The sequence below is a fragment of the Loigolactobacillus backii genome (genome assembly GCF_001663675.1).
Classification (GTDB): Bacteria; Bacillota; Bacilli; order Lactobacillales; family Lactobacillaceae; genus Loigolactobacillus; species Loigolactobacillus backii.
The window spans coordinates 2,364,532-2,422,202 of the sequence record NZ_CP014873.1; the positions used below are offsets into that span (position 1 = coordinate 2,364,532).

Consider the following 57,671-nt stretch of genomic DNA (forward strand, 5'->3'; position numbering starts at 1 on the left):
GCCGATCTTCCCACCACGAAGGTAAGGTTCAAGTAAATCAATAACTTTAATTCCAGTTTCCAAAATCTCAGAAGAGGTACTTAAATCCTCAAACTTAGGTGCTTCCTTGTGAATACTACTACGTTCGTGATCGGCAGGAAATTCATCCCCGAAGTCGATTGGTTCACCTAAAACGTTAAACACACGCCCTAAAGTATCTTCGCCAACTGGAACTGTAATGGCTCCTTCAGTATCTGTAACGTTCATTCCACGCTGCAAACCATCCGTTGAATCCATAGCGATAGTACGCATAACACCATCGCCTAATTCCAGGGCAACTTCTAACGTCACTGTTTCATCTTTGCTCTTTTGAACAACCAGTGCGTTATTAATTTCAGGGAGTGAACCGTCTAAAGGAAACGCAACATCGACAACTGGACCCGTTACTTGGGTAATTTTACCAGCACTCATATTATTTTGTTCCTCCCATCATTTTTACTAGGTACAGCAGCTTATTCAAGCGCACTAGCACCTGCAATGATTTCAGTAATTTCTTGGGTAATGGCCCCTTGTCGTGCCCGATTATAAGTCAAGGTCAAATGATCGATTAAATCTTTAGCATTATCGGTTGCACTACGCATTGCGTTCATACCGGCCGAATGTTCGGCAGCTTTAGCATCCATTAATGCACCAAAAATTAGACTTGCGGCATATTGGGGCAAGATTGCATCAAGTACTTCTTCCTGTGAAGGATCGGCAATATATGAAACGTGCTTATCCTTTACTTCAGAAATATCTAAATCAGTAATTGGTAACATTTTTTCAGCACGAAATTCTGAACGTAATGTATTAACGTGATGATTATAACAAACGTAAAGTTCATCAAAAACACCAGAATCAAACATTGAAACTGCTGTTGTAACGATCTCCCGAACTTCGTTAAAAGTTGGAACATCACTTACACCACGATATTCATAGGCAATGTTCATGCCACGATTTTTAAAAAAGTCAGCGCCAGTTCCGCCTACCGCCATAAAGACATACTCATCAGAATTTTTATGATCTTTTGTAATCATATCAGTAACAGCCTTAATAACGTTACTATTATAACTACCAACAAGTCCCCGATCTGAAGTAATCACAAGGTAGCCAGTCTTTTTAACTGGTCGTTCCTGCAACATACTACTAACGCGAATTTTATCTTTTCCGTCCTTGTTAGAACTTTTATCATTAAAATTACTAATGGCCAATAATTGCGCGGCGGCCATATGCGTCACAATTTCGCGAATTTTACTTGAATATAACAAATAATTGGACGACTTTTTTTCAATTTGATTCAACTTCGAGGCTGAGACCATCTGCATGGCTTGGGTAATTTTCTCGGTACTCTTTGTCGAATCAATTCGACGTTTAATCTCAGTTAAAGATTCAGCCATGTGCTCATCTCCTCTTAGTTAGTAGCCGTTTCAACAGGTGTCACTCCAGGTTTAAAGATTTTAGAAAAAGCTTTAAGCCCATCAGCTAACTCGCTGCCTTCAGGCAATTTTCCTGTATCAGCAATTTGTTTCAAAACATCTGCTTTATTACTATCAAAATAATCAAACAGCTCATCCTGGAAACGTAAAATGTCATCAACAGGAACACTATCTAGATAGCCTTCACGCAAAGCATATAAAATCAAAACCTGTTTTTCAACCGGAAGTGGTTGGTGAACTGGCTGTTTAAGTACTTCAACCGTTCGCCGACCACGATTTAATTTAGCTTGTGTGGCGGCATCAAGATCAGAACCAAATTGTGAGAAGCTTTCCAATTCACGGTATGAAGCCAGATCCACACGTAAAGTACCGGCAACCTTCTTCATAGCCTTGATTTGGGCATCCCCACCAACACGAGAAACCGATGCACCAGCGTCGATTGATGGTCGAGTACCTGAATAGAATAAATCACTATCCAAGAAAATTTGACCATCAGTGATAGAAATAACGTTAGTTGGAATATAAGCTGAAATATCACCAGCCTGTGTTTCAATAACTGGCAAAGCAGTCATTGAACCGCCACCTAATTTATCACTTAACTTAGCGGCACGCTCCAGTAAACGAGAATGTGTGTAGAAAATATCACCAGGATAGGCTTCACGACCTGGTGGACGACGTAATAGTAAGGAAATTTCACGGTATGCAGCGGCTTGCTTCGTTAAATCATCATAAATGATTAAAACGTGTTTGCCATTGTACATGAAATCTTCACCCATTGCCGCACCAGCATATGGTGCCAAATATAACATTGGTGCTGGCTCAGAAGGACCAGCCGTCAAAACAATTGTATAATCCATTGCGCCGAATCGACGTAATGATTCAACTTGACTGCGGACGGTTGATTCCTTTTGGCCAATAGCAACGTAGACACAAATCATATTTTGATTCTTTTGATTAATAATTGTGTCAATAGCAACAGAAGTCTTACCTGTCTTACGGTCACCAATGATTAATTCCCGCTGGCCGCGGCCGATTGGAACAAGAGAATCGATTGCCTTTAGTCCAGTTTGTAACGGTTCACTGACTGATTGTCGATCCATAACACCGGGCGCCTTAAACTCGATGGGACGTGTATGGTCCGATTTAATATCGCCCTGGCCATCAACTGGTTGTCCTAAAGCATTGACAACCCGGCCAATCATACCTTCACCAACTGGTACTTCCATAATTCGCCCAGTTCGTTTTACAGTATCGCCTTCACGAATATCGTCAAATGAACCCATAATCATAATACCAACATCATTTGTTTCTAAGTTTTGTACCATACCATATGAACCATTTTGAAATTCCAACAATTCATTGGCCATTGCGTTATCGAGGCCGGTTGCTCTTGCGATACCATCACCAACATAAGTAACGGTACCAACTTCTTCAACAGATAGATCATTAGAATAGTTATCTAATTGCTGTTTAATCAAAGAGCTGATTTCCTCAGCTTTGATGCTCATAGGGTTCACCTCTTTTAAAATAAAATCCGTTTATTATTTTTAGCCTAACAATAACTGTCGAACGTGCATTAAACGTGTTCGAATACTACCATCAATAATCAAATCATTTGATTTAACAATGACACCACCAATAATGCTATCATCAACAACATTATCCAGTTCAACATTGTTAGCACCAATCCGCGTTGCAAATTGTTGTGCCAACGCGTCTTTTTGATCAGCAGATAATGGTACTGCCGAAGTTACTTTGGCGTGAACCAATCCACGTTTTTGATCATATAATTGAATATAATCAGCTAAAATATTGGGCATTTCAGCCATTCGACCATAATCAAAAACCATTTGTAATAGATTCGCAACTGTTTTTGATGCATCCTTTTTTAAGGCAGCTAAAAGTGGCTTTTTTTGGTCTGACGTTAAAATTGCACCAGAAAGTACCTCACCTAATGTGTCATTTGTGGTAAAAACTTGTTGCAGTGCAACAACTTCTTCATAAATGCTATCCAGTGTCTTTTCTTCCGTTGCAAGATCAAATAGCGCCGTAGCGTAACGTGTACCAACTGTTTCTCTATCTAGCGCCATTTTGCTTCCCCAACCCTTCGATATAAGAATCAATGAGTGCTTTTTGGTCATCAGCCTTTAATTCTTTTTGAATGATTTTAGAAGCAATCTCAATAGATAAAGCAGCCACATCATTTTGCGCACTCTTTAACGCATCTTCGCGTTCCTGCGCAATATCCTTCTGGGCATTTGATTTTAATGTACCTACTTCATCTTGTGCTGTAGAAAGAATAGTTTGCCGTTGCTTTTCGCCATTTTGACGAGCATCATTCACAATGTCAGTCGCTTCTTGCTGTGAATTATCTAATTCTTTTTGTCTTTGAGCTTGTAAACTTGAAGCTTTCGTGCGTGAATCCTCAGCATAATCTAAATCGCTGGAGATTTTTGTTGCACGGTTTTCCATCATTTTCGTGACCGGTCCCCATGCAAAATGCTTAATTAATAGTAACAACAGGATAAAGGATATTAGGTAGAAAAGTAAATCACCTATATATAAACCACTTGCTGCACCAACGACGAAATGTGAAAGCATCTATTGACACCTCCTTTTATATTTAATTGACAATCAAAAAAGGCAGTAATCTGCCTCGTGTAGCCTAACGCGATAACAGAATGAATGAAACAACGATCGCGATAATTGGAACGGCTTCGATCAAACCTACACCGATAAACATAGTTGATTGTAATTTACCAGATAATTCAGGCTGACGTGACATGCCTTCAATTGTTTTTGAGATGACTTGACCATTACCGATACCAGCGGCAATGGCTGCCCCTGCGGCTGCAATAGATGCTGCGATAAAATTCATAATATACTTTCCTCCCTAGAATTGTTTGATCTATTCTTTCTCAACTTTTTGAGAAATATAAACCATTGATAAGGTAACAAAAACGTAAGCTTGGATACTGCCGATAAAGACAGAGAACCCTTGCCAGACCATCTCGAGCGGTAACGCAACTACCGTAGTAATCAGCCCGTGAGACTTTGCGACACTTCCAACAAGTGTAAGTAAGACTTCGCCTGCAAAAATATTACCATACAGACGGAATGATAGCGTTAGGAAATTCGTAAATTCTTCCAATAGTTCAATTGGCAGCATGAAACTTACGGGGCGTAAATAGGAATTTACTAAATAACCTTTCACGCCAAATCGTTGTACCCCGAAAAAGTGTGCTAATAACAAGACCATCAATGCCAGTGACATAGTCACCATTGGGTCAGAGGTCGGACTCTTAAGGTAAGTCGTTCCTCCAACAATTATTTGAACCGCCAATCCCATTTGGTTAGAAACAAAGATAAACAGGAACAAAACAAAAGCGAATAAATTGAATCTTTTTCCTTCTTCGCCGGGAATGTTACTTGAAACAATCCCATTGGTAAAATCAATAATCCACTCAAGCACGTTCTGTTTACCAGTTGGTTTCATAGCTAAATTACGCGATAGAAAATAAACTAGACAAAAGACGATTGCAAAAGCAGCTAATCCTGAGATCACATTTGTAATGTTAAAGGGAATCCCTAAAAACTTTACAACGTAAGTCTCTTCATTCACAGAATCTCACCTCTTCTCCACAACCAGATTTTTGACAGTGTTGCGCAATTCGTTATGTACATAGTCACTGTAATCCAAAGTGTAACACAGAACGAATTAGCACGAAAGCGACACCGACAGAAAAGAATCTGAACGATTGTTAAATAATGTAACGTTCAAAATACAATCGTTATAATACCACCAATAAACAAAAAATACAAAAAAACCAACATCGATTAAAAACCGTTTCCAAGGCCTATAAATGGGTTTTTATTCCTAATTATAGGATTATTTTCAGAAAAAGTTTTAGAACTATTTGTTCGATCACCAAGAGAATGCGCTTTCGAAATTGAACTAAAAATAGACCAAGGTCACTTCATACAATGAGTATCGAATAGCCAATGATAAATTAATAAATCATTTTATCTAATGCTCATTACACGAATTAACTTGGTCATCATTTACCTGAATTATTCACCATAAGTTCTCCAAGTACAGTGTCACCCCGGTATCATGGGCGGTACTGTGTTTTTTATTTTTCACCTTTTTAGTGCAGAAAAAGAACCTCCGATTTGGTATAGTTGATTCACCACAAGTCAGCTATCCACCCAAAGAAAGAGGTCCTTCTCATGGCAACTTTACCGGGAAAACGAGTTAATTTCAATCCTAAATTACATATTTCGCACACTGGTGGTGAACTTTCCACTGATGCTGGGCTAGTGTTGGTCAAAGAATTAATGGCGCAACTCAATTTCACGACCTTAGCGTATCAATTAGTCCATTTTGATGACCAGCGCCATTACGCTCGTTACAGCAACGTTAGTCTACTAGAACAGGTCGTGCTGCAGTTGATCGCCGGTTACCCGGCCGATCTAGCTGCCACCAGTTTGCGCAATGACCCCACATTTAAATTACTATTGGCACAACCGCAATTGGCCTCACAACCGTCATTATCCCGTTTTTGGCAACGCTGTGACGAGCAGACCATCACCTCATTACAAACGTTGAATCAAGCATTGCTTGACCAAGCGTGGACTGGCGCCAAGCAACAACAGCTGATCCTCGATATTGACTCGACTCACGCCGATACTCATGGTCATCAGGAAAAAACGGCCTTTAATGCGCATTACGGTACCACGGGTTACCATCCGCTGGTCGCTTTTGACGGGCAAACGGGCCACTGTTTAAAGGCTCAATTGCGCCCAGGTAATGTTTATACCAGTACGGATATTGCCCCCTTTATCACACCACTACTACAGCACTATCATCAAGTCAAACCGAACGCTGATATCTTGGTCCGCGGGGATAGTGGCTTTGCGACTCCAGAATTATACGAAACTTGTGAAGCCAACGACACTTTTTACTTGATCCGCCTGAAAGCCAATCGGCGGCTGAACCAACTGGCTGAACGTTTTGTTCAGATCAGTGATGAGCAGAATTGGACTGAGACCGAGGTCCATTATTATCGCGCGTCTTATCAAGCCCGATCATGGTCTAAGCCGCGCCAGATCTATATTAAATCAACTCGACCAGCTGGTGAATTGTTATTTCAACATGAATACCTCGTGTCCAATTTAACGAGTTTTGTCGCCGAAGATGCATTTCACGCCTATCACCAACGGGGTCAAATGGAAAACTATATCAAGGAAGCCAAGGCTGGCTTTTACCTGGATAAAATGACTAGCTCGCAATTTATACCAAATTATGCCCGCATGATGCTCAGTGTCCTCGCTTATAATTTAGTCAGCTTGATGCGCCAATTGTTGCCTGTACAACATCAGCGATTACAGGTTACAACCTTGCGCTTATGGCTGTTTAAAGTAGCGGGTAAGCTGGTGACCAGCGGCCGGCAACTTTATCTAAAATTAAGCCGCCACCACGTCTATCAGGATTTGTTTTATCAACTGTTAGCTCGAATCCAAGCGCTACAGTGGGGCTAAACTGGTGCAAAAAATCAAAAAAAGTCGGTTCGGCCAAGGGGCAAGTATGCTCAAAATTGAGGATCAAAAATTTATCCAGCCCCATAATTTGGTAGCCTTTAGCAAAAACAGTACATCTTGGTTTGACTACGCCATAGCAGCACGAGAATTGGTCCAAAATTGTGCGGTATGCCGATATTAAACCTCGTATGAATAATTCGGGATTTAAAGTGTTTTATTTAGTTCCAAATAAGCGGTCACCAGCATCCCCTAAACCGGGAATAATGTAACCATCTTCGTTTAAGCGATCATCCAGACCAGCAATATAAATGTCAACATCAGGATGTGCTTCTTGAAGTGCCTTAACACCTTCTGGGGCCGCAACTAAACCAACAAACTTAATTTGCTTAGCACCACGCTTTTTTAGCGCATCAATCGCCATAATTGCTGAACCACCGGTTGCTAGCATTGGGTCAACGACAAATAATTCACGTTGGTCAATGTCAGAAGGCATCTTAACAAAATATTCAATTGGCTTTAATGTTTTATGATCACGATACATGCCAATGTGGCCAACTTTTGCAGCGGGAATCAATTCCAAAAAACCGTCAACCATTCCGAGACCTGCACGTAAAATTGGCACAATTGCCACTTTTTTACCCGCAAGTGTCTTCTTTGTTGTTTTTGCGATTGGTGTTTCAACAACCGTGTCCTCAGTTGGCATATCGCGGGTTACTTCATAGGCCATTAATGTTGCAATTTCATTGACAACTTGCCGGAATTGTTGGGTTCCAACGTCCTTATTCCGGATAATTGTTAACTTATGCTGCACTAGTGGATGGTCAATGACATGTAATTCTCCCATTTATAAGCTCCTCTTTCACAATTTAAAATAAGTACTTCTGTATAAACGACACACAAAAAACATCATGGCTTGCGTATTTAATTTTACACATGATTACCTATAGTTTAGCGAACTTAACTAGGAAAAACTAGTCAAAATCAAATTTTTTTGCATTGATTGGAAATTGTTCGGTCAAATCAAAAACCTGTTGCCGAATACGACTTAATGCTGTTTGGTCACTTCGTTGTTCTAACGTTGCTAAAATAAGTTGGGCAACCTGCCTAGACTCGGCCTCTTTAAAACCCCGGGTGGTGATTGCTGGCGTTCCTAAACGAACACCACTCGTTCTAAACGAGCCATTCTTTTCACCAGGAATTGTATTTTTGTTTACGGTAATACTAACCATATCTAATAGATCTTGGACATCTCGTCCCGTTAAATCAAACGGAGTGACATCGAGTAATAATAAATGATTATCTGTTCCACCAGAAATAACCTTAATCCGTGGATCGGCGTTGAAGACTTCCGCCATGGCCTGCGCATTTTTTAGAATTTGTGCCGCGTACAATTTGAACTCTGGCTGTAAGGCCTCGTTTAATGCAACTGCCTTACCCGCAATAACGTGTTCTAATGGTCCACCTTGAATCCCAGGGAAAACGGCGGAGTTAATTGCCTTAGCGTATTGCTCCTTTGCTAAGATTAGTCCCCCTCGTGGTCCCCGCAACGTTTTATGCGTTGTCGTCGTGACAACATCCGCGTAAGGTACTGGGCTGGGGTGTAGGCCAGCAGCAACCAAACCAGCAATGTGCGCCATATCTACCATTAAATAGGCACCAACCTCATCGGCAATATCTCGAAAGGCTTTAAAGTCAATTATCCGGCTATAAGCAGAAGCTCCCGCCACAATCATTTTTGGTTTGAACTCATGGGCAAGTTTTTGTAACGCTGGATAATCAATTCGGCCAGTCGTTTCATCAATACCGTAACTCTTAAACGTGTAGGTCTGACCACTAAAACTAACTGGCGCGCCATGAGTTAAGTGACCACCTTCAGTTAAACTCATTCCTAAAACTCGGTCACCCGGTTCTAAGAAAGCACGGTAAGCAGCCATATTAGCTCCTGATCCAGAATGTGGTTGGACATTGGCATATTCTGCGCCAAACAACTTTTTAGCGCGGTCAATGGCCAGTTGCTCGACGACATCGATGTACTCGCAACCACCATAAAAACGGTGGCCCGGATAACCTTCAGCGTATTTATTGGTCAAAACGCTTCCTTGGGCCGCACGAACTGCATCAGAAACGATATTTTCTGATGCGATTAGCTCAATGTTGTGTTCCTGGCGTTGTTCTTCCTGGTGAATCGCGTTCCAAAGTTCTGGGTCATTAAGATGATAATTCAATGGCTTCCCCTCCAAAATAATTAACGTAAGTTTTTTGCTGACCAATCAGGTCAATTGTCAAAATTATAAAACGATTAAATCTAAATGGCAATAAATTAATTATAGCATAATCTTAGTTGGTTTCAGTAAAATATTGTTGGCCGGCCGATTTTTCTAGCCGATTCATATAGGCCACACCTAAGCCTTCTTTAGAAAAGCCCTGGGCCAGAATTAATTTCACTTCTGGCAACAAATCAAAATAACGTAAACCATCAAATAAATGCTGACTGGCAGTAGTTAACGAATCCCCCAGCGAGAACTGGTATTTAAAACGCACGTCACTACTCTGACCTAAAATATCGTCAGTTGCGAGAACCCCAAAGGGAAGCTCCTGTTTTGCCGCCCAAGCAATAGCCGCACGAAATTCACTAGGTTCTTTAACCACCAGAACCTGAGCATTAGGGGCATAATGCTTATACTTCATTCCTGGTGCCTTAGGGATTTCTTCTGCGGTTACGTGGTGGTGATTATTTTCAATCGAACCAATTACTTGTTCAATTGCCTCTTTTGTCACCGCACCTGGCCGTAAGATCGTCGGTGTTGTTCCAGATAAATCTAACACTGTCGATTCTAGACCCACACCTGTTGGCCCATCATCAATAATTCCAGCAATTTTTCCATTTAAATCATGGTTAACGTGTTGGGCCGTTGTTGGACTTGGTTTGCCCGAAGTATTAGCTGATGGCCCAACAATTGGTCGTCCTAAGGCCCTAATCAAATCCAGCGTCACTTGGTTTTTAGGGTTACGAAAAGCGGCCGTTGTTAAACCGCCAGTAACTGTTTTAGAAAAAGCATTCGGTTTTAAATTCAAGATTAAGGTTAACGAACCTGGCCAAAATGCAGCCGTTAATTTTTGGGCCTTTTCCGGAAAAGCGGCCACATATTTTTTTACGGTCGCAACGTCAGCAACGTGAACAATTAATGGATTATCGCTGGGACGTCCTTTTGCGGCGTATACTTTCTTAACTGCTAACTCATTGGTTGCATCGGCACCTAGACCGTAAACCGTTTCAGTTGGAAAAGCGACTAACTCACCTGCCGCTAAATCAATTGCGGCCGCTTTTATTTGTTCAGGTGAAAAAATTTTTGTTTCCATATAATAATCAATCCCTTCAAACTTCTTTGTACTGAATACGCATCATTCGATCATGCCCAGTAATATCTTTTTTAAACCGAGCCACTAATGCTAGTTGCTGCTGCACAAGTTGACTAAGTGCCGTTTTTTGTTTAAAACCAAATTCACCAAAAAAGTAGCCGCTGGTATTTAAATGCAACGGTAACTGACTAAGCAACCGCCGGTAAAAATTTAAACCGTCTGTTCCAGAAAATAATGCCGTTTTAGGCTCAAATTTTAAAACGCTCGCGTCCATCACGACAGTTTCAGAATTAGCAATGTACGGCGGATTACTCACAATCAGATCAAAGGTTTGCTGGGTCAAAGATTTAAACATATCACTTTGTTGAAACGTCACCGTTGCCCCTAATTCTTGCGCATTTTGCTTGGCAACCGTTAAAGCGGCCGCCGAAATATCCGATGCTGTAACTTGCCAATTTGGCCGGGCCAATTTTAAACTGATGCCAATCGCGCCACTGCCCGTACCAAGATCGAGAACATTTAATGGCCGCTCCCCTAACTCTAATGCCCACTCCACCAATTCTTCAGTTTCTGGCCGTGGAATTAACGTTGCATCCGTTACGCGAAATCTATGCCCGTAAAAATGGGTGTGACCAACAATATATTGGGCTGGCACATCTGCGGCAAATTGACGAATATCCGCTTGAAATTGGTGCCAATCAGCGGCAGCCATAGCGTGGCGATAATTCAGTAAAAGATGGGTTTGGTCCAAATTAAAGCGTTCTTGCATCAAAAATGAACTGGCGTCCTCTTTTTTATTTTTAGTTAAAAAAGAAGAGGCCCATTTAATGGCCTCAAAATACGTTGGATTAACCATTTTGTAGCTGCTCCAGTTTTTTAGTCTGATCGTGTAAAATCAGAGCATCAATAATTTCTTCCAGATCACCATTCATAATTCTGTCTAACTTATTCAAGGTTAGACCAATTCGGTGGTCAGTAACCCGATTTTGTGGGTAATTATAAGTTCGAATTCGTTCGGAACGATCACCGGTTCCAACAGCACTCTTTCGGTTTTCATCATATTCACTCTGATTTTGGCCCTCATAATAATCATAAACACGTGCTCGTAAAATTTTCATTGCCTTTTCACGATTTTGTTGCTGCGAACGTTCATCCTGCATGGCAACAACAATCCCAGTTGGTAAATGGGTCATTCGGACAGCCGAAGAGGTCTTATTAATATGCTGGCCACCAGCACCAGACGAACGGTAAACGTCAGTTCGAATATCCTTCGCATCAATATCAATGTCCACTGAATCGTACTCTGGCATTACCGCAACAGTTGCAGTTGATGTGTGAACACGTCCCTGTGATTCCGTCTGTGGGACCCGCTGAACACGGTGTGCCCCATTTTCGAATTTAAGCTTAGAATAAACGTTATCGCCGCTAATCATAATGACAACCTCTTTAAAGCCACCTACTTCAGTCGGCGTTTGATCAACAATTTCGGTTTGCCAACCTTGCTTTTCAGAATAACGCATATACATATCAAGAAGATCACCAGCAAAAAGACTGGCCTCATCACCACCGGCAGCACCCCGAATTTCCATAATAATGTTTTTATCATCATTAGGATCCTTTGGTAACATTAAAACGGTCATTTCTTCTTCAAGCTTAGCCTTTTCTGTCTCTAATGTATTTAAGTCCTGTTTAACCATCGTATCCATTTCTGGATCTAATTTTTCGCGAAGCATCGCTTGATTTTCCGCAATCTGATTATTAATGTCCTTATAGTGGTTATATTTATCCGTTGTTTCGCGGATTTCGCCTTCTTCTTTCGACAACTTCATAAATCGTTGTGTATCGTTAATGACGTCGGGATCAGATAGCAATCCTTCCAGTTCTTCATAACGGTCAGCAACTGATTGGAGCTGATCAAACATTTCGTCCATAATTTATTTACCTCACAATTTTGAATTAAGTCTAGCTAGAGAGTGTTTAAAAAAGCAGCTTTCTATTTCTTGCCAAACACTATATTTAAATTAAATTATATCGCTACTAAAAATAATGCTTATGCCGCGTAGTCAGATTGGGTTAGGTTCCATTCCGGCGCTGGCGTATGGAACGCGTGGCGCGTTGACAAGCTAATTTTCTTTCCGATTTAAACCATCGGAAAAGAAAATGGATCTTGTCAATCACGCAAGGTACTAAATGACCAAAATTCGGTCATCAAGTACCTTCGACACGGCTGATACGCCAGCGCCTCCATTTCACCTTGGCAGTGGTTGAGCTTTAATTGTTGACTAATCAATTGTTTAGTCTAATACAATTCAGCTTTAATGCTGCACAACTTATCGGCGGCCTTAATTGGCCGTCAACATTGACAACGGCAGTTTTCTACTGGCAACATAAACTGTTGCCAGTAACTGCCAGAGACACAGACAACACTTAAATGTTCCACTGCGGCCAGATTTCATTCCGGGGCGCGAGGGCCAGCTGTGTCGATGATTATTAATGGCGGTTTGGGCCATTTAGAATCATGCGGGCTTGGCGAGATCCACTTTTACCCCTGCTTTGCCTTTATCTGGTAAAAGTTAGCTCGCCAACCCGCCACGCGTTCCGTCCTCGCGCCCCGGAATGGAATCTAATCCATTCCGTCTTGTTCCAGTTAGATTTTGGCGTTCTGAAAACTAACTAATAGTTTTAAATATGGTCGCTACGATGTACTCGTTAATTATCCGCCGCGATTTTCGCTAAGTCGGGATGAAAATAGTGGTGCCGACAAACGGGATAATAGGCCTCGTTACCACCGATCTCAATCTGTTGACCTTGATAGACTGGCTTACCATTAGTAACGCGCATGTTCATCAACGCCTTTTTATTACAAAACCAACAAATTGTCTTAATCTCAACAATTTTATCGGCATAAAGTAATAAATATTTTGAGCCTTCAAACAACTCATTTTGAAAGTCATTTTTTAAACCATACGTCATCACTGGAATATTCCAATCATCAACAATCGTTGCCAGTTCTAAAACGTGGTGCTTTTTTAAAAACTGGGCCTCATCAATTAAGATGCAAGCTGCCTTCGGGTCCTCTTGCGCAACAACTTTTTCAAGGTTAGTCTCAGCAAAGATTGGAATTGCATTTCGGCGTAAACCAATCCGACTAGAAATAACGCCTACATCATCGCGGTCATCAATACCAGAAGTCATGATAATCACTGATTTATTTTGCTCTTCGTAATTATGCGCAACCTTTAAAATATCGATTGTCTTCCCGCTATTCATTGCACCATAATGAAAAAACAATTGGGCCATCCTTTTTCAAACCCCTTTTCATAAACATTCTTATTCAGTATAATCGATTTTAGAAAAAAATTCACCTTCTAAATCATCATTTTGCTGTAGTCACTATTAATTATGGTATGCTACATTCATGTGTGAAATTATTAATCTTGAGGAGTATCTAAAATGTCATTAAAAAGTTCCTTAGCAATTGCCGCTGGTAAATCATCTTACTGGTTTCTCCACACTTTTTTGAAAGGTGGTAGTTCCTTACCCGGCATTATTACAAACAAAATTGATCCAACAATTTTAACTACCTTAGCGCGGGATTACGAAGTTGTCATCATTACGGGAACCAATGGTAAAACTTTAACCACTGCACTGACCGTCAAGGTACTTCACGAGCAGTATCCTGATATCTTAACCAACCCAACTGGCTCCAATATGGTGCAGGGAATCACTACTGCTTTTCTAACGCACCAACGAACTAAGTCGGGAAAAAAGTTGGCCGTCCTTGAAGTAGATGAAGCAAATGTTGTTTTAATTACAAAATATATTAAACCAACAGCTTTTGTTCTAACCAATATTTTCCGTGATCAAATGGATCGCTACGGTGAGCTTTACACCACTTACCAAAAAATTCTCGATGGTATCGCTAATGCGCCTGAAGCAACCATTATTGCTAACGGTGACGCTCCAATCTTTCATTCCCGGGAATTGCCAAATCCATTTATCTTTTACGGCTTTGATCACGAACCAGATGGCGAATTAATGGCCCCTTACAACACTGATGGGGTTTTATGCCCCGTTTGTCACCATATTCTGCATTATAAAGCCCTGGTTTACAGTAACCTTGGTAAATATTACTGTCCTAATTGCGGCTTTAAGCGGCCTGAACTAACTTACCGTTTAACTCAATTAACCCAGCAGACCCCGACTTCCTCTAGTTTTGAAATTGACGGTCACCCCTTTAAAATCCAAATTGGTGGTACCTACAACATCTATAACGCACTGGCCGCCTATGCAGTTGGTCGTTACTTTGGTATTACGCAACCGCAAATTCAGCACGCTATCGATGCCGACCAGAAAGTATTCGGTCGTCAGGAAATCATTCAGGTGGAAGACAAGGCCGTAACTTTAATTTTAGTCAAAAATCCAGTAGGTCTTAACCAAGTTTTAGATATGATTGCTTTGGACCAGGAGCCCTTCTCCTTAGTGACACTTTTAAACGCTAATTATGCCGATGGTATTGATACCAGTTGGATTTGGGACGCTGACTTTGAAAGTTTAACCCACCTTCCTATTCCTCGTTTTATTGCCGGTGGTGAACGTGAAAAGGACATTGCCTTTCGTTTAAAAATTGCTGGTGTTCCAGAGGCCAAATTAGTAAAAAAGCCTGAATTAGATGACGTTATTACTGAAATTAAGGTCTTACCTACAAAGCACGTTTATGTACTGGCAACTTATACCGCCGTTTTACAATTAAGAAAAAAATTAGACGAAAAAGGCTACCAAACAGCCCCAATGGCAAAATAAAAAAACTGATGTTGCTCTCCGCCAATTATGTTGGAGAACAACATCAGTTTTTTATTTAGGCCTTAACGCCTGGTTCAGAAGCGATGATTTGTAAATCACCACTAAGTTGCCACTGTTTAACCGCAAACGGTAAAATAAAGTGCTGGCCCTTGCTTAAGGGGTAGGTTTGCCCGTCTACCGTCAACTGTCCTTGTCCGTCAATCACAGAAGCCAACGTGTAAGGTGCAGTTTGCCGCTTTAGAGCCAACTCACCTTGAACCCGCCATTGATAGACACTAAAATAAGGTGCCTTAACGTAAGTGGTCAGTGTGGAGGTTCCAACTTGTTTTGTCTGAACGTCTAACTTAGGGGCAACAAAGGGAACATTGGTGACATCAATTGATGGCTGAATGTGGAGTTCACGCTTTTTACCAGTTTTGGCATCGACGCGATCATAATCGTACAACCGGTAAGTCGTGTCACTACTTTGTTGCGTTTCTAATGCCATAATACCTTTACCCAATGCATGAATGGTCCCACTTGGAACATAATAGAATTCACCAGGTTTAACTGGAACGTGAACAAATAAGTCCTGCCAATCTTCTTGATGAATCATATCGGCCAACTGTTCACGCGTTTTGGCTGTGTGACCGTAAACTAACTCGGCGCCGGGATCGGCCGCAATAATGTACCAACACTCCGTCTTACCTAATTCATGCTCATGCTCGGCCGCATAAGGATCATCTGGGTGAACCTGAACGGATAAATCAGCTTCCGCATCTAAAATTTTAGTTAGCAATGGGAAAACAGCACCCTTTGCGTTGCCAAAAACATCCCGGTGCTTTGCCCATACTTCGTCTAACGTTTCGCCAGCATAAGGTCCATTGGCCACTGTGCTGGGGCCGTGTGGGTGCGCCGAAATTGCCCAGCATTCACCGGTTTTATCACTAGATAATTCATAACCAAAAACATCGTGTAACTTGGTACCTCCCCAAATTTTTTCCTGAAAATAGGGTTTTAAAAAAAATGGTTCTGCCAAAGAAAATCACCTCAATATAAATTAACTACTTCTTTGTTAAGTTTACCATATCGCTTAAATTCTTATTAACTAAATTCCATCATTCTTGCGCTTTTTCAGTTAAATAAGTATCAATTAAGTGATCACGTTTGGCCAAATAGGCCTCATTTGGTGCTATCGGGTGAATACGATTTGATAAGAAGATAAAGGCCGCATCCTTTTTCCCATCAAGCAGAATAAAACTGCCAACGTAGCCGGTGTGAAATAAAAGCTTATGCTGATCGGCCTCTACTGAAGTTTTCAAATTCCAACCTAAACTACGCCCACCGGAAAAGCCCGTATAGTCATGGTAAAGACTGTTGATGGTTGTTTGACTAATTGGCGGCCGCGGCACAAGTGCGTCGCCTAACATAAATCGAGCAAACAAGATTAGATCACTCATTGGTGCAAATAATCCGGCGGAACCACAGTGTTTGCCTAAAATATGGGCCTTAGGATCATGGACTACCCCTTGAATTAACCCGCGCCCACCTGGCTCATAGCTTGCCGGCACACATAATTTCTTTTCTGGCGTAAATGTGCTGTTTAACATTCCTAGTGGCCGCAACACGTACTGCGTTAGTGCATCCTGGACTGGCAAATGGAGTAAGCGTTCGATCACCCAGCCACAGTAAATCAAACCAGTATCGCTGTACTTAACTTCACGTCCAAAACCCGCACCAGTGGTCAGACCTAACAAGGAGTAGGTTAGTTTAGCCGCACTCAGAGAATTTCGGTGGGGAATATAGCCGCTAATTCCAGAAGTATGGGTCAAAAAATGGCGCAAGGTTACGCGACTATCTTGAAAACTAGGTATGTACCACTGCAGCGGATCATTAACCGATAAACGCCCGGCTTCTTGCAATTCCAATATTAACGTTGTCGTTGCAATCACTTTAGTCAAAGAAGCCAAATCATAGAGTTGATTGGCCTTTAATAATTTTTTATCTGGTTTTAGCTCACTATAACCAAAATAATGTTCCTCAGTTGTTCGCCCGTTAATAAAAGCATAATGAACACCTGGGACAACACCATCCGTAACTAACGCCGCCAATTCTGCCTGTGTTTTATCGTACATTTATCCCGACTCTTTTCCTTAGTTGATGGTTAAAGCATAGCATAGTTTCCTTTGCCACAGACAACTCAACCTATCCAAAAAGAGGCTGGAACCAAAAGTCCCAGCCTCTCATTGTTTCCGTACATTGCTCTAGAACGTGCACCAATTACATTGCAACGTTACCAGAAAATTGACTATTGTAAAGATCGGCGTAAAAACCATTCTTAGACATTAATTGATCATGCGTCCCCGTTTCAACAACCGAGCCCTCATTCATTACAATAATATTATCGGCGTCACGAATTGTTGATAGACGATGTGCGACAACAAAACTCGTTCGATTAACTAATAACCGCGCCATAGCGTGCTGAATATGAACTTCGGTTCGCGTATCCACTGAACTGGTTGCTTCATCTAAAATTAAGATTTCTGGATCCGCAACAAACGCCCGGGCGATCGTTATTAATTGACGCTGGCCTTGCGAAATATTTGACGCCTCTTCATTTAAGATCGTCTCGTAGCCATCAGGAAGTTTACGTACAAAATCATCAACGTGGGCCGCTTTAGCAGCCTTAACGATATCATCGCGTGTTGCTTTCTCATTACCATATTTAAGATTATCATAAATTGTTCCGGTAAAGAGCCAAGTATCCTGAAGAACCATCGCAAAGTGTGAACGTAATGCTTCCCGTTTGATATCACGCGTATCAGTCCCCATTAGCCGAATTGAACCGCCTTTAATATCATAAAAACGTTCCAATAAATTAATGATTGTTGTTTTACCGGCCCCAGTAGGCCCAACAATTGCAACCGTCTGGCCTTTTTGAACTTCTAAATTAAAGTCTTGCATCAATAATTTATCATTGTAACCAAACTGAACGTGATCCAAGGTAATAAAATTGGGATCATCTTTGATTTCTGGTAATCCAGAAGCAGTATCAGTCATTTCAGGCTCATCAATCACTTGGAAAATCCGTTCGGCAGATGCAATTGTCGATTGAATCGTGTTCATTAAATTGGCCAACTGTGAAATTGGTTGTGAAAATTGGTTCGTGTACTGTAAGAATGCCTGAACATTACCTAAAGTAACCGTTCCGTGGGAAACTTGAATTCCCCCAACAATTGCAACAAATACATAACCAATGTTATTCAGAAAAATCATCAACGGCATAATAATACCGGAAATAAACTGGGCCTTCCACGCAGCCTGATAGTACCTATCATTCTGTGTCTCAAAATTATCGATGGCATCTTGTTCCTTATTGAAGCTTTTAATAACCACATGTCCAGAATAATTTTCTTCGACCTGGTTATTTAACAAGCCTAAACTATCCTGCTGAGCAGCAAAGAAGCGCTGTGAACGTGGTGCAACAACGCCTACAATCAGCAGGCTTAACGGAATCGTTATCAGCGCAATCAAAGTTAACTTCCAACTAATCGTTAACATCATCCACAAAGTCCCTAAAAAGGTCACTGCACTTGTTACTGCCTGCGTCAAACTCTGCTGCAAAGTACTGGCAATATTATCCATATCGTTAATCGCCCGACTCATAATATCACCGTTAGTATGCGTATCATAATAATTAATCGGAACACGCTCCATTTTCGCCTTTAATTCGCGGCGAAGCTTATAAACGGTTTGTTGTGAAACTCGTGTCATAATAAACTGTTGTAAAAAGCTAAAAACAGCCGCCGCTAAGTACATTAAAATAACAACAATAATAATCTGTTCAATCTTTCCAAAGTTAATTGGAAAACGCGAAATCGGGATACCCGCCTTTTGCTCAGCAGTTCCCTTCATAACACCCTTAAAGATTTCAGTTGTTGCTTCACCCAAAATTTTTGGTGTGCGAATCTGAAAAATAACCGAGGCAATGGCCAAAATAAGCACAAACGAAACCGCAACTAACCGATCAGACATGTAACGCATTAGCCGGGCCGTTGTCTGCCAAAAGTTTTTTGGCTTTTCAACTAAACCACCGCCATGTCCGCCACCATGACCAGGACCGTGACTTACAGATTGCTTTGTCGTTACTTGCTCTTTCTCGCTCATACTTGGTCCCCCTTTCGCAACTGTGAATCCATTATTTCTTGATAAACTTCATTGTTGGCCTTTAATTCTTCGTGTGTTCCTTTTCCGACTAACTTACCATTATCTAAAACTAAAATGAGGTCGGCATCCGCCACAGTCGAAATTCGTTGAGCAACAATAACAACAATACTCTTTTGAATTCGCGGATCCTGGCGTAATTCACCCCGCAGCTCAGAATCCGTTTTAAAATCAAGCGCAGAGAAGGAATCGTCAAAGACATAAACCGAGGCGTCTTTAACTAAAGCTCTAGCAATTGCCAATCGTTGACGTTGACCACCGGAGAAGTTTCCTCCACCTTGTTCAACGTGCGCGTCAAGGCCACCTGACATTGCTTTAACAAAATCGGCCGAACGCGCAATTGCTAGTGCACGCCAGATTTGTTCATCCGAGGCATCTTTATTACCATACTTCATATTATCGCGAATTGTTCCCGTAAATAAGACGGCCTGTTGCGGCACAAATGAAATTGCCGCGTGTAAATCGTGTAAAGTTAAATCACGAATATCAATTCCATCTAATTTAATGGCGCCCTTTTCAACGTCATAAAAGCGGGGAAATAAATTAACTAACGTTGTCTTACCGGAGCCAGTTCCACCGATAATTGCGACTGTTTGACCACTTTTGGCCTTAAAATCAATACCACTCAAGGCCAATTTTTCAGCACCATGATAACGATAATCAACTTGGTCAAAGGCCAGACTGTTACGGCCTGGTTCAGTAGTTAGCTGAAGTGGTTTTTTCGGATCGGTAATTGTTGTATCCAAATCCAAAACCTGTTGAATTCGTTTTGCTGAAGCCTGCGCCCGGGGAATAAGAACGAAAACCATTGATAACATCATAAAGCTCATCAAGATTTGCATTGCGTAAGTCATAAACGCAATCATATTTCCCACTGGCATCGACTGATTGGCAATAAGGTCCGCACCAAACCATGTAATCCCAACGTTTGTTGCACTCATCATTAAGGTCATAATCGGCGCCATCAACGCCATGAGACTATAGACTTTGACTGCATTATGCGTATAGTCCTGATTAGCGCCTTCAAAGCGTTTCTGCTCAAAATGATCTTGCCGAAAAGCTCGAATAACCCGAACTCCGGTCAAACCTTCTCGAAAAATCAAGTTAATATTATCAGTCTTGGTCTGCATTGCACGAAATAAAGGAACGGCAAAACGCATCACAATCCCAATAAAGATTGCCATTAACGGCAAAATAACAACAAAAATCAAAGTTAATGTATGATCTTTAGAATAAGCTAGGAAGCTCGCACCAACTAACATAATCGGAGCCATAATCATCATTCGCAGCGCCATCATTGCAACATTTTGAATCTGAACAACATCATTAGTTGTTCGTGTGATTAATGAAGAGGTCTCAACCTGATCAAACTCATCATTAGAAAAGTTAATTACTTTATGGTAAATATCAGTTCTTAACTTTTTTCCAAGCATTTGTGACGTTCGGGATGCTAGAAAGACATTCCCTAATGCGGCCAAAATACTCAGTAAAGCAAAGCCAATCATTTCAAACCCAATCTTCCAAATATAGTTAATGTCGCCCTTAGCGACCCCGTTATTAACAATATTGGCCGTGAGACTTGGTAAGTTTAAGTTACTGACCACCTGAACAATCATAAAAAGAACGGCTCCAGTGACTGCCCAGATCGACATACGCCCGCGCGCAATTTTTAACATGGGTTAAGCTCCTTCCGTTTTACGTACAACACCGTTTTCAAGCCAGTCAAGAACACGTAACAAATCTTGCCGTAAGGTCTTTAAGTCAAATTGCTCTGTCTGCGCGTTCTTTTGACAATAGCGACCAATAGTTTGAAAACAGGCCGACGTAATTAAATGTACTAATTGCTGTAAGGATTCATCATCCGTTACTTTTATCTTGGTTCGATCAATAAGTTCGTTAATCTGCCTATGAGGATGTTTATTCCGGATTACTTTTCTTAGACGCTGACTTTCCGTAAAGCTCAGCGAAAGAAAAACATTTCGAAAATAAGCATTTTCTGACCCCGAAGTAAAATCAATCAAATTTTTATCAATAAATGTACGAATGGCCAGAAAAAAATCGCCTTTAACCGCAATTAAAGTCTGGTAAAAATCATCCTGTTGTCGTTTATGTACTTGAATAAAATCATAGCCGAACAAATCCATCTTATCGCTAAAATATTGATAAAAGCTTCCCCGCGAAATTTTGGCCTGTTGAATAATTCGATTAATTGAAGCCTCATGCAGCGGTACACGCGAAAACTCAGCGTGTGCTGCCGTCAATAATCGCTGTTTTTTTGCTTCTGTAAGGTTAAAAAAAGTACTCGTTGGCACACACAAACTCCTTTCTATATGATCAAACTTATTTTAGATGTGACGACTTGTCATTATGGATAATTTTGGCCATAAAAGCAAGTTATTTGCGTTAAATAGACATGGCACCACTAATACGTATTAGTGCTTTTCTGTTAGCTTTCATGCTATGATAAAAATATTCTTAATCTAAGTTGGTGTAATCTATGCGAACAGTCAAACATATTTTTTTATTTTTCCTTCTTTTTTTTGTTGAACAACTCCCCCTCACTGGCCTCAGTATTGCCACTGCAGTTGTTAAGACCAATCAGCAAAATCTAATTATAATTTTAGGCGTCAGCTTTTTAGTTATCGTTGGCCTAATGACCTACCTATACTGGCACCTTTACCGCCAAACCGTGTTTAAAAATGGTGCCGAGTTTGATCAAAAATTGAATTCCAGAACCTGGTTGCCACTCATCGTGGGTTTTATTGCAATGTTTGCGGTTAACGCCATAACCGTTCCGTTTATGCAAACTAGTGGAAACGAAAATGTTGATAGTCTAGCCACACTTGCCAAATCATTTGGCCTTTTCATGTTTTTGTTTACCGCCATCTTTGGCCCGATCCTGGAAGAAATTATCTTTCGTGGCCTCTTTATCAATTGGTTCTTTAAAGATTCTCGTTTGATCAGTATCCTGCTTAGCTCATTAGTCTTTGGTAGTGTTCACGTTGATCTATTTGGCCACGTGGACCTCATTTATTGGCTTTCCAAAGTACTTTTAGGCCTAATCCTTGCTCTCGTTTATAATCGCACCAAAAATCTTAAGGTCCCCATTTTATTGCATATTCTAAACAATACCCTGACACTATTTTTATAAAGACCACGTTTATTTTTAGCTGTTACTTGACGGATAGTTAGTTTTTATGTAAAATGATTATTGTTCCTGTTTCCAGCATTGCCCGCTGGTCAAATTGGTTAAGACATCGCCCTCTCAAGGCGGGGTTACGGGTTCGATCCCCGTGCGGGTGATATTTAAAGCTTCCGATAGATTCCATTAATCCTCTGATTGCCTTTATCCAGGTAGTTAGAGGATTTTTTGTATGCTTAGAGAACCCGCAAAATTACTTAGTGTGCATTATTTTGAATAAAATCACCGATTGTGCATTTTTTTGAGATAGCAATGCAAAATGACAGTTTCTTCCTAAGTGTACAAGTAATAATAAATCTTGTTGTCATTATTTATCGTCCTTCGATTTTATGAGCCACTTGATAGTCGTTACTATAATGTAAACTACTCGTGAAACCACTAGTAACTTATCACTATTATTTTTGCATTTTAAGGGAAACAGGTGATAATTTATAGTAAAAAAAGCGCCACTTCCCAATGGAAGCAGCGTTTTAGTGTGCAAAACAATATTTTAATTAATCTTTTTCAGCTAAATTTAATGTGACCTTTGTGCTATCCGTAAATTTATGAATAATGGGATTGGACTTAGCACGGTATATCCAATTATTTTCTTCTAACCATCCGATTATCTCTGGCATTTTATTTTTTTTAAATACCCTTGTATTGGTATTATACCAAAAGTTTATAAGTTGTGTATCAGTAATACCATTATCGTCCATATTGAAAAGATAGGACTGTAATAAAATAAAAAACACACTGAATATTCTCCACTTTTTTAAATTTGCCTCTTCATATTCCTCAGTATGAGCGAACACTTTATTTAGGATTTTGGCAGATTTATTAAAAGCCTCTAATTTATCCACTAAATTTGTTCGCACATCTAACTGCCCTTCAATTATTATGCTTAAAATCTGTTCAATAAATACGGTAAGGTCTCCAAAATTATCCCTACGTTCCGCTTCTTTGAAAATTTTGTAATACTTTGATTGTTCATTATGAATAGAAGTAGAAATAATTAATCCTGTATAGGGATCGATTTTTGAAGAAAGATATTCTGATAATAGATACCTCCCAGTTCTTCCATTACCGTCATAAAATGGGTGCGTATTCTCAAACATAAAATGCGTTACAATAGCTTTAGGAATTTCAGGGACATCCGCATCATTCATAAAATAAATTAATTGTTTTAATTTATCGGATATCTCGCTTTCATTTTTTGGAGGACGATGAAAGCTTTTCATTGCTGATCCAATCCATACCTCTTTATTTCTAAAATATTTTCCATCTGGTAGTTTTTTATCAGGAATCTCACCTTGCAGTAAAGAATCATAAATCCTTCTGATATCTTCTAGTGAATAAATTTTAATAATTTTTTGGTTAAAGATATCTCTATACATGCGAACTGTTGACTGCAGTCTTTTCTTGGTAGGCGTTTTATCGTTTTTTTGCTCATCAACCATTGTCTTAATATCTTCTCTATTTGTTTTTACCCCTTCGATTTCATTGGTAAAAAAAATTTCATTTGCTAAAACTTCATTTGTATATGTTCTGCCGGCTATACCCGGTAACGTATTAACCAGTCGCCTAATTTGCCTCGAATTATTAGTTATTTTCTGAATTTTAGAATACATTTTTGTCGTATTTTCAAAAAAGATAGGAAAATCATCAGACTGTCCACCGTTACTATCTGTCAGTAAAGGATAAAGGTTGGTTTTCCAAACACTATCGCTTTCCATGCGTTTAAAATATTCCGCTTTAGCTTCTGTCTTAGTTAAAGATGGGCCAGAACCATTATATTTAAATTGATGCAGAGTAATATAACTCATTTTAATAATCACCTATCTTTATTGAAATGATCTTGCTATAACTCTATCACATTTTAATATTTAGTTAAATATTAAAATGTGATTCACTTTACCTCCACACATATTTATATTATTTAAATTATTAAAATTATTAAACTGTATTTCAACAATACACTATTTAAGTGTGCCCAAATATTATTGGATACTCAAGAAAGTCACCAGACGCTATTAAAACAGCGTTTAGCGACTTTCCTGATTACATTTCATCAACATTCATTAATTTAGACTTTATATCTACTGCCGCAACAGGCTAGCTCACAAATTAGACCACAAAAAAACACTCACCGTAAAGTGAGTGCCTTAAAAACTAATAATTAGTCTTTAACAACGTTAGTAGCTTGTGGGCCACGATCGCTGTCTTCAACATCAAATGTTACGCTTTGGCCTTCGTCTAAAGTCTTGTAGCCGTCGCCTTGGATAGCTGAGAAATGTACGAATACATCGCTACCGTTGTCGCGAGTAATGAAGCCATAACCTTTGTCTGCATTAAACCATTTAACTGTTCCGTGTTCCATAAATAAAAATCCTCCTACGTGCAATTGGCACAAATTATTCGGTAAATCTTGAAAGGTGTATATTTGGAAGAAGTTTACTGATGAAACTTGAAACCAAAATATTCCGAACAAAGAAGTACTTGATTAGAATATACCATGAACCATGCTAAAAAGCAAACGCAACCAAAATAAATTTAATCCTAGTTCTAGTTAGTTTCAATAATTTTTTGCTTTCGCACGGTTGCTAGTTCATCGTCAATCTTGGCTAACACCTCAGCAACGTGCTTAGGTTCGGACAAATCATACTTTTGTAAATTAATCTTCATTTTAGGGCCTTCCTGGTACTCATCAAACCAATCTTTATAAGCCGCCCACATTTTATAATAATAATCATATAAGTTCTGATCATTATCAACTTGTTCATAATCACGGCCACGTTTTTTAATTCGGTAAAGAATGGTATCAAAGTCAGCGTATGCATAAACTAAAAGATCAGGTGCCTTCTTAGGAATATCCTTTAACTCTTGCATCATATTTTCCAATAAAGTTAAATAAATTGAAAACTCTTGATCGGTGATATTGCCCTCTTTATTATTTTCACGCGTAAATAATGCATCCTCATAAATTGAGCGATCCAACACGTTATTGTCATCGGTAAGTGCTTTTTTTATCATTGCAAAACGTTTATTCAAAAAGAAGATCTGCAACAAAAAGCCGTACTTCTTTGGATCAGAATAATATAGTGGTAAAACTGGATTATCCCCTACTGGCTCAAAGAAAGCTTTCGTGCCAAGGTGCTCTGAAATTAATCCCGTTAACGTTGTTTTACCAACACCTATCATTCCCGCTGTCACTATCACCATAATGAACCCCCTCTAAAGTTCCTGATTGATTATCATCCTTGATAGCAATCAAATTCACATAAATTACATTGTAGGGCAGATTTCTTAAAACCACAATTACTTTTTAATTAAACCTAGAGCGGATTTTAAAAAATGTTTAGATTCTACTCTGCAATTACGGATTACTCACACTACCAATCGGACTAGGATAAACCAAAGACGTTAATCACCCTGATGTCCATATGTTATCCAGTCAACTACTATTGCGTAATTATAGTTTGTTATTTACAAAAATCGCAAATAACTCTTGATACTTCGATGTTGTCCATTCTTGTGGCAAAGATCAAGGAGCACAGTTCTAAAATTCATAACTGCCCACAATTCAATTCGTCTTGGTCACCGCAAGAACTAGCAAAGCAAAGAACGTCAAGTTAAAGCATAGCAACTGCAGGAAACTTTTTTAACACGATTACACGAAAATGGTCAGAGGCCGGGACAAAAGTCCTAACCTCTGACCATTTTCGAGTATTATTCTATGACCTGCACCAATAGTCCAGGTTCACATGCCTAACTGCAGCTAATCCAATAACGATAGGCCGGTTATTAGATCGGCTTACGTTACCCAGCAGGCCCAAAACCGACCTTTGTCCCACTCGATCTGGTTACAGTTTTATTGACTCATAACCTTACGTCTAAAAACTGTTAAAAGAACGGTCAATAAAATTCCTTGCTGATTTTTCAAATAACTAATTGACAGATACCCTAAAACCCGGTAAAATATTATTCGTTGAGTTAATCTAATACAATTTATTGGGTAATAGCGAAATGGTAACGCAACGGACTCTGAATCCGTAATTTCTAGGTTCGATCCCTAGTTACCCAATCAGAGGTTTACAAAAGAGAGCGCCAAACTAATATTTAAAAATATTAGTTTGGCGCTCTCTTTTTACTAACAACTCAAAAACTCGCAAAATAGGTGTACAAACCTTCTTACGAGTTCTCCTCGGTACTTTAATTAATCTTTCATTGAAGCACTAGACCCACCATCTACTGGCTTCTCTTCTTCTTTTTTATTATCATCAACTGATGCGCTGGCAGTGCCATCAACAGTATCCTTTAAAGAGGCTCCGGATACGGCATCAGGATCCGCAACTAGCTTTTGACCAGTTTTTTCTAAAAACCACTTAATTGTTGGCATCAAATCTGCTACATATTCGTTAATCCCAACGTAATTATCCTCTTCATCGTGCATTGCTCGATAGTAGTGCATCACAAAACGGTCGGGACCATTACCAGGAACTGGCATCTTAATTTCATCCGCCTTGCCCGTTCGCAAAGCATTAATAACTTCAGCAACGTGGCTTACTGCACGCTTAGGATGAACTAAGGATAATGGATCACCCACTTGAGCAGGCCGCCGTGGTGCAAGCATCTTCTCCGTTGGAAGTAAGTTGTTATAGTAAATAAACTGGTTATTACTATCAGCATAGGTTAACTCAATTGGCATTGAATTCAAAAAATAGTTCAATTGTTTGACCGTTAACAATCCACGATCTAATTTAACGTAAGTATCGCCATCAACCGCATGAACCTTTTCAGCGGCCTTTTCTACCCAGTTATCATCGGCCATATCCACGCCTTCAACTGTTGTGTTAATTTTACCCTTAGCGGATAAATCTTCAACAGCACCCTTTTGGTTCTCATCTATAGGATCAACGTTATTGTCATCTTTACTCATTATAATTGCCCCTTTCGCCATAATGGCTTGTCTAGCAAAAACCTGTCGACACTCACATTATAAATATTTAATCAATAAAAAGCAAAGACAATTTAAGCGCTTTCCTATTTCCCGTTTACCAATGAAAACAACCTGAATATTTCATTCAACTAAAAAAAGCATATCCGCCAAAACGAATATGCTTACTAATTTTAAAATTTGAATTAAAGTTCTTCTGGAACCAATTTAACTGGCTTTGTGCCCATCCAGCCGATGATTTCTTCAACGGTATCTTGGATAGCTTTTGTACCAGGTGCCAATAATTTACGAGGGTCAAAACCTTTAACATCGTTTTGATCATGGCCTTCTTCAATATATTTGCGAGTTGCTTTAGCAAATGAAATCTGGCATTCAGTGTTGATGTTCAACTTAGCAATACCCATTGAGATAGCTTTTTCAACTTGGTCTTGAGGGATGCCTGAACCACCATGTAATACTAATGGAAGTGAAACAGCGTCAGCAATTTCCTGAAGACGTTTGAAGTTCAAACCTTTCCAGTTAGCTGGGTAAACACCATGAATATTACCAATACCAGCAGCTAAGAAGTCGATACCAGTTGCGGCAAGTTGTTTAGCTTCAGCAACACTAGCTAATTCACCTTCACCGATAACGCCGTCTTCTTCGCCACCAATTGAGCCAACTTCGGCTTCAACGGAAATGCCCTTTGGATGAGCCAAAGCAACGATTTCTTTAGTCTTAGCTAAGTTTTCGTCAAATGGTAAGTCATGGCCATCAAACATAACTGAGTTGTAACCAGCAGCAATTGCAGCCTTGGCAGCTTCGTAGTTACCATGGTCTAAATGCATAATAACTGGAACTGTAATATCCATTGACTTGATTGTTGCTTCAACAAGTTGTTGGCAAAGTTCATAGCCACCCATGTACTTTGCAGCACCCATAGAAGTTTGGATTAAGACAGGAACATTCTTTTCTTGTGCACCTGCAAGGATCGCACGAGTCCATTCCAAATTGTTAGTATTGAATGCACCGACGGCATAATGACCTGCGCGGGCAGCTTGAAAAATCTCTGTACCATGTACTAATGACATAAATAATATTCCTCCTAGAAATATATTACAATTTTTGCTCTTGCACCATTATTCTAGCACACTTAAACAAATAGTTGGACCGTTTATGCCTAATTTTATTAAGTAACTTTGTTGTTCATAATTATGAAAAGGCTGCCATTACCGTTAACTCATGAAAATTAAAACATTGTCCTAGACTAATCATTAGCAACTTTTACAATAATTGATCCGCTCACGCTAGTAAACCAAAATATTATCAAAACTCGTGATCTATTTAGAGAAACTCTTAAAATTATTTTTATAAAGATCCCGTGACTAATATAAGGAGTTAGGACAAAAGACTTGGTCTACTATTATTTCCAATCGTTACTCCAGAACGTGCGCTAAAAATCTAGGTTCATGTGCCTCAGTTATTGAATTAGCTTACGTGATGCAGTAAATTAAAACCGACTTTTATCCCGCTCTCTAACATAGACCCCCTGGCCCAATCCAAAGAGTAAGTTTAAAAACACACCTACAGAATTTTAAGTACTAAAATGACTATCACTTATTGTTTTAATTAAAAGTTAAAGCTATATTATTCTTGTAAACAAAATATTATTGAAATATCTCGGGAGTGTCTTAAAGCTTTCATAAACAAACCCGTAATTCATTTGGATTAAACAGACTAACTTGGTGAACTTTTACACTTGCTATGCCTAACCTGACGAGCTCGTAATTAGACACATCGTTGGCCACGGCATTACGTCTATTAGCGGCCTTTGCCGTCACCTGGGTCAAGATTTGATCTGCCGGCGGACTTCATCAAGTTAACGCTCAAATATCCTTTAAGGCACTCCTAGCCGCCTATTCGAAAGCTAAGTTAGCAACCTTAGAAGAAGTGAACGGCCTATTCCAATAATTTTTCTTAATATATTAGAAGGTGAGCTAGCAAAAATTAATCTTTTAAAGAATAACGATGATTCAGTATTTATATATTTGTGGTACATTGGAGGAATTGAATATGAAAAAACACTTTATCACACTTAGTCTATTGGGATGCAGTAGTTTACTGCTATTAGGCTCAGGCGTTAACGCAAAAGATACTACAACACTGAAACTAAACGTACCAAATAGCACAAAACTCGTTACGAAGGATGCCAAAGTTGCATCCGACGACCAAGGTAAATTCACAATTAGCGGCAAAACTAATGATAAAGCAACCGTAACAATTAAAAATAAGACAAAAGATCAGAGCTATCAAGTAACTGCCAATTCAAAGGGCCATTTTTCAAAACAATTAGCCCTTACTGCTCAAACCAAAGAAGCCAATTACAAGGTAACGGCTAAGGCAAAACATGACGCCAAAAGTAAGTCACTTCAGTATACTGTGACCAACAAGACCCAGGCCACAACCAAAGCTAATTTGACGGCATTTAAAACCAACTTGCAACAATCACTAAACAATTTACATAGTGGTGTTGACAAATTAGCAGTTACTGACAACAGTAAAACACCAACCAAAGTGGTGATAACCGTTGGCGATTCAATTAATTCGGCACCCACCTTTGCTAAACAAAAAGCGGCCGATAGTTATTTAGCAGCCGTTCAAAAAGAGGCTAGCCATTATGGCTGGACAACACCAAGTGTCGTTGTTCAAACTGCCAACCAAAGTACTATGGCAACATCAAATACACAAAATACAAAAATGAGTCTTGCTAAATAAAAAATAAAAAACCCCTAGGATCATGAAACGTAGGCCGTAATCACGGTTTACATTTCATAGCCTTAGGGGCTTTTTATTTGATTAGAAAACGTCTAAAAAATTATTTTTATAGGCGCTCGTTTAATTCTTTACTTAGTTTTTCAAAACCAGGTTTGCCTAAAAGCGCAAACATGTTCTTCTTGTAAGCTTCAACACCTGGTTGGTTAAATGGATTAATCCCATTCAAGTAACCAGATACAGCAACGGCACGTTCAAAGAAGTAGATTAAATAGCCCAAAGTATAAGCAGTTTGATCTGGAATATGAACACTCATAACCGGAACGCCGCCATCAGTATGTGCTAAAACAACACCCTGATAAGCCTTAGTGTTAACGAAGTCGATTGATTTGCCCTGTAAATATTCAAGACCATCTAAGTTACCTTCTTCTTCAGGTACTTTTAAGTCATGAGTTGGTTTGTCAATCTTGACAACTGTTTCCATCAAATTACGACGGCCTTCTTGGATGTACTGACCTAATGAATGTAAATCAGTTGTAAAGTTAGCTGAAGATGGGTAAATACCTTTTTGATCCTTACCTTCAGATTCACCCATTAATTGTTTCCACCATTCGGAGAAGTACTGCAAAGTTGGTTCGTAATTCTCAAGTAATTCAGTTGTATAACCTTTACGGTACAAAATATTACGTAAAGCAGCATACTTATAAGCGTCATTCTTGGTCACATCAGGATCTGCGTAAGCATCTTCAGCAGCCGCAGCACCTTCCATCATACCGTCAATGTCGCCACCAGCAACAGCAATTGGTAATAAACCAACAGCAGTTAGGACTGTATAACGACCACCGGTACCGTCAGGAATAACGAAGCTTTCGTAGCCTTCAGCATCAGCCTCATTCTTCAAAGCGCCGTTAGCCTTGTCAGTTGTGGCGTAAATACGTTCTTTAGCGCCCTCTGCACCATACTTAGCAACCAACTTTTCTTTGAAGATTCGGAATGCAATTGAAGGTTCAGTTGTTGTACCTGATTTAGAAATAACGTTAATCGAGAAGTCACGATCACCGATTAAATCAAGAAGATCTTGTAGATAAGTTGAACTAATTGAGTTCCCAGCAAAGAAAACTTGTGGTACCTTACGATCTGGTGCCATGTTGTAAAAAGTGCTGCTCAAAAAGTCGATTGAAGCGCGAGCACCTAAGTATGAACCACCGATACCAATTGCAACGAAAACTTCAGAATTACTCTGAATTTTTTTAGCCGCAGCCTTAATCCGAGCAAACTCATCCTTATCGTAATCATGTGGTAAATGCAACCAATCAAGCATCTGTGACTCAACACCGGTGCCATTAACTACCTCGTTATGTGCCGCTGTAATCATTGGTTGAATCTGACCAAGTTCATTATCATGAACAAACGTCTTTAAAGCAGAATCATCAAAAGAAATATGTGCCATCAAAAATAGCCCCCTTAATATAGTAAACTACCATCAATAACTTTAGCCGCTTTAGGCCAAAATTGCAAGATCAAGTCCGCCATTTAGAATGAATAAGTCAAAACAATCTTCATCCGAAAATTATTTAATTATAAAAATTGCTCAAACAAAAATACGGAATAAGAATTAGATTCATCAACTAATTACCTATTCCGTATTTTTAAAATTAATTATGCTTTCATATACCCTAGTAAGACGCCACCCGCAATGACGAATAAACAACCTAGCGTAACGTAAACCATTTCCTTCTTGGTCTTCTTTTCGCCAAGTAAGAAGATACTGCCTAAGGTTGAAATGATGATCCCACACTGAGATAGCGAGTAACTAACAGCTAAGCCCACTTTAGGAATCGAAAGGAACATGAAAATATTTCCGGCGCCCCAAAGTAGCCCGGTTAAAATATTTTTGGCCGTTGCCTTACCCAGTGCCTTTTTGCCGTATGACATGATGCAGGCACCAAGTAGCATTCCGATTGCCTGCGGTAAAATAACCGCGATGGCATTAACCTGGCCCCAATCAACAATAACTGTATAACCCATATAGCCAATTGTTGAGACTAACAGGATTCGCATCCCTCTACCAACTTCGGAATCTCGCGTATCGTTCGTTGTACTGCTAGGATCCTTACGAGAAGTTAAGGTTGCACCAATAATCAAAATAACTAGTGCAATTGAACCCAGCGTTACTTCACGAGTGGTCTACCATTCATGAAATAACAAAGCACCAGCAAGTGTATTCCCAACCAGTTGCATCCCGGTTGACATTGGTACTGTGCGTGACACACCCATTACCTGCATCGATTGAAATTGCTGACCTTGACCGACACTCCATAATAGCCCGGAAGCAATTCCGACGACGAAAACTTTCACATCTAAAACGGGTTGATAAACTAAATACGCACCCAAAGAAAAGATAAGCGCGCCGATCGTCATTCCTAACGTTTGCTGGTAGGCATTACCACCAAGCTTGCCGCTAACAAGCCCAATACTCCCCCAGGCAACTGCAGGAATTAATGCAATTAAAATATTCACTACTTTTCCTCTATTCTCTCTTTATTTACGAAATGTTATTTTAACGTTTACAAAGTCGACTTGCAACTCTTTTTTCCTAATTAAATCGGTCTGAAAAATGGTATAGATTGCCTTTGAAAGGCTGCCTCGGTACTTAATTTCAAAAATAGACTAGTCACACACGTTTTCATTGAAAGTGTGATTTTATGCACAAAACGTAGCAAACGCCGCAAAAATATTTGGTCTACACCTATTTATTGCTTACCAAATTAACGTTTTAAAAGCGGCACACCTTATTTATGCTTACGCCAAATACGCTTCACTAAGCGCCAAACACCATAACCACAAAATCCTAGTAAGCCACCAATGGTATTAAAGATCAGATCATCAATATCAGCAATTCCCGTAGATAGAAAATACTGACAAGTTTCAATTGAAAGTGAAACGATGGCGCTGAATAAAATGACTGGTATTAAACTCAGTAACCAATTTTTTCTTCGGGTTATAACCCCAAGTCCAAATCCAAAAGGAACAAACCATAGAATGTTGCCGTATAAATTGTAGATGAAGTCAACTATTGATTGTCCTTGGGTGAGTTTCATTGTTTCCACAAAGGGGCGTAAGTTGATCTCCCCACGGGGTAAAGCCAAGTGAGTGACTAACTGTTTAGGAAAATAAATGCCACGAAAGACAGTTAATGCGTATAATAACATTAAATAGAAAACAAACAGGTAAAGAAGCAATTCATGCCGCCAAAAAGACCACCGCCGAAGTTGCAAATGGCGGCGGATTATAAATAACCAACGGATGACTAAAAAGAATAGAAAATATAACATTGTTTTATCAACGCTGTAAAAAATTAAACGAATTAACGGAAAGTGATTGATGTGTGCTGCGTATTGTTCAACCACTAGCTGGTATAACGGCCCCAAAAAAATCATCCTATCACCTGCCCAATAGTAACTTTCTCATTTAGTCTACCAGAACTTCTTTTTTAGATAAGTAATTTGCATGAGCTTTGTAAAAACTTTACTAATTTGTGGGATACTTACACAAGTTTGACTTTTGTTTTCTATAACAGGTAGAATAGCGAAAGAATCTTAGCGGAGGAGCTGCTTTCAGCTTGAAATCAATCTTAAAATCTCAATTTTGGAAACGACGTAGTGGCTTTTTTGTCTTAGTCGTTGGACTTTTTTGGTTAAAAACAATTATTGCTTACTATTTAGATTTTTCTCTTGGAATTAGTGGCATTTTTCAACACCTTATTTTATGGCTAAATCCAATAGCAACAACATTGCTGCTATTTGGTTTAGCCCTCTATATTAAGCGTCCGTGGCTTAGTTACGTCACGCTACTACTGATTGATACTGCCAATACGGCGCTACTTTACTTCAACATTATTTATTACCGCCAGTTCACAGATTTTATGACCATCAATACCATGCTTGGCTATTCAAAAGTTTCCGAGGGTTTAAGTGGTAGTTCGTTGGCCCTGGCCAGTCCCCATGACTTTATTTATTGGATCGACATTATCATTCTCGCAGTTTTATTGCTAGCCCGGCTTATTAAACCAGATAAGCGACCAGTTTCCCGGCGACTGCCGTTAGCGATCACATCAGTGGCGGTTTTGTTATTCTCGATCAACTTAACGTTAGGTGAGGCCGATCGCCCGCAGTTACTCTCTCGTACTTTTGATCGAAATTACATTGTCAAATACTTAGGCTTAGATGCGTTTACCGTTTATGACGCCGTTAAAACGGCACAAAACAATCAAGTTCGTGCTTCTGCAGATAGCGCGGACCTGGATAGCGTTCTAAACTTTATCAATCAGCATTACGCCGCACCTAACCCAAAAATGTACGGTATCGCTAAAGGTAAAAACGTTATCGTTATTCATTTAGAAAGTTTTCAACAATTTTTAATTGATGACAAGGTTAATGGTGAAACCGTCACACCATTTTTAAACAGCCTGTATCACGATAATCAAACCTACTCGTTTAGTAACTTTTTCCATCAAGTCGGTCAAGGAAAAACTAGTGACGCGGAGAATATGCTTGAAACTGGTGTCTACGGACTTCCGCAAGGCTCCGTTTTCACGGCTTTAGGCTCAGATAACACCTTCCAGGCGGCACCAGCAATTTTAAAGCAACAGGCCGGCTACACTTCCGCCGTTTTCCACGGTAACGTTGGTTCTTTTTGGAATCGAAACAACGTTTATAAGAACTTTGGCTACGATAATTTCTACGATGCCAGCTACTTTGATACAACTGGTGATCGTTCAGAACAGTACGGCCTCAAGGATAAACTACTTTTTCAAGGCTCAATCAAGTACCTTGAGCAATTGCAACAACCGTTTTACGCTAAATTTCTTACCGTAACTAATCATTTTCCTTTCCCATTAGACAAGGAAGACGGCAATTTTCCAATTCCAAACACGGGTGATAAGGCAGTTGATAATTATTTTGCTACCGCCCACTATTTGGACCAATCCGTTCACGAATTCTTTAACTACCTTAAGGCCTCCGGATTATATGATAAATCGATTATTATTTTATACGGCGATCACTACGGAATTTCTAATTCGGATAACCTTAGCCTTGCACCACTGCTGGGCAAATCGGCCGATACTTGGAACGATTACGATAACGCTCAGCTACAACGTGTGCCATTCATGATTCACATTCCTGGCCAACACAATGGCGGAATTCAACCGCAATATGGTGGTGAAATTGACGTGTTACCAACCTTAGAACATTTATTAGGCATTAATAACCGTGGCTACGTTCAATTTGGAACCGATCTTTTCTCGGCCAAACATGATCAAGTCGTTCCTTTCCGTAATTCTAACTTTGTGACACCAGATTATACAGTTGTTGATGATAGTATTTATAAGAATAGTGATGGTTCCCTAGTCACCCACCCAAGCACCGCCTTAAAACAGCAAATCGCCAAGGATCAGACTAAGGTTCAAAAAGAACTTCAACTTTCTGATACCGTCAACAATAAAAACTTGCTACGCTTCTACACACCAGCAGGATTCACACCGGTTAATCCGGAAGATTATAATTACCACAACGATTTCGCAAAAGCTAAAAAGATCCGTGATCAACTGGGGAATAAATCAACAAGTCTCTTTTCCAAAAATAATGATCAAAGTACCTCTGATCTCTATAAGACGGACGCCCCTGAACTTGATCACCATGATGTGTCCGCCGATAACGATAGTCAATCTGATTCCACAAGTGGCTCCTCTTACCAGGATTTCTTCTCTGGTTCAGGAAACTAGCTGGATCGGCGCGTAAAAAAGGGTTAAGGCAAAATAAAATTTGCTTTAACTCTTTTTTTAGCACAAATTTCTAATAAAACTTAATTTTTTCCTTTAAATTTCTAGTATTTGTAACAGATATTCATACTTTTTTCAAACTATACCTTTATACTTACTTTTGTGATGAGGTGAAAAGATGAGAATTGTACAACGAGTATTTGCTAGTTTACTGTACCACCGCAAATATGCTGGTACTTTAGGGATTGTCACGGCACTTTTTTTAGTATTAGGTTTAAGTTGTTTAATAATCAAGGACTTTCAGCGTAGTGCTCTAAATCTTTTTCAGGTTCGCCTCGGAATGATTGATCAGCACGCCGCCAATATTTCTAAGTTTCCGGCGTTACGGCAGATTATTTTAGTTCATGAAACGTTAATGAAAAATGAACAAACTATTTTTGTTATTTTACTCTGGGCCCTGGCCTTAATCATTCTGGTTGCTAGTACAGTTAGCCTGATTCATCGACGCTCTGAATTGATTGCCTATCGGTTGGCTGGCAAGAACTTCACAACCATCAGTTGGCAATTTGCCCTTGAAAATGTTGCTTTATTTCTACTCATCTACTTTGTCGTGGTAACATTGCTACTTTGCCTCCAAACGCCATTTATGGCACTTTTAGAGCGACTAAACCAGCGGCTATTCATCGATTCACTATCAACTGCATTAACCAATTTAAAAGATTCTCCCACGGCCGCCGGTTGGGACAACCTGAATCGAATTTTTTCGAATCAAGTAACCCCCTTTAATGGTCACTTATTATTGTTTGGGGGAGCAGATCTGTCATCAGATTTCTTAACTGACTATAGTCAATACTTTGCTAGTATCCTATGGCGCGGTGGTTCAATCGTTTTTACCGCAAGTTACTTACCGGCCTTACTCTACAATTGGCACATTAGTCGTACTATTTTTGAATAGAGGTGTTTACTTGTTTGATTTCCGACCAACAAAGCAAAAAAATAATTTTATTGAGGAATGGCAACAAACTTTTCCGGAAAATAAATTATTTTTAATTTATACGCCTTCACCAACAGCGGCTAAAAAAGTTTACCGTTGCTACGTCCGTCTATTCGCTAAAAATCATCTACTAAAAAGAATTGGCCTAATTACTCAAGAAAAAAATTCAATTCTGCCTTATCTATCCGCGAAAGAAAATATTTTAATTAGTTTTGATAATGCTCAAGTTAAACACACCAAGCTTTGGGAACGTTTTGAAACTAATCTCATTAGCAATCGCGATTTTTTTGAAACATTAGGCAAGGATTTAACGCCACTACAACATTTTTACGTTCAATTTTACCGCCAACTTCTTGCTGGTAAAAAAGTAATCATCATTGATACTTTATTAGATCAATTGCCAGTAACGGTGGTCCGGCAAATTATGACCGAATTCGACAGTATCATCCACGATATTGATACTTCAATCATTATCTTAACGGCTAACCAAGAATTAATTCAGGCTAACCCCCAAGCTAGCCTGGACACCCCACCTTTCGTACAAAAATAAGAAGTGGGCCAAAAGTCAGTTTTGGTTCACGTTCTAGAGCAATGATCAGAAATAGTGGCTCTCTGTCAAATCCTGTTGATAGCCAATTTTACAGTGTTAGAAGTTAGGCAACTTCTAATGCTGTTTTTTTATTTGGTTTGGTGCGCATTTGTTGTAGTTTGATCCGTGAAACTAAATGGTGATAGTTGCGAAAACCAAAGGCCGTTCGCTGGATCTGTTTGATCATGCGATTGATGCCTTCAATGGGACCGTTCGAATACTTTGATTCACTGGCATTGAGGATGATCTCTAGGTTTTTCTTGAAAGTGATTAGTGTGGCCTTCATTTTGGGACTGAGTTGCTCATTGTGATATAAATAGATCACGAGCCCATCTTTATCGTAATTTTTTAGACAAGTCATGATGCCTTGCATGATGGTGTAGGTGTTCGCTAACGTTTCATCAAGCTCAAGACCCAACTGAACGCGTTCTTGCTGGGTTACTTGTTGGCGCAGATGGCGATCATAAAATAATTGTTTAACCTCCAGGTCATCACAATGTTTTAAGTACAGTTTCCAAGCGAATTTTAGGATCCGATATTCTTTGGTCCGTTTAGAATATTGTTTCATAAGCTGCACGCGACTTTGGTTGAACGCTCTGGTCATCATGGCGATAATGTGAAACCGATCGACGATGATCTTAGCGTTGGGGAATACGACTTTAACAATGTCTTGGTAGTAACTATTAAGGTCTAAAGTCACGGTTTTAACGCGCTGACGCACGCTGAGCGGAAACTGCTTAAAGTAAGCTATAATGTTTTGTTTCAACCGATCCGGCAGGATCTGTTGAATTTCATGATCACCAGCACCGTTAATACAAATAAAGTGCAGGACACCGCCAACACCACGTACTTCATCCATCGCTAAATGTTCTGGCAGATAGTTGTAATTCCGGCGAAAGAGATCATCATATTTATCTAGGTAGCGACAAACAGTACTGGGTGAGACATTATTGTCACAAGCAATACTCTTTTGGGTCCGATCATCTTGTAAATGCATAAAGATCTTTTGGCGAGTTGCCCGGGAGATATTGCAATATTTATCAACTAGCTCGGTCGTTGCCATCACACTAGTCCCACAGTTTTTACAAAGCAGGCGCTCTTTATGCAGTTCTAGGTACACCGGCTCACTGGCGTTGGCGGCTAGGTAGGTCACCCGGGAAAGGTAGTGACCATTATGATTGAACTGATCAAAGCCACACTGGGGGCAACGTTCAAGGCCGGTCTTGACAGTTGCGCGATAGACTTTAATTCGTCTGTTTTGTTTGTATTCGTAACCATAATCGAAAAAAATGACATTTGGGTCTTTAATACTGAGCGCAAATTTTATATGATTGTCTATAGGGTTCACGGTTTTCTCATATCCTTTCAAATGATACTTGTGGTGGGTAGATTTTTGGATGAGAGCTGTGAGCTCTTTTTCTGCACAAAAATCCTGTTAATAGTTTACCATTTGTAAACTATCAACAGGAAAAAGTATAGAGCCGAAATAGTAAAAGGCCAGGACTTTTGTCCTAGCCTTTTACTATTTTTTTGGTTGCTATTCAATCTTTTTAGTTTCTTTATCCTGACTTGTCTGTTCATCAGGGAAAGTCAACGTAAAGGTTGTCCCGTGATCCTTCTCACTTTCAACCTTTATCTGACCACCATGTAATTGAACAAGTTGATGCACAATTGCTAGCCCTAAACCAGATTCACCGTACTTAGTGTTCTTACGCGATGGATCTGCCTTGTAATACCGTTCCCAAATATTTTTAAGTTGGGCCTTAGTCATTCCGATTCCAGTATCCGCTACAGCGAAAATTGATTCGTGATACCCCCGCTTTGCCGTAATTGTAATCGTCCCATTTTGGGTAAATTGAATTCCGTTTTGAACCACGTTAAACATCACCTGAACAAACCGATCATAATCAGCGTAAATCGTGACTGCTGGACCAGGGGTAAGAACCAACTTATCACCGGCCTCTTCCGCCTTTTTAGTCAATTGCAATACAATATTATTTAGTGCATCCGTTGCGTCAAAATTACGTCGGGACAACGTGATTTGGTTAGTCCGAATTTTTTCGTAATCTAAGTTTTCGTTTACAATTCGAATTAGGCGCTTGGTTTCATTTTGCATTAATTCAATGCTCTTTCCCCGCATATCTTCTGGGATTGCATCGTACTGAAGCCCTTCTAATAAACCGTTGATCGTTGTCAACGGTGTGCGCATTTCGTGGGCGGCATCGGCCATAAATTGACGCCGCCGATCTTCCTGGCGCTTAATTTCCTCGTTTGAACCCCGCAACGAAACGGCCATTTTATTAAAGTCCTGCGCCAAATCATCAAGCTCATCCCGATTTTTTTCTTCAAGATGAATATCAAAATCGCCCCGGGCAACCTTGTGTGCGGCCCCTCGAACCCGGTTAATTCGTAAAACTTGGTACCGGGCTAACACATAACTCAAAATGATGGCGGCCACACTTGAAATTAACAGTGCGATAAATAAATTATGCTCGATTTTACTGATATTGGCCCGAATGTCCGACACCAACGAACCTACCGAAATAACCGCCCGTAATTTACCATTATAGAAGTAAGGCACCAAAACATCCGTCATTTCAGCTCGACTGTTTAAAACATTTGTGCCGTGGTCAGAGGTACGGTGAATCCGCTCCCCCTTCTGCAACTTATTCCAATCCTGTTTACTTAGTTGCCGCACAATACCATCATTTTGCGTTGGATAAATCATTTGGTTGTTCTGATTAAAAATCGCAAAGTGAACTTTCTGGTGCGATAAAACCGCCTCACTATTTTTCAACATACTGATTTGAAAACCGTGGGACGAATTTGTGCGTTGGTCGACCGACATTGCTTGTTGCATCAAACTATCAGCGTAACCTTCCAACTGGTCCCAAGTGCTACTGTAAACCATTCGTGTAGTAAACTGGATAAAAAAGGCCCCCACAATCAGGAGGGTCGTCATAATAACCGCAAAAAAGGCCAACATTTGCTGATAAATTAATTTCATGAGGCGACCACGCCCGAATCATCAAATTTATACCCAACACCCCAGACCGTTTGAATGATCTGTGGACCAACTTTTTCAATTTTTTGCCGTAATTTTTTAATATGAGCATCTACTGTCCGCTCATCACCGTAATACTGATAATCCCAAACGAGTTCCAATAGTTGTTCCCGTGAAAAAACCTGTTTCGGATTTTTGGCTAGCGTGTATAACAAATCAAACTCTTTAGGCGTTAAGCCTTCAATCTGCTTATCTAACAAATAAGCCTCACGGGTTTTTGTGTTCAACCGGAAATGATCCGTTTGAACGTCAAACCCTGACGTGGCCTCCTTATTTTCATCCGTCTTAGTCGGTTCACCTAACTCAGCCCGCCGATGTAAAGCCTTAATTCGAGCAATTAGGGTCATTGGGCTAAACGGCTTCGTAACGTAATCATCCGCGCCCATTTCCAGACCTAGAACTTGGTCGGACTCGGAGTCACGAGCCGTTAACATAATTATCGGGACAGTTTGGGAGGCCTTGCGAATTTCTTGAGCAACCTGCATCCCGTCAATTCCTGGCAAATTAAGGTCCAATGTGATAATATCCCAGTCATCAGGTGATTGCTTAAACTTGTCGATTGCTTCATTACCATCGTAGGCGAATTCAGCATCCCAATTTTCTTTTGTAAAAAACATATTCATCATTTCGGAGACGGATTTGTTGTCTTCAATCATTAGTAGCTTCATGCAAAATCGCTCCTTCAGCGTTTTTATAAATAATTATTTTTTAATTAGAATTTAGTTCGAAACTATTCACATTATACAATAATCTGCCTTAATTTAATTGGCTTTTTTTAATGTTATTAAAAGTTTAGAGTTTATTCGCAAAAAGGTCACACAATTTTCAGAAACAAGCTTTGTTATCCTTAATAACTTTGTTAAACTGGAGTTAAATTAAGATAGTTTGCCAGATTAAGGAGAGGATTCAATTGGCCTACCGTGCATTAGTTTTTTTCGATTTAGATGCAACGCTTATGAACGCCCAATCAAGAATTGATTTAGACGTTCAAGTTGCAGTTCGCAGTTTACGCGCTCAAAATGTGCTTCCAATTATTTCAACTGGCCGTTCACCATCGGAGGTGCTCAATATCTTTTTACAAACGGGCATTAACTCCTTTGTGTCACTTAATGGTGCCTACGTTGTTTACAATGGTCAGCCAATCTACCAAGGCAATATCGATCAAACGTTAGTTGGTAAAATAACAACGATTGCCGAAGAACATGGCGATGCCGTTGCTTATTATAATGATAAAGGTTACCGGGTTTCACGAATGACCGATACAGTCAAAAAGCAGTATCAGTACGTTAACGCACCTGAACCCGAAGTTGATCCTGATTTCTACAAATCTAATCCCGTTTATATGCTACTTATTATCACAAAAGATAATGATAAGCGTTATATCTACCCTTATGGTGAACAACTAACCTTTTACCGCAACTCACCCTATTCAATGGATACTATTTTAAAAGGTGAATCCAAACAATTTGGGATTAACACTTTAATTAAGAAGATGGGTTTAGAGGATGTTCCAACCTACGCTTTCGGCGATGGCACTAATGATATTCCAATGCTAAACACCGTCGACCACCCCATCGCAATGGGTAACGGTATCACGGCCGTGAAGGACCGTGCCGAATACATCACTGCTAAAAATACTGAAGGCGGCATTATTCAAGGCTTGCGGCACTTCAATTTACTGCGCTAACTCCTCCTACTTTAAAAGTAAATCCCTTTACTTTTAGAGTGACTATGCTATCATTAAGTATGTTTTTGGGGACGTTATGGATTCGACAGGTGTAGTCGAGCTTGGATTGCGCTTCGTAGGTTACGGCTACGTTAAAACGTTACAGTTAATTATAACTGCAAAAAATAATAATAATTCTTACGCCTTAGCTGCCTAACCGTAGCGTTGCGTAGATCCGCCTATCATCGCCCATGTGGTGGATACGGGTCTTAAATTAAGTGGGCTACGTGCAATCTTCCCACCTGAAAGATTGTAAAGAGATTATCAGGTTAGCTAGTTAATGGTTGCCTTGTCATCTGGCGTTTTTGACTAGTGAACTTCTAAATGAGATGACTATGAGCGTAGAGTTCTAAGTGGCGGTACGCCTGGACGCGGGTTCGACTCCCGCCGTCTCCATAAATAAAGTTTAATAGCTTTCATAGCATTAAATAACCTTGCTAAATTAATAATTAGCAGGGTTATTTTTTTGCCCAAATGTATTGATTCACACTAAAAACGCGTCAAATGCGCGTCAAAAAAGTCACATACCAACCTGCCCCGCGTTCCATCCGCCAACGCCGGAATGGAAACTAACTAAATCTGTTCACATGTAATTTAGCGGCCAAGGGGCATTATTTTTAATAGTCATATAGCGCTGTCACCTCAATAATTAAATGACAGTGGTTTTTTCTTGAATTATTTTTCAACCAAACAAATTGAATACTAAGTTTAATCGCTGTGATTTATTTGTTTAGCTGGCCGCCTCTTTAGTTGCATTTTAACCTATTTCTGCTATTATTAGAGACATAAAAGGCGTTCGCTACTGGCATAGCAAACGCCCGGCGTGAGTATAGCACGTGTTTAGGGTAGGCTAGCCTTTGCGGTTAGCCTTTTTATTATCTCGTAGGCTTTAGCAAAATTAATTGCCGCCCTTGAAATAACAAAAATCATTGCGGCGTAAACCGTTCTGATCCTCCTAACACGGTGACTAAATAGCACACAAGCCATCACCACCGATTTGTATAGTATTGGTGTGATGATGTGACCTTTCGTGCTGCTCACTAGACCTCATTAAAGGGGATCAATCCTCAAACTCGGCCATAAATTCAGTATATGGGTTAAGGCCATTAAGCGTCAATCACTATTCTCACGATAGTTTTCTCTCTTCAATTAAGCAATCCATTTTATCAAACCAACCAAATAGAAGCTTTAAAGTTGCTCATTTTTTTAGCAATAACACAAGTTCTTCGGCAAAGTGCTTTGCTCCCGTCACTCTATTCATCCACGAATACGGCTCGTCATAATCAGGAATTTGCATGTCCCCTAAGTAGCGTACATTTGCCATCATAATGAAGCTTTCCAGCGCAGCGATATTTTCATTCCTACTGGCAGTGGCGTCACGCAGTACTACTAGAATTTGTGTAATTTGCTCGGCCTCTTTTCTATACTTTGCTAATTTCAATGCCATTTTAATCCGCCCAAGCTCTTTAATCAGTCTGACATTCAGGCCAACTATCTGCCCATATTCCGCTTGCTTATAAATCCGCAAACGGTTGATATAAGCCTTCAGCGCCCTACTTTTAGATAGATAATGACGGACACTACTATCACCAACCGTAAAAACAGCGTAGCCGGCAGGTTCCCTTTTAATTGCTGGCGTACGTATTACACCAGTACTTTGGAAGAATCCAGTAGCATCAAGCTTTTTCTTTTTAATAATCCGCTTTGCTTCTCTAATTGACATTGTTTTATCGGCTTTCGCTAGCCTTTTAGTTTTTTCTGGAACCATTAAGATTAATTCCTGGCGAATATTTTTGTAGATTCTATTTTTATCGCGCTGACTTAACACTATGTGATCGTATGGCGCTTGCCAATGGGTAATCATACTACTGTCAAAACTGAGTTGTGGGTCTCTGAAATCAATGTCGATGGTCATCACCCGATTACCCTCAGTGTATTGAAGACAGTAAAAGTGCGGTATTGTAATCTTGTAGTCACCGTCTTGTAACCTTTTTACCTGATCAATCATTTCATCAATGGCGGTAAAATAAGCAGCACTTGAAATTGTGGTTTCATCAACGAACATTCTAACTAAACTAAACCAATCGAAATCAATACCGGCCACCGAACCGCGCTGTGCGGCCTTCATCGTTGTTGTTATGGCGGCCATTAAGTTATCTGCTCTAGTTGAAGATCCCTTTGGATAGGCCTTCTGAAGACCAGCTAATGCACGCCGACAAGTCCTAATTAGTTTCTTTAATTTATTTTGCTTGGCTTGCTTGGTAGCAGGTGCAGGTCCCTTAATTAATAGAACAACCGACATAATTGGCATGATGAAACACGACACTATTAGACTGATAAAGGTCGTCAACACTGAAATTTCTAACGCCCCATTCGGCGATCCAACTATCGCCATTAGGCCCATACTAAGCAGTAAAATTCCAATCACACTAAATAAAACCAACCACGTTCTTCTAATTTTTGGCGCCCAAATAATAGGGTAAAGTAATGTAAATGTAAAACCCTGAACAATAATACAAAAAAAGATGCTGCCAATAGGATCGAAAGGTCGTAGCAACCACATAACAATGCCCAAAGTAGTACTATTTTCGGCAGGCAAACTTAACATTAAGGCCCGGACTTGAACTAGCGCAACTAAAAGCCAGGGCAAGACACAATTAATGATAATCAAATACCATTTTAGTAGACTTTGAGTTTTCTTTGTCCCCTGGCGCGGTCGCAAATAAAAACTAAGGCCGCCGAATCCTAATGTGCAACTAGCAAAGAACACACATAGCGGCAGATATATTTTTGAAACTTCAGTTTGCAACCCCATTGCTGCTAATCCTACATAAATTATTGTTAGGCCATAAATTACACTAAATTTCCCCGTATTAGTCATTTTGCTCTCCAATTACATTTAATTTCATGAAACCAACCGGACTTTATTTTGTGGCGCCCACGATTTTTCCCTCTCCGGTATTTTTATTAAGCCGAAAGATTCTGCCCATAAAATCCGTTGCAAAAAGTGCTTCATCCTTTAGAAAAATACTGGTTATGGGTAACGGACTAAATTTGGGAAACTCCTTCAAAACTGGAATTGGAAGTCGCCAAATTATTTGGCCGGTCCTTGAAATCGCAAATACGTTCCGAACAGCACTTCTTGTGAGTTTTATTCCAGTAGGAATTTCAAGGCGCACAAAGACCTGCTCGCCATCGCATCGGTATTGCGCAACATCGTAGTCAAAAATCAATTTATGTTCATTTACCGTTAATTCATTATTAATATACGATATTTGTTTCTCCATTTGATTTGGGCCACCTTAGCACCGACTTTTTTAAAGCAGCAACAATAAGCACGTACTTTATTCGCCACTTTAAACTTGTCCTTCAGTACTATCCCTATTTTTTCATTAAGTGAAATACTTTTAGCCAATTTTCTTTTCTTTTTTCTCTGTGTGCCCTTTTTACCAGTTTTTTGTATTCTGCTTTGGAAAAAATCTTCTGCGCATTTTCTGGAGCAATTAACACAAATTCCGGAAATTTTTCAAGAAAATCACGGTTGGTCTGGATTGGGCTCTTGTCCGGTTTCCAGATGCCAAAATCTGCATAATATAATAATTCATCCGCCGTATGTTGTCCCTGTAAGTAGGCATCCACGGCCTGCTTTTCTATTGGAACAGTCTCCTCATGAATAGGCATTCGCCAAACAATAAAACGGACATAGTAATCCTCGTCGGCCTTAAGTATTTTGATCTGATCTTGAATATTTTCATAGATTACTTTCATGAGCACTCACTCCACGATTTCATTGCCGGACCACCAGTAGCTTTAGAAGGTTTATTTATTGAAAAGGCCATAACAAAACATTGCCATTAAAATGTTTTGGCCGGCCAAATACCTTTAACGAACGTTATGCAAAATATAAAACTCTAGCGATGTTCCCTTAATTCTCACAATCGACCATTTAATAAATTCTAATTCACTAAAATTATCTGCGCGTATAAATCGGTTCTACTTTCTCGATTACATCAGAGAATGACTGACTTTCCATAATATCTATGTAGTGGCCACGCAAATAAGGCGTGACAATTTTACCTATTTTTGGATAAAGCTGGGCGCGGTTACCCGTATAATTGAGCAATAATAGGTAACTGCCTTCATCATCACGTACCCACCACCGCAGCCAAACTGCCTTTACTTCCTTTATTGCCGGTAATTGAGCGGCAAGTTCAGCCACCATTTCAGTTGGATAATCGGCCGGTTCACCAATTTCAACCGCTGCATCTTTTTTGATGACCTGGGTAACATGCCCGTGCTGCTCAATATTTTTTTGATCATGCATGTGCTTAACCTGTTGCCGGTAAACCACAAAATTCTCCGTAAAAGGATCAAGACTAAATCCGGCATCAGTGCCTTCTAACACCATAGTGGCAATATCTTCAAAATCAACGACCAATGCTTTATCACTAGGACGCTTTTGCCACTTTCTCAATTCATCCCAATTCGAAAACACTGGTAACATCGTTTCATTAGCAGTATTGGTCAGTAAGGGGAAACTAAATTTTTCATCTTTTTTCATAGTTAACATCGTTGTTTGTTCATTGATTTCCGCTTCCGTCGCGATAACCACTAAGAATCGCCCATTCAGCGCAATATAGCGAAAAATTTGTTCAATCAGCCCAGCTTCATCCCGTGGTTTACTTCTTAATAATCTAAAATACTGCTCTAATTGTGGATTGGTAGTTGGTTTGGTTAATCCTTGTTGGTTAGTTTTCTTTTTCTTAAAAACATCAAATAGACTCATCTTGGGCCTCCATTAATTTAGACAATCATCAGGTTATCGCAGATCCATCGATCTTTGCTTGGATACTATTTATCATAAAGGAGCGGCCCTTCTTTTTCAATTAGCAATCAAGACACCAAAAAAGCCGTGCCAAAATTAGATTTTGCCACAACTTCCGATCCTTAAATCCCAGAATAAATTATAAAGTTACAAATACAACGAACCAGTCTCAGATACTAGAAATATTTACTTAAAATAAAACAGTGATCCCATTCCCCATTGATATTCCAATATAGAATGGCCAGCTTATTTCAATCAGCCCTTAATCATTTCCCGTGCGTAAACAAATAATGCCCGGTCAACAATAACAGAGCGTTGCCTTAAATTAACACCTCTAGCAACTGAGGCTGGTGACCAAACAACGTTAATACTTAACTTTTCAAACGCCAAATCGAGCTCAATTGCAGTAATATCCTGACAATTCAGCAATCGGTATTGGCTTTTCTCAGTCTCAGCAGTATTTACTGCTAAAAATTTAAGTTTATCCAAGTTAATTATCAGTAAAAAGTTCGTGGTTTCATAAGTATTGTTTGCGTCGGTAGACTTTTCGGCACAATAAATCCGGGCCATACTTTCCGAAGGCAGCACAAGTGGCAGCCGATTTTTAAACCTAAGTTTGAATTCTTTTACATTGGAACAAAAAAGGCGTTCATCGGCAGCATTGGCCGCCTCCAACACTGCTAGCGCCCTGCGTGTAGCTGGCGCCAACTTGTCACTATGATTAAAATAGTCGTTAAACGTTTTTTTCGAAATTAATTTTTCTTCTAATAATTGATGCATTGGACTACCGACTTCTTGTCCAACTGGGTAAGAATCATTAAGCCAATCCTTCCCTTCAATATTTTGGCTTTTATCATGATTGAACAAAATAAAGGCCCCCTTTTTGATTTAAACAGAACGCTAATTTTCTAACTCCAGAAAATAGCAATGAAATTGACCGGCATTTTTACGATTAGGAAGTGTTTGGAAAATATGCCAAACTGAAACGTGGCGAACACGACAGACCAATTTTCTAAACACATTTAGGCCAAAAAATTAAGCAAGCATAGCAGAATAAATTAGGCAAGAAAACACAGGCTAATTTTCAAACGTGACCCAAGTTAACACCCAATAAATTGGCGAGTTCAAACACATTTTCATGAAAACTAAGGTTACTGTGCCAAACATAATTATTATCGGTTTGGTGCACTTGTTGATCGGTAATTAAAAAATATTTTTTGATATTTGAATTAGACTTGGTCACAATGGCCGTGTAGTTTAAAGGTAAATGCATATTTAACGTGTTTAACAACCGACTTTTGGTTAGATAGTTGGTGCTGATGTCAACAAAAATCAGCTGCTGATTGGTTGAAAAGTATGGTTGAATAATTGGAATGACACTTTTGATGATTGCGTCCTGATTAGTTTTTAAGTGAGTAAAATTTGAACCGTGTTTTGCAAATAATTGCTGTAATTCATGGTCGATAACGTAATAATTAGTTGAGCTTTCAACGTAATTCAGTGATAAAAATGGTAACGATATTTTTTGAACAAATTCAATAACCAGCCTTAAATATGGCTTTAGTTCTAAAACGTAGGCCGAAGAACGCGTTAACTTTAATTGATCAATTATCAAATCAGTTAGGTAAATGATTTCCGAATAGTAGGCATAATCCTTAACATGATGGTCCTGCGTTGCAAAATACGGACTTTGATTACAGAAATATTCCGCCCACATTATCTCCGGATATTTAGTCAACGAAATCGGCTTTTTACTGACAATGTTAGAATAATTCTCAAAATTATCATCCTGTAGGCGAAACCCCTGCTTATTCCTAATGGCACAGATTTTTAGAAAATCAGTTTGTTTTTTATTATCTAAAAACAGCGCGCCATGAGGTAATTTGCCAATTAATTTTTTAAAAACATTTTTCTGTGAAATCGGAACTAAAATGTCTTCCTCGGCCAGTTGAAACATCAGGTAAAAGAATATCCTTAGCTGCCGTTCATCACCTGTGATTTTAAAATCGCTAATATTTATATAGATACCAAAATCGCGTAAAACGTGCCTAATTAAATGAAAGTGGCGAACAATGGTTGACATACTGGCGTTCATAACCTTTTCCAGTAGTTCAATGGGTGTTTCCGGCGCGTAAAAAATATATTCCAAACACCGGTAAACTAAACTATTGCGCACTAAATTAGCCTTTAACGCACCAGTTGTTAACCGTTTTTCGGCGTTATTACTGACTTCTTTAGGGAATTCACTCTTTGCTTTTTTATGAATTTTGCGAATTTCTTGGTACACGGTTTGATAGGACAGATCGGCACACTTTTTACTAATATTTACCGTGCTGCCGTCCTTGCTACTTTTAAGATAATGAAACACCCGCAACATACGTAAATCTTTATTGGTTAGGAATAATGTGGAAAAAGAAGTGTCCTTGGCGCTGAAATCCTCTGCTGTAGAAACTGATTTGACGGCCCCTTGCGTCGTGGAATCTTTCGTGAATGTTTTGGCTTTCATATATAATCCGTCCTTAACTCTATTAACTGCTTAAATGACCTTTAAACTAATTTTTTATGACTTAATTAGCCAGAAACTACTAGTGAAATTAATTTCTAAACCTGCTTTAAGTTTTCATTCAATTACCATTATTTTTTTATTTATTTTTTGACAGCTTAATTATTAGAACTTTAATCAACTAAGCGACAATTAATCATCATTAATTGATTTTTTTATTTTGCTAACTCCAACTGCCGCTACCTAAATTTTAGCCCAATCCGCTTGATTATTCACTACCAATGAATCCCCATCTTTAGCCAAAATTAGCCAAAATTCGGAACTACTTATTTTTTAAAATCATAGGAAAGATTGGCAAGATCAAAAACAAGCGTCACCTAATTTACGGCCTGAAGTTTTCCAAGCTATCAGATAATCATTAAATAATGACTATTTCATGATAGAATTTCCTCTAAAAGGTCTCTAGCTAAAGTCTTACTCACAAATCACTTTTCATAAATATTCTATAATATAGTTGACTTAGCACACAAGAAAAGCGCTGCCATTCAACCCTGCCGACGCAACTAACAATTAGGCCGTTACCAATTCTTTTGGCCGCTTACTCTGGTAATCAATTAAAGTTGAGGACGCACAAACACCTCTTTTTAACCTTCTTTAGTAAAGATTGACCTTCTAAAGACGATTGATTTGATCATAAAAATAATGAACAGCAATATAAAAATACTTCCCGTAATTCAAAAAATCAGGGCACAAAAAAGCACAGCAACTTGAATTAAGCTGCTGTGCCTCTTTATCATACCTAAGTGCCTTTTAATACTTGTTAATTGCCATCTTCATCGTGTTTCCGGCGTTTGGCTGCACCTAGTAAGCCGATTGAGCCTAACATAGCTAGGCCAACTTCCGCTAACCAGCCTTCCTTGGCATCACCAGTTTGTGGCAAACGTTTCTGACCATTATCAGAAGTTGCTGCCTTGACTGCTGCTGTAGAGACAGGTTTAGTTGTCTTTGCCGTTGCTTTTGCCGTTTTGACTGTCTGCGTAGCCGCTACTTTTGGTGTTACTTTAGCAGCTGTTGGAACAGTCTTTTCTGTCGTTGACCTAACTGTTGGTGTCACTGTTTGTTCAGTTGGCGTTGCAACAGCTGGTGTGACGACTTTAGCTGGCGTTGTCGTCGGTGTTGCTGGTGTAGCAGCCGTCTGCTCGGCGTAAACCACCGTCTTGACAATATCCGAACTTGTTGCTGTTAGCCCAGTTACAGCAGCGATTGTACTCTGACTTGGTGTATAACCACTAACCATTGGTGTGTTTTGCGCATCAAAGCTAGTGTCACCATTAGTTGCCGTCCAAGGCGTATAAGTTAACTTGCCTGTGACTTCATTAACAACTGCTGTCCGGGTAAAGGTCACTGTATCAACCTTGTCGGGCACTAAAGTCTTGCCGTTGTTGTCAACGTAATGAATCGTCTCGGTCACGTTGTGCACAAGATCAGTTTCAGTTGTACCATCAGGCCACTTTGGTCCATCTGGATTAGTGGAATCAACTGGTGCACCAGGTGTTCCTGGGTTAGCCGGCGTTGCCGTTGCTTGACCCTGCTTAAAGTGAACTTCGAAGTTCTGGGTAGCTGTGGTGTTGTCATCAAAGACTGGTGTGCCACTGAAGCCATCACTCACTAACTGGTAGCCCTTTTGTGTGTAACTGGCAATCTTAGCAGCCGTACTATAACTAATGGTTGCACCAGATTTACCTGTAAGACTATCACTCGTTAATACTTGACCGGTATCGTCATCAATGTAGGTCACAGTCGCCGTTTGATCATCTTTGGTATACGTGATTGACGTATCCGTGCCTGGATCAACCGGTACTGCTGGTGGCAAGTAGCCATCGCCCGATGGGGTTAATGGATCACCATTTGGTCCAACTGGTGTTTCACCAGGTTCACTTGGCACAATTGGTGTCGTTGGTGTGGTGACTTTGCCTGGATTATCTGGATCATTTGGATAAGGAACATCCGTTTCACTGCCGCCGTTTGGTGGCGTGATCACGTAGCTACCAACCTTGTTGTAAACGTAGGTAACCGTTAAATCACTGGTACCAATTGTGCCTTTGGCATTGCTTGGTACGGCCGTTAAGTAGTAACCATTAACAACTTTGGCAGTTGTCGTGTAATCATCGCCATCGTGCAACTTTGTCTGCGTCTCACTTGTTGCTACTTGTTTGCCGTTTTGATCAACGTAATTGACCGTTACGCCGTAATCGTTGGCAACATAAGTGATGGTTGTATCTTTGCCTGGATCAGCTGGTGTTGCTGGTGGCAAGTAACCGTCACCGGATGGGGTTAATGGATCACCATTTGGTCCAACTGGGGTTTCACCAGGCACACTTGGCACGATTGGTGTCGTTGGGGTGGTGACTTTACCAGGATCAGCCGGATCATTTGGATAAGGAACATCCGTTTCACTGCCGCCGTTTGGTGGGGTGATCACATAGCTACCAACCTTGTTATAAACGTAGGTAACAGTTAAGTTACCCTTGCCAATTGTACCCTTGGCGTTACTTGGTACTGCCGTCAAGTAGTAACCGTTCACGACCTTGGCCGTCGTTGTGTAAGCATCACCGTAACTTAAATCAGTTTTACTATCACTGGTTGCGACTTGCTTACCTGTTTCATCAACGTAGTTAGTGGTTAAGCTGTAATCAGCAGCGGCCGTAATCGTTAACTGGCCGGCTACAACACTAACCTTATAATTTGAATTATCACTAGCGGTTTGATTAACGTTAATCGCGTATTGACCAACCGCAGTGTCCTTGCTTAAATCACTTAACGTGTAGTTTAGGCTAGTTCCCTTTGTTGGTACGCCAGAAACAGTTGTCTTCAGATCACCAGTGTAGGCTTGGCCATCATAGGTCTTGCTAACAGATGGTGCGGTGATTGTGACTGCTGCTGGGGTAATCACGAATAACCCATTTTGAACGTCGGTGGCGTCAAAATCATAGTTTGGATTAGAAGCTTGTAACTTCTTCAGGCCACTGGCGTTTAAGGTAACCGCGTAGTTACCAACGTTTTGACTGTCAATGCCACTTAAATCAAAATCAGCCGCCGTTAAATCTGGTACGACGAAATTGGTATCTTTGCTTGGTGCCAAAACGGTATAAGTGGTTGGATCAGTGCTGGCATCACCGTCGTAAACCTTGGTTGCCCCTTGAACCACAACTGAACTTGCTAATTGTGGATTCTGACTTGGATTGTCAGGGTTCGTTGGGTTTTCAGGCGTATTTGGTGGTGTCACGTCTAAACCGGCTGGCGTAATGGTTAAGCTACCAGGATTTGTCGTGATCTTGTAATTGCTATTATCAGCAGTGTTTGGTGCTGTGACGTTAATCGCGTAATTGCCAACAGCCGCGTCACCACTAACATTGGTCAAACTATAATCTGGTGCTAAGCCCTTAGTTGGTACACCGGCTACGGTAGCCGCTAAATCAGCAGTGTAGCCTTGGCCATCATAAGTCTTGGACACAGTTGGTGCCTTGATGGTAATTGGTGCTGGCGTAATGACGAACAGGCCATTTTGAACATCGGTTAAATCAAACTTGTAGTTCGGGTTGGCGTCCTGCAATTTCTTCAAACCACTAGCGTTTAAAGTCACACTGTAGTTACCCACATTCTGGCTGTTCACATCACTTAAATCAAAATCGCTGGCCGTTAAGGTTGGCATAACAAAATCAGAATAGTTACTTGGTGCCAAAACGGTATAAGTTGTTGGATCAGTACTAGCATCACCATCATAAACTTTCGTTGCGCCTTGAACGACGACCGAAGCCGTTAACTGTGGATTCTGACTTGGATCATCAGGATTCGTTGGGTTCGCTGGCGTATTTGGTGGTGTCACATCTAGGCCTTGTGGCGTAATGGTTAACTGACCGGGTTCAGTGGTAATCTTGTAGTTCGAATTATCAGTGGCCGTTGCGGTAACGTTGATAGCATAACTACCAGCGTTAACATCCTGACTCAAATCAGTCAAACTGTATACTGGCGCTACACCTGAGGCTGGAACACCCGCCGCTGTGGCCGTTATAGCACCACTATAAGCCTTGCCATCATAAGTCTTGGACACAGTTGGTGCCTTGATCGTAATTGACGCTGGCGTAATGGCGAACAAACCATTTTGGACATTCGTTAAATCAAAGTCATAGTTTGGATTAGCAGCCTGTAACTTCTTCAATCCACTAGCGCTTAGGTTAACCACGTAGTTACCAACGTTTTGACTGTCAATGCCACTTAAATCAAAATCATCAGCGGTTAAATCAGGTACGACGAAATCAGTATCTTTACTTGGTGCTAAAACAGTAAAGGTGGTTGGATCAGTACTTGCGTCACCATCGTAAACCTTGGTACCACCTTGAACCACAACTGAGGCCGCCAATTGTGGATTTTGACCTGGATCAGCCGGATTAGTTGGATTCTCTGGTGTATTTGGTGGTGTCACATCTAAACCAGCTGGTGTAATGCTTAACTGGCCCTTTTTCGTCTTGATCGTGTAATTTGAGTTAGCTGTCGCGTCTACTGCAACGTCAATCACATAGTTACCGACTGCAACGTCTGAACTTAGATCACTTAAATCATAACTGACGTTTGATCCCTTTGTTGGTACGCCGGTAACCGTTGCGGTAACTTTGCCACTATAAGCTTGACCATCGTAGGTCTTGCTGACAGATGGTGCTTTGATCGTTACTGGTGCTGGTGTAATGACAAACAAACCATTTTGGACATTCGTTAAATCAAAGTCATAGTTTGGATTAGCAGCTTGTAACTTCTGCAAACCAGTAGCGTTCAAGGTAACCGCGTAGTTACCCACATTCTGGCTGTTAATGCCACTTAAATCGAAATCAGCAGCCGTTAAGTCTGGTACCACGAAATCAGTATCCTCACTTGGTGCTAAGACCGTGTAAGTTGTCTGATCAGTTGCTGCGTCACCATCGTAAACTTTAGTGCCACCTTGAACCACAACTGAAGCTGCTAATTGTGGATTCTGACCAGGATCGCCAGGATTAGTTGGTGTTTCTGGTGTATTTGGTGGTGTCACATCTAAGCCCTTTGGTGTAATCGTTAATGTACCTGGAGTGGTGGTAATCGTGTAGTTCGAATTATCACTGGCCGTTGCATTAACATTGATATCGTAGCTACCAGCGTTAACATCCTGACTTAAATCAGCCAAGCTGTAAACTGGTGTAACCCCAGCACTTGGTACTCCGTCTACCGTGGCCGTTAAAACACCGGTATAAGGTTGACCATCGTAAGTCTTAGACGCACTTGGTGCCGTGATTGTAATTGGCGCTGGCGTGATGACGAATAACCCATTTTGAACATCGGTTAAGTCAAATTTGTAGTTCGTGTTGGCTGCCTGTAACTTCTGCAAGCCACTAGCACTTAAAGTAACCACGTAATTGCCAACATTCTGACTGTCAATGCCACTTAAATCAAAATCAGCAGCGATTAAATCAGGAATGATAAAGTCAGTATCTTTGCTTGGTGCTAAAACCGTATAGGTCGTTAAGTCAGTTGCTGCATCACCATCGTAAACTTTAGTCCCACCTTGAACCACAACTGAGGCCGCTAACTGCGGATTCTGACCAGGATCGTCAGGATTGGTTGGATTCTCTGGTGTATTTGGTGGTGTCACATCTAGCTCGGCCGCCGTAATTGATAACTGACCAGGTGTAGTCGTAATCGTGTAATTACTATTATCAGCGGTATTAGTTGTTACTACATTAATATCGTAATTTCCAACCGTTGTGTAACCGCTAACGTTGGTCAAACTGTAATCTGGTGCTAACCCCTTAGTCGGTACTCCGTCTACCGTGGCCGTTAAAGCACCACTATAAGGTTGACCATCATAGGTCTTAGACGCACTTGGTGCCGTGATCGTAATTGGTGCTGGCGTAATGGCAAATAAACCATTCTGAACGTCGGTTAAATCAAACTTATAGTTCGGGTTGGCCGCTTGTAACTTCTGCAAACCACTGGCACTTAAGTTAACCACGTAGTTACCGACATTTTGACTGTTCAAATCACTTAAATCAAAATCATCGGCCGTCAAATCTGGAATAACAAAGTCGGCGTAGTCACTTGGTGCCAAAACAATAAAGGTGGTTGGATCAGTGCTAGCATCACCATCGTAAACCTTAGTGCCACCTTGAACGACAACTGAGGCCATTAACTGTGGATTTTGACCAGGGTCTTCCGGATTAGTTGGGTTCGTTGGTGTATTTGGTGGTGTGACGTCTAAGCTTTGTGGTGTAATCGTTAATTTACCAGCAACAGTTGTAATCGTGTAATTGCTGTTAGCTGTAGCATCAGCGTTGACGTTAAGCTCATAATCGTCGGCCGCAACATCGGCACTAACATCCGTCAAACTATAAACGGGTTGGTCCCCTTTGGTTGGTACGCCAGTTAAAGTGGCAGTTAGATCACCACTATAAGGTTTGCCATCATACGTCTTGGAGACTGTTGGTGCCTTGATCGTAATTGGTGCTGGCGTAATCTTGAAACTACCAGTGCCAATCTCATCTGCAGTAATCGTGTAATTTAAATTAGCCGCGCGTAAATCAGATAATCCTTGCGCACTTAAAGTCACGGCGTAAGTACCAACGTTTTGACTGGTGATCCCACTAAAATCAAAGTCAGCAGCCGTCCACGTTGGGGCAACTAAACCATTGGATAAACTAACTTGATACATGGTTGGATCGGTACTAGCATCGCCGTCATACAACTTTTGTTGCGTGCCGAGACTAACTGAAATACCGTCAACAACTGGGTTGATCGTTAATATACCTGGTGTGGTCGTAATCGTGTAATTGCTGTTGCCGGCCGTATTTGGCACCGTAACGTTAATAGCATAACTATTAACCGCCGAATCACCACTAACATCAGTCAAACTATAGTCTGGTGTTAAACCTTTGTCTGGTAAACCAGTAATGGTACCCGTTAAAATGGCCGTGTAACCTTGACCATCATAAGTCTTCGCGACTGTTGGTGCCGTGATCGTAATGGACGCTGGTGTAATGGCAAATAAACCATTCTGAACATCCGTCGCATCAAATTCATAGTTGGTATTAGCAGCCTGCAACTTCTTCAAACCACTAGCATTCAAAGTGACCACATAGTTACCGACATTCTGACTATTCAAATCACTTAAATCAAAATCAGCAGCCGTTAAATCGGGAATAACGAAGTCGGCGTAGTTACTTGGTGCCAAAACCGTAAAGGTGGTTGGATCAGTGCTAGCATCACCATCGTAGGTCTTGGTCCCACCTTGAACCACAACCGAAGCCGTCAACTGCGGATTCTGGCCCGGATCGTCCGGATTAGTTGGTGTCGCTGGCGTATTTGGTGGTGTTACCTCTAAGCTTTGGGGCGTAATCGTTAACTGGCCCGGTGTCGCGGTAATCTTATAATTTGGATTATCTTCGGCCGTCGCAATAACGTCGATGGCATAACTATCAGCGTTAATATCTTGGCTTAAGTCGGTCAAGCTATAAGTTAAATCTACCCCGTTGCTTGGTACCCCGGTAACTTGGGCCACATCATCTGTCCCAATATAAGGCTGGCCATCATAAGTCTTGTTTAACGTTGGTGCCGTGATGGTTACTGGTGCTTGAGTAATGACGAATAAACCATTCTGAACATCGGTTAAATCAAAACTGTAATTCGTATTAGCGTCCCGTAACTTCTTCAAACCACTAGCACTTAAGTTAACCACGTAGTTGCCAACATTCTGACTGTCAATCCCGCTTAAATCAAAATCATCAGCAGTTAAATCTGGAATAACAAAGTCAGTGTCTTTACTTGGTGCTAAAACGGTATAAGTTGTTGGATCAGTACTAGCATCGCCATCGTAAACCTTGGTCCCGCCTTGAACCACAACGGAAGTCGCTAATTGTG

43 protein-coding genes, 2 tRNA genes, 1 other RNA gene and 1 pseudogene (2 of these 47 only partly in view) are annotated in these 57,671 nt (G+C 40.2%); 11 read left to right on the forward strand and 36 right to left on the reverse strand.

What is annotated here, in order from left to right; translation table 11 throughout:
* From atpD to atpB, 7 genes are all read right to left on the reverse strand, one after another.
* On the reverse strand, positions 1 to 450 hold the 5' end (the start) of the coding sequence (gene atpD, locus AYR53_RS10800) for a F0F1 ATP synthase subunit beta (RefSeq protein WP_068280340.1). Its footprint begins 1,002 nt before the window's first position; 450 of the gene's 1,452 nt are visible here — the first part of the coding sequence; the start codon lies at positions 448 to 450; its stop codon lies beyond the left edge, outside the window.
* A gap of 41 nt (positions 451 to 491) precedes the next feature.
* Complete coding sequence (locus AYR53_RS10805; RefSeq protein ID WP_068225103.1) at positions 492 to 1,415, reverse strand: F0F1 ATP synthase subunit gamma; 924 nt, start codon at positions 1,413 to 1,415, stop codon at positions 492 to 494.
* A gap of 14 nt (positions 1,416 to 1,429) precedes the next feature.
* Positions 1,430 to 2,962: a F0F1 ATP synthase subunit alpha gene (gene atpA / locus AYR53_RS10810; RefSeq protein WP_068280337.1), complete on the reverse strand. Its 1,533-nt coding sequence runs from the start codon at positions 2,960 to 2,962 to the stop codon at positions 1,430 to 1,432.
* A 39-nt stretch (positions 2,963 to 3,001) separates the two neighbouring features.
* Positions 3,002 to 3,544, reverse strand: coding sequence for an ATP synthase F1 subunit delta (gene atpH / locus AYR53_RS10815; protein WP_068225106.1), 543 nt, complete (start codon positions 3,542 to 3,544; stop codon positions 3,002 to 3,004).
* Positions 3,531 to 4,055 (reverse strand): F0F1 ATP synthase subunit B, encoded by a 525-nt coding sequence (gene atpF / locus AYR53_RS10820; protein WP_068280334.1) that lies wholly within the window; start codon positions 4,053 to 4,055, stop codon positions 3,531 to 3,533. Before atpF ends, atpH begins: the two co-directional genes overlap by 14 nt.
* 64 nt (positions 4,056 to 4,119) lie before the next feature.
* Complete coding sequence (atpE, locus tag AYR53_RS10825; protein WP_068225110.1) at positions 4,120 to 4,332, reverse strand: F0F1 ATP synthase subunit C; 213 nt, start codon at positions 4,330 to 4,332, stop codon at positions 4,120 to 4,122.
* 30 nt (positions 4,333 to 4,362) lie between these two features.
* On the reverse strand, positions 4,363 to 5,076 hold the full coding sequence (gene atpB / locus AYR53_RS10830) for a F0F1 ATP synthase subunit A (RefSeq protein ID WP_068280331.1): 714 nt from the start codon (positions 5,074 to 5,076) through the stop codon (positions 4,363 to 4,365).
* 608 nt (positions 5,077 to 5,684) lie between these two features.
* On the opposite strand from atpB, the gene AYR53_RS10835 reads away from it, so the two are divergent.
* On the forward strand, positions 5,685 to 6,995 hold the full coding sequence (locus AYR53_RS10835) for an IS1380 family transposase (RefSeq protein WP_068279064.1): 1,311 nt from the start codon (positions 5,685 to 5,687) through the stop codon (positions 6,993 to 6,995).
* 214 nt (positions 6,996 to 7,209) lie between these two features.
* Here AYR53_RS10835 and upp read toward each other — a convergent pair whose 3' ends face one another.
* The 6 genes from upp to AYR53_RS10865 form a co-directional block, all read right to left on the reverse strand.
* Positions 7,210 to 7,839: a uracil phosphoribosyltransferase gene (gene upp, locus AYR53_RS10840; RefSeq protein WP_068225114.1), complete on the reverse strand. Its 630-nt coding sequence runs from the start codon at positions 7,837 to 7,839 to the stop codon at positions 7,210 to 7,212.
* Between the two features lie 127 nt (positions 7,840 to 7,966).
* Complete coding sequence (gene glyA / locus AYR53_RS10845; RefSeq protein ID WP_068280328.1) at positions 7,967 to 9,220, reverse strand: serine hydroxymethyltransferase; 1,254 nt, start codon at positions 9,218 to 9,220, stop codon at positions 7,967 to 7,969.
* A gap of 112 nt (positions 9,221 to 9,332) precedes the next feature.
* Complete coding sequence (locus tag AYR53_RS10850; protein WP_068225119.1) at positions 9,333 to 10,355, reverse strand: L-threonylcarbamoyladenylate synthase; 1,023 nt, start codon at positions 10,353 to 10,355, stop codon at positions 9,333 to 9,335.
* A gap of 16 nt (positions 10,356 to 10,371) precedes the next feature.
* Positions 10,372 to 11,211 (reverse strand): peptide chain release factor N(5)-glutamine methyltransferase, encoded by an 840-nt coding sequence (gene prmC, locus AYR53_RS10855; RefSeq protein ID WP_068280325.1) that lies wholly within the window; start codon positions 11,209 to 11,211, stop codon positions 10,372 to 10,374.
* Positions 11,204 to 12,286: a peptide chain release factor 1 gene (gene prfA / locus AYR53_RS10860; protein ID WP_068225126.1), complete on the reverse strand. Its 1,083-nt coding sequence runs from the start codon at positions 12,284 to 12,286 to the stop codon at positions 11,204 to 11,206. Before prfA ends, prmC begins: the two co-directional genes overlap by 8 nt.
* A gap of 778 nt (positions 12,287 to 13,064) precedes the next feature.
* A complete protein-coding gene (locus AYR53_RS10865) occupies positions 13,065 to 13,655 on the reverse strand; it encodes a thymidine kinase (RefSeq protein ID WP_068225128.1) in 591 nt (196 codons plus the stop codon).
* Between the two features lie 153 nt (positions 13,656 to 13,808).
* Between AYR53_RS10865 and AYR53_RS10870 the strand changes: the two genes are divergently transcribed.
* Positions 13,809 to 15,158: a Mur ligase family protein gene (locus tag AYR53_RS10870; RefSeq protein ID WP_068280322.1), complete on the forward strand. Its 1,350-nt coding sequence runs from the start codon at positions 13,809 to 13,811 to the stop codon at positions 15,156 to 15,158.
* Positions 15,159 to 15,213: 55 nt separating this feature from the next.
* Here AYR53_RS10870 and manA read toward each other — a convergent pair whose 3' ends face one another.
* The 5 genes from manA to AYR53_RS10895 form a co-directional block, all read right to left on the reverse strand.
* Positions 15,214 to 16,176 (reverse strand): mannose-6-phosphate isomerase, class I, encoded by a 963-nt coding sequence (gene manA / locus AYR53_RS10875; protein ID WP_068225132.1) that lies wholly within the window; start codon positions 16,174 to 16,176, stop codon positions 15,214 to 15,216.
* Between the two features lie 79 nt (positions 16,177 to 16,255).
* Complete coding sequence (locus AYR53_RS10880) at positions 16,256 to 17,272, reverse strand: serine hydrolase domain-containing protein (protein ID WP_068280319.1); 1,017 nt, start codon at positions 17,270 to 17,272, stop codon at positions 16,256 to 16,258.
* A 145-nt stretch (positions 17,273 to 17,417) separates the two neighbouring features.
* Positions 17,418 to 19,304 (reverse strand): ABC transporter ATP-binding protein, encoded by a 1,887-nt coding sequence (locus tag AYR53_RS10885; protein WP_068225138.1) that lies wholly within the window; start codon positions 19,302 to 19,304, stop codon positions 17,418 to 17,420.
* Positions 19,301 to 21,037 carry an ABC transporter ATP-binding protein gene (locus tag AYR53_RS10890; RefSeq protein WP_068280315.1) on the reverse strand — a complete coding sequence of 579 codons (1,737 nt, stop codon included), beginning with the start codon at positions 21,035 to 21,037 and terminating at the stop codon, positions 19,301 to 19,303. The genes AYR53_RS10885 and AYR53_RS10890 overlap by 4 nt, the downstream gene beginning before the upstream one ends.
* Before the next feature lie 3 nt (positions 21,038 to 21,040).
* The gene (locus tag AYR53_RS10895) at positions 21,041 to 21,673 is read right to left on the reverse strand and encodes a TetR/AcrR family transcriptional regulator (RefSeq protein ID WP_068280312.1); all 633 of its coding nucleotides are present in this window, start codon (positions 21,671 to 21,673) and stop codon (positions 21,041 to 21,043) included.
* 185 nt (positions 21,674 to 21,858) lie between these two features.
* On the opposite strand from AYR53_RS10895, the gene AYR53_RS10900 reads away from it, so the two are divergent.
* Both AYR53_RS10900 and AYR53_RS10905 read left to right on the forward strand, forming a co-directional pair.
* On the forward strand, positions 21,859 to 22,512 hold the full coding sequence (locus AYR53_RS10900; RefSeq protein ID WP_068280309.1) for a CPBP family intramembrane glutamic endopeptidase: 654 nt from the start codon (positions 21,859 to 21,861) through the stop codon (positions 22,510 to 22,512).
* A 79-nt stretch (positions 22,513 to 22,591) separates the two neighbouring features.
* Positions 22,592 to 22,664: transfer RNA gene (locus AYR53_RS10905), tRNA-Glu, on the forward strand.
* 393 nt (positions 22,665 to 23,057) lie between these two features.
* On the opposite strand, the gene AYR53_RS10910 is transcribed toward AYR53_RS10905, so the two are convergent.
* From AYR53_RS10910 to AYR53_RS10920, 3 genes are all read right to left on the reverse strand, one after another.
* Positions 23,058 to 24,368, reverse strand: a complete 1,311-nt coding sequence (locus tag AYR53_RS10910; RefSeq protein WP_068280307.1) for a Fic family protein — start codon at positions 24,366 to 24,368, stop codon at positions 23,058 to 23,060.
* Positions 24,369 to 24,721: 353 nt separating this feature from the next.
* Positions 24,722 to 24,922: a cold-shock protein gene (locus AYR53_RS10915; protein WP_068280304.1), complete on the reverse strand. Its 201-nt coding sequence runs from the start codon at positions 24,920 to 24,922 to the stop codon at positions 24,722 to 24,724.
* A gap of 185 nt (positions 24,923 to 25,107) precedes the next feature.
* Positions 25,108 to 25,764, reverse strand: a complete 657-nt coding sequence (locus tag AYR53_RS10920; RefSeq protein ID WP_068225149.1) for a deoxynucleoside kinase — start codon at positions 25,762 to 25,764, stop codon at positions 25,108 to 25,110.
* A 790-nt stretch (positions 25,765 to 26,554) separates the two neighbouring features.
* Here AYR53_RS10920 and AYR53_RS10925 point away from each other — a divergent pair.
* Positions 26,555 to 26,626 (forward strand) — tRNA-Gln (locus AYR53_RS10925).
* Positions 26,627 to 26,758: 132 nt separating this feature from the next.
* On the opposite strand, the gene AYR53_RS10930 is transcribed toward AYR53_RS10925, so the two are convergent.
* Positions 26,759 to 27,481, reverse strand: a complete 723-nt coding sequence (locus AYR53_RS10930; RefSeq protein ID WP_068225151.1) for a PAS domain-containing protein — start codon at positions 27,479 to 27,481, stop codon at positions 26,759 to 26,761.
* A 203-nt stretch (positions 27,482 to 27,684) separates the two neighbouring features.
* Positions 27,685 to 28,569: a class II fructose-1,6-bisphosphate aldolase gene (gene fba, locus AYR53_RS10935; RefSeq protein ID WP_068225152.1), complete on the reverse strand. Its 885-nt coding sequence runs from the start codon at positions 28,567 to 28,569 to the stop codon at positions 27,685 to 27,687.
* Positions 28,570 to 29,551: 982 nt separating this feature from the next.
* On the opposite strand from fba, the gene AYR53_RS10940 reads away from it, so the two are divergent.
* Positions 29,552 to 30,253, forward strand: a complete 702-nt coding sequence (locus AYR53_RS10940) for an Ig-like domain-containing protein (RefSeq protein WP_068225154.1) — start codon at positions 29,552 to 29,554, stop codon at positions 30,251 to 30,253.
* 106 nt (positions 30,254 to 30,359) lie between these two features.
* Here AYR53_RS10940 and AYR53_RS10945 read toward each other — a convergent pair whose 3' ends face one another.
* The 3 genes and pseudogenes from AYR53_RS10945 to AYR53_RS10955 all read right to left on the reverse strand — a co-directional run bounded on the left by AYR53_RS10945 (position 30,360) and on the right by AYR53_RS10955 (position 33,690).
* A complete protein-coding gene (locus tag AYR53_RS10945; RefSeq protein ID WP_068225156.1) occupies positions 30,360 to 31,700 on the reverse strand; it encodes a glucose-6-phosphate isomerase in 1,341 nt (446 codons plus the stop codon).
* Positions 31,701 to 31,909: 209 nt separating this feature from the next.
* Positions 31,910 to 32,770, reverse strand: a pseudogene (locus AYR53_RS10950) (GRP family sugar transporter).
* A 272-nt stretch (positions 32,771 to 33,042) separates the two neighbouring features.
* Positions 33,043 to 33,690, reverse strand: a complete 648-nt coding sequence (locus tag AYR53_RS10955) for a VanZ family protein (protein WP_068225162.1) — start codon at positions 33,688 to 33,690, stop codon at positions 33,043 to 33,045.
* A 182-nt stretch (positions 33,691 to 33,872) separates the two neighbouring features.
* Here AYR53_RS10955 and AYR53_RS10960 point away from each other — a divergent pair, with 182 nt between their 5' ends.
* The 3 genes from AYR53_RS10960 (at position 33,873) to AYR53_RS10970 (ending at position 37,576) form a co-directional block, all read left to right on the forward strand.
* Positions 33,873 to 36,035, forward strand: a complete 2,163-nt coding sequence (locus tag AYR53_RS10960) for an LTA synthase family protein (RefSeq protein WP_068225164.1) — start codon at positions 33,873 to 33,875, stop codon at positions 36,033 to 36,035.
* A 175-nt stretch (positions 36,036 to 36,210) separates the two neighbouring features.
* Entirely contained in the window at positions 36,211 to 36,987 is a 777-nt protein-coding gene (locus tag AYR53_RS10965; RefSeq protein ID WP_068225166.1) for a hypothetical protein, read from the forward strand.
* Between the two features lie 10 nt (positions 36,988 to 36,997).
* The gene (locus tag AYR53_RS10970) at positions 36,998 to 37,576 is read left to right on the forward strand and encodes a hypothetical protein (RefSeq protein ID WP_068225168.1); all 579 of its coding nucleotides are present in this window, start codon (positions 36,998 to 37,000) and stop codon (positions 37,574 to 37,576) included.
* A gap of 103 nt (positions 37,577 to 37,679) precedes the next feature.
* Here AYR53_RS10970 and AYR53_RS10975 read toward each other — a convergent pair whose 3' ends face one another.
* The 3 genes from AYR53_RS10975 to AYR53_RS10985 all read right to left on the reverse strand — a co-directional run bounded on the left by AYR53_RS10975 (position 37,680) and on the right by AYR53_RS10985 (position 41,347).
* On the reverse strand, positions 37,680 to 38,963 hold the full coding sequence (locus AYR53_RS10975; RefSeq protein ID WP_068224565.1) for an ISL3 family transposase: 1,284 nt from the start codon (positions 38,961 to 38,963) through the stop codon (positions 37,680 to 37,682).
* A gap of 189 nt (positions 38,964 to 39,152) precedes the next feature.
* Positions 39,153 to 40,622: a sensor histidine kinase gene (locus AYR53_RS10980; RefSeq protein ID WP_068225170.1), complete on the reverse strand. Its 1,470-nt coding sequence runs from the start codon at positions 40,620 to 40,622 to the stop codon at positions 39,153 to 39,155.
* The gene (locus AYR53_RS10985) at positions 40,619 to 41,347 is read right to left on the reverse strand and encodes a response regulator transcription factor (RefSeq protein WP_068225172.1); all 729 of its coding nucleotides are present in this window, start codon (positions 41,345 to 41,347) and stop codon (positions 40,619 to 40,621) included. The genes AYR53_RS10980 and AYR53_RS10985 overlap by 4 nt, the downstream gene beginning before the upstream one ends.
* Before the next feature lie 242 nt (positions 41,348 to 41,589).
* On the opposite strand from AYR53_RS10985, the gene AYR53_RS10990 reads away from it, so the two are divergent.
* Positions 41,590 to 42,366, forward strand: a complete 777-nt coding sequence (locus AYR53_RS10990; protein WP_068280301.1) for a Cof-type HAD-IIB family hydrolase — start codon at positions 41,590 to 41,592, stop codon at positions 42,364 to 42,366.
* A gap of 67 nt (positions 42,367 to 42,433) precedes the next feature.
* Positions 42,434 to 42,804: a transfer-messenger RNA gene (gene ssrA, locus AYR53_RS10995) on the forward strand.
* Positions 42,805 to 43,603: 799 nt separating this feature from the next.
* Here the strand turns inward: ssrA and AYR53_RS11000 are convergent.
* The 7 genes from AYR53_RS11000 to AYR53_RS11030 all read right to left on the reverse strand — a co-directional run.
* On the reverse strand, positions 43,604 to 45,286 hold the full coding sequence (locus AYR53_RS11000) for a hypothetical protein (RefSeq protein ID WP_068280298.1): 1,683 nt from the start codon (positions 45,284 to 45,286) through the stop codon (positions 43,604 to 43,606).
* A 43-nt stretch (positions 45,287 to 45,329) separates the two neighbouring features.
* Positions 45,330 to 45,692, reverse strand: coding sequence for a DUF7957 family protein (locus AYR53_RS11005; RefSeq protein ID WP_068225179.1), 363 nt, complete (start codon positions 45,690 to 45,692; stop codon positions 45,330 to 45,332).
* A gap of 94 nt (positions 45,693 to 45,786) precedes the next feature.
* Positions 45,787 to 46,173, reverse strand: coding sequence for a hypothetical protein (locus AYR53_RS11010; RefSeq protein ID WP_068225181.1), 387 nt, complete (start codon positions 46,171 to 46,173; stop codon positions 45,787 to 45,789).
* Positions 46,174 to 46,375: 202 nt separating this feature from the next.
* Positions 46,376 to 47,191: an enhanced serine sensitivity protein SseB C-terminal domain-containing protein gene (locus AYR53_RS11015; RefSeq protein WP_068225183.1), complete on the reverse strand. Its 816-nt coding sequence runs from the start codon at positions 47,189 to 47,191 to the stop codon at positions 46,376 to 46,378.
* Positions 47,192 to 47,485: 294 nt separating this feature from the next.
* On the reverse strand, positions 47,486 to 48,097 hold the full coding sequence (locus AYR53_RS11020; protein ID WP_068225185.1) for a hypothetical protein: 612 nt from the start codon (positions 48,095 to 48,097) through the stop codon (positions 47,486 to 47,488).
* 217 nt (positions 48,098 to 48,314) lie between these two features.
* Entirely contained in the window at positions 48,315 to 49,736 is a 1,422-nt protein-coding gene (locus AYR53_RS11025; RefSeq protein WP_068225186.1) for a helix-turn-helix domain-containing protein, read from the reverse strand.
* 817 nt (positions 49,737 to 50,553) lie between these two features.
* Positions 50,554 to 57,671, reverse strand: the 3' portion of a protein-coding gene (locus tag AYR53_RS11030) for an MBG domain-containing protein (protein ID WP_082920468.1). It continues 5,443 nt past the right edge of the window; the window shows 7,118 of its 12,561 coding nt (coding positions 5,444–12,561); its start codon lies beyond the right edge, outside the window; its stop codon occupies positions 50,554 to 50,556.

Excerpts from the sequence above, each read along its gene's own strand:
- atpF (WP_068280334.1), bottom strand. The coding sequence starts at position 4,055 with ATGCTTTCACATTTCGTCGTTGGTGCAGCAAGTGGTTTATATATAGGT.
- AYR53_RS10920 (WP_068225149.1), bottom strand. The coding sequence starts at position 25,764 with ATGGTGATAGTGACAGCGGGAATGATAGGTGTTGGTAAAACAACGTTA.
- AYR53_RS11000 (WP_068280298.1), bottom strand. The coding sequence starts at position 45,286 with ATGACTAATACGGGGAAATTTAGTGTAATTTATGGCCTAACAATAATT.
- AYR53_RS10985 (WP_068225172.1), bottom strand. The coding sequence starts at position 41,347 with ATGAAGCTACTAATGATTGAAGACAACAAATCCGTCTCCGAAATGATG.
- AYR53_RS10890 (WP_068280315.1), bottom strand. The coding sequence starts at position 21,037 with ATGTTAAAAATTGCGCGCGGGCGTATGTCGATCTGGGCAGTCACTGGA.
- AYR53_RS10930 (WP_068225151.1), bottom strand. The coding sequence starts at position 27,481 with ATGAGTAAAGATGACAATAACGTTGATCCTATAGATGAGAACCAAAAG.
- AYR53_RS10865 (WP_068225128.1), bottom strand. The coding sequence starts at position 13,655 with ATGGCCCAATTGTTTTTTCATTATGGTGCAATGAATAGCGGGAAGACA.
- AYR53_RS11015 (WP_068225183.1), bottom strand. The coding sequence starts at position 47,191 with ATGAGTCTATTTGATGTTTTTAAGAAAAAGAAAACTAACCAACAAGGA.
- AYR53_RS10915 (WP_068280304.1), bottom strand. The coding sequence starts at position 24,922 with ATGGAACACGGAACAGTTAAATGGTTTAATGCAGACAAAGGTTATGGC.
- atpA (WP_068280337.1), bottom strand. The coding sequence starts at position 2,962 with ATGAGCATCAAAGCTGAGGAAATCAGCTCTTTGATTAAACAGCAATTA.
- AYR53_RS10955 (WP_068225162.1), bottom strand. The coding sequence starts at position 33,690 with ATGATTTTTTTGGGGCCGTTATACCAGCTAGTGGTTGAACAATACGCA.
- AYR53_RS10870 (WP_068280322.1), top strand. The coding sequence starts at position 13,809 with ATGTCATTAAAAAGTTCCTTAGCAATTGCCGCTGGTAAATCATCTTAC.
- upp (WP_068225114.1), bottom strand. The coding sequence starts at position 7,839 with ATGGGAGAATTACATGTCATTGACCATCCACTAGTGCAGCATAAGTTA.
- fba (WP_068225152.1), bottom strand. The coding sequence starts at position 28,569 with ATGTCATTAGTACATGGTACAGAGATTTTTCAAGCTGCCCGCGCAGGT.
- prfA (WP_068225126.1), bottom strand. The coding sequence starts at position 12,286 with ATGGACGAAATGTTTGATCAGCTCCAATCAGTTGCTGACCGTTATGAA.
- AYR53_RS10885 (WP_068225138.1), bottom strand. The coding sequence starts at position 19,304 with ATGAGCGAGAAAGAGCAAGTAACGACAAAGCAATCTGTAAGTCACGGT.
- AYR53_RS11010 (WP_068225181.1), bottom strand. The coding sequence starts at position 46,173 with ATGAAAGTAATCTATGAAAATATTCAAGATCAGATCAAAATACTTAAG.
- atpH (WP_068225106.1), bottom strand. The coding sequence starts at position 3,544 with ATGGCGCTAGATAGAGAAACAGTTGGTACACGTTACGCTACGGCGCTA.
- AYR53_RS10900 (WP_068280309.1), top strand. The coding sequence starts at position 21,859 with ATGCGAACAGTCAAACATATTTTTTTATTTTTCCTTCTTTTTTTTGTT.
- AYR53_RS11025 (WP_068225186.1), bottom strand. The coding sequence starts at position 49,736 with ATGAAAGCCAAAACATTCACGAAAGATTCCACGACGCAAGGGGCCGTC.
- prmC (WP_068280325.1), bottom strand. The coding sequence starts at position 11,211 with ATGGTTAATCCAACGTATTTTGAGGCCATTAAATGGGCCTCTTCTTTT.
- AYR53_RS10805 (WP_068225103.1), bottom strand. The coding sequence starts at position 1,415 with ATGGCTGAATCTTTAACTGAGATTAAACGTCGAATTGATTCGACAAAG.
- AYR53_RS10835 (WP_068279064.1), top strand. The coding sequence starts at position 5,685 with ATGGCAACTTTACCGGGAAAACGAGTTAATTTCAATCCTAAATTACAT.
- AYR53_RS10940 (WP_068225154.1), top strand. The coding sequence starts at position 29,552 with ATGAAAAAACACTTTATCACACTTAGTCTATTGGGATGCAGTAGTTTA.
- atpE (WP_068225110.1), bottom strand. The coding sequence starts at position 4,332 with ATGAATTTTATCGCAGCATCTATTGCAGCCGCAGGGGCAGCCATTGCC.
- AYR53_RS10945 (WP_068225156.1), bottom strand. The coding sequence starts at position 31,700 with ATGGCACATATTTCTTTTGATGATTCTGCTTTAAAGACGTTTGTTCAT.
- AYR53_RS10980 (WP_068225170.1), bottom strand. The coding sequence starts at position 40,622 with ATGAAATTAATTTATCAGCAAATGTTGGCCTTTTTTGCGGTTATTATG.
- AYR53_RS10910 (WP_068280307.1), bottom strand. The coding sequence starts at position 24,368 with ATGAGTTATATTACTCTGCATCAATTTAAATATAATGGTTCTGGCCCA.
- AYR53_RS10880 (WP_068280319.1), bottom strand. The coding sequence starts at position 17,272 with ATGTACGATAAAACACAGGCAGAATTGGCGGCGTTAGTTACGGATGGT.
- AYR53_RS11005 (WP_068225179.1), bottom strand. The coding sequence starts at position 45,692 with ATGGAGAAACAAATATCGTATATTAATAATGAATTAACGGTAAATGAA.
- AYR53_RS10965 (WP_068225166.1), top strand. The coding sequence starts at position 36,211 with ATGAGAATTGTACAACGAGTATTTGCTAGTTTACTGTACCACCGCAAA.
- AYR53_RS10850 (WP_068225119.1), bottom strand. The coding sequence starts at position 10,355 with ATGGAAACAAAAATTTTTTCACCTGAACAAATAAAAGCGGCCGCAATT.